Origin of the sequence: Vibrio sp. H11 (assembly GCF_004804295.1) — a bacterium.
Lineage (GTDB): Bacteria > Pseudomonadota > Gammaproteobacteria > Enterobacterales > Vibrionaceae > Vibrio > Vibrio ostreae.
In genome coordinates this window covers 57,672-109,579 of the sequence record NZ_SSHN01000014.1, presented here as the reverse complement: position 1 = coordinate 109,579, position 51,908 = coordinate 57,672, and the positions used below count along the sequence as shown (strand labels likewise).

49 protein-coding genes and 1 pseudogene (1 of these 50 only partly in view) are annotated in these 51,908 nt (G+C 50.3%); 28 read left to right on the top strand and 22 right to left on the bottom strand.

Annotation, left to right across the window (positions count from 1 at the left end; genetic code table 11):
* Positions 1 to 137 precede the first annotated feature (137 nt).
* The 3 genes and pseudogenes from E6C74_RS21020 to E6C74_RS18095 form a co-directional block, all read left to right on the top strand.
* A pseudogene (locus tag E6C74_RS21020) lies at positions 138 to 242 on the top strand (DUF3820 family protein); the annotation flags it as partial.
* Between the two features lie 75 nt (positions 243 to 317).
* Complete coding sequence (locus tag E6C74_RS18100) at positions 318 to 563, top strand: hypothetical protein (RefSeq protein WP_136487451.1); 246 nt, start codon at positions 318 to 320, stop codon at positions 561 to 563.
* 260 nt (positions 564 to 823) lie between these two features.
* Positions 824 to 2,074 carry a DEAD/DEAH box helicase gene (locus E6C74_RS18095; protein WP_136487450.1) on the top strand — a complete coding sequence of 417 codons (1,251 nt, stop codon included), beginning with the start codon at positions 824 to 826 and terminating at the stop codon, positions 2,072 to 2,074.
* Positions 2,075 to 2,218: 144 nt separating this feature from the next.
* Here the strand turns inward: E6C74_RS18095 and E6C74_RS18090 are convergent, their stop codons facing one another.
* Positions 2,219 to 2,632, bottom strand: a complete 414-nt coding sequence (locus tag E6C74_RS18090) for a VF530 family DNA-binding protein (RefSeq protein ID WP_168797056.1) — start codon at positions 2,630 to 2,632, stop codon at positions 2,219 to 2,221.
* Positions 2,633 to 2,972: 340 nt separating this feature from the next.
* Between E6C74_RS18090 and E6C74_RS18085 the strand changes: the two genes are divergently transcribed.
* Positions 2,973 to 3,443, top strand: a complete 471-nt coding sequence (locus E6C74_RS18085; protein WP_136487449.1) for a GNAT family N-acetyltransferase — start codon at positions 2,973 to 2,975, stop codon at positions 3,441 to 3,443.
* 961 nt (positions 3,444 to 4,404) lie between these two features.
* On the top strand, positions 4,405 to 5,040 hold the full coding sequence (locus E6C74_RS18075) for a LysE family translocator (protein WP_136487448.1): 636 nt from the start codon (positions 4,405 to 4,407) through the stop codon (positions 5,038 to 5,040).
* Between the two features lie 91 nt (positions 5,041 to 5,131).
* On the opposite strand, the gene E6C74_RS18070 is transcribed toward E6C74_RS18075, so the two are convergent.
* Positions 5,132 to 6,040 (bottom strand): LysR family transcriptional regulator, encoded by a 909-nt coding sequence (locus E6C74_RS18070; RefSeq protein WP_136487447.1) that lies wholly within the window; start codon positions 6,038 to 6,040, stop codon positions 5,132 to 5,134.
* A 100-nt stretch (positions 6,041 to 6,140) separates the two neighbouring features.
* On the opposite strand from E6C74_RS18070, the gene E6C74_RS18065 reads away from it, so the two are divergent.
* Together E6C74_RS18065 and E6C74_RS21075 are read left to right on the top strand one after the other, a co-directional pair.
* On the top strand, positions 6,141 to 6,953 hold the full coding sequence (locus E6C74_RS18065) for a TSUP family transporter (RefSeq protein ID WP_136487446.1): 813 nt from the start codon (positions 6,141 to 6,143) through the stop codon (positions 6,951 to 6,953).
* An 83-nt stretch (positions 6,954 to 7,036) separates the two neighbouring features.
* Positions 7,037 to 7,240: a hypothetical protein gene (locus E6C74_RS21075; protein ID WP_206208442.1), complete on the top strand. Its 204-nt coding sequence runs from the start codon at positions 7,037 to 7,039 to the stop codon at positions 7,238 to 7,240.
* On the opposite strand, the gene arfB is transcribed toward E6C74_RS21075, so the two are convergent.
* The gene (arfB, locus tag E6C74_RS18055; RefSeq protein ID WP_136487445.1) at positions 7,217 to 7,630 is read right to left on the bottom strand and encodes an alternative ribosome rescue aminoacyl-tRNA hydrolase ArfB; all 414 of its coding nucleotides are present in this window, start codon (positions 7,628 to 7,630) and stop codon (positions 7,217 to 7,219) included. The genes E6C74_RS21075 and arfB overlap by 24 nt on opposite strands.
* A 125-nt stretch (positions 7,631 to 7,755) precedes the next feature.
* Positions 7,756 to 8,181, bottom strand: coding sequence for a universal stress protein (locus tag E6C74_RS18050; protein WP_136487444.1), 426 nt, complete (start codon positions 8,179 to 8,181; stop codon positions 7,756 to 7,758).
* A gap of 374 nt (positions 8,182 to 8,555) precedes the next feature.
* Here E6C74_RS18050 and E6C74_RS18045 point away from each other — a divergent pair, with 374 nt between their 5' ends.
* The 4 genes from E6C74_RS18045 to astB all read left to right on the top strand — a co-directional run bounded on the left by E6C74_RS18045 (position 8,556) and on the right by astB (position 13,337).
* Positions 8,556 to 8,984 carry a DUF2000 domain-containing protein gene (locus E6C74_RS18045; RefSeq protein WP_136487443.1) on the top strand — a complete coding sequence of 143 codons (429 nt, stop codon included), beginning with the start codon at positions 8,556 to 8,558 and terminating at the stop codon, positions 8,982 to 8,984.
* Positions 8,985 to 9,644: 660 nt separating this feature from the next.
* Complete coding sequence (locus tag E6C74_RS18040) at positions 9,645 to 10,661, top strand: arginine N-succinyltransferase (RefSeq protein WP_136487442.1); 1,017 nt, start codon at positions 9,645 to 9,647, stop codon at positions 10,659 to 10,661.
* Positions 10,662 to 10,699: 38 nt separating this feature from the next.
* Positions 10,700 to 11,743, top strand: a complete 1,044-nt coding sequence (astA, locus tag E6C74_RS18035) for an arginine N-succinyltransferase (RefSeq protein ID WP_136487441.1) — start codon at positions 10,700 to 10,702, stop codon at positions 11,741 to 11,743.
* 253 nt (positions 11,744 to 11,996) lie between these two features.
* Positions 11,997 to 13,337, top strand: coding sequence for an N-succinylarginine dihydrolase (astB, locus tag E6C74_RS18030; RefSeq protein ID WP_136487457.1), 1,341 nt, complete (start codon positions 11,997 to 11,999; stop codon positions 13,335 to 13,337).
* A 153-nt stretch (positions 13,338 to 13,490) separates the two neighbouring features.
* Here the strand turns inward: astB and E6C74_RS18025 are convergent, their stop codons facing one another.
* From E6C74_RS18025 to E6C74_RS17990, 8 genes are all read right to left on the bottom strand, one after another.
* Entirely contained in the window at positions 13,491 to 14,018 is a 528-nt protein-coding gene (locus E6C74_RS18025; RefSeq protein ID WP_136487440.1) for a L,D-transpeptidase family protein, read from the bottom strand.
* 172 nt (positions 14,019 to 14,190) lie between these two features.
* On the bottom strand, positions 14,191 to 14,910 hold the full coding sequence (locus E6C74_RS18020) for an SIMPL domain-containing protein (RefSeq protein ID WP_136487439.1): 720 nt from the start codon (positions 14,908 to 14,910) through the stop codon (positions 14,191 to 14,193).
* Between the two features lie 72 nt (positions 14,911 to 14,982).
* On the bottom strand, positions 14,983 to 16,644 hold the full coding sequence (locus E6C74_RS18015; protein WP_240798215.1) for a BatD family protein: 1,662 nt from the start codon (positions 16,642 to 16,644) through the stop codon (positions 14,983 to 14,985).
* A gap of 2 nt (positions 16,645 to 16,646) precedes the next feature.
* Positions 16,647 to 18,620, bottom strand: coding sequence for a VWA domain-containing protein (locus E6C74_RS18010; protein WP_136487437.1), 1,974 nt, complete (start codon positions 18,618 to 18,620; stop codon positions 16,647 to 16,649).
* Positions 18,613 to 19,581, bottom strand: a complete 969-nt coding sequence (locus tag E6C74_RS18005) for a VWA domain-containing protein (protein WP_136487436.1) — start codon at positions 19,579 to 19,581, stop codon at positions 18,613 to 18,615. The genes E6C74_RS18010 and E6C74_RS18005 overlap by 8 nt, the downstream gene beginning before the upstream one ends.
* Entirely contained in the window at positions 19,568 to 20,053 is a 486-nt protein-coding gene (locus E6C74_RS18000; protein ID WP_136487435.1) for a DUF4381 domain-containing protein, read from the bottom strand. The genes E6C74_RS18005 and E6C74_RS18000 overlap by 14 nt, the downstream gene beginning before the upstream one ends.
* A gap of 9 nt (positions 20,054 to 20,062) precedes the next feature.
* Positions 20,063 to 20,989: a DUF58 domain-containing protein gene (locus E6C74_RS17995; protein ID WP_136487434.1), complete on the bottom strand. Its 927-nt coding sequence runs from the start codon at positions 20,987 to 20,989 to the stop codon at positions 20,063 to 20,065.
* A 9-nt stretch (positions 20,990 to 20,998) separates the two neighbouring features.
* Complete coding sequence (locus E6C74_RS17990; protein ID WP_136487433.1) at positions 20,999 to 21,955, bottom strand: MoxR family ATPase; 957 nt, start codon at positions 21,953 to 21,955, stop codon at positions 20,999 to 21,001.
* 483 nt (positions 21,956 to 22,438) lie between these two features.
* Here E6C74_RS17990 and E6C74_RS17985 point away from each other — a divergent pair, with 483 nt between their 5' ends.
* On the top strand, positions 22,439 to 24,358 hold the full coding sequence (locus tag E6C74_RS17985; protein ID WP_136487432.1) for a methyl-accepting chemotaxis protein: 1,920 nt from the start codon (positions 22,439 to 22,441) through the stop codon (positions 24,356 to 24,358).
* A gap of 62 nt (positions 24,359 to 24,420) precedes the next feature.
* On the top strand, positions 24,421 to 24,621 hold the full coding sequence (locus tag E6C74_RS17980) for a restriction endonuclease subunit S (RefSeq protein WP_136487431.1): 201 nt from the start codon (positions 24,421 to 24,423) through the stop codon (positions 24,619 to 24,621).
* A 266-nt stretch (positions 24,622 to 24,887) separates the two neighbouring features.
* Here the strand turns inward: E6C74_RS17980 and E6C74_RS17975 are convergent, their stop codons facing one another.
* Positions 24,888 to 25,541 carry a DsbA family oxidoreductase gene (locus E6C74_RS17975; protein WP_136487430.1) on the bottom strand — a complete coding sequence of 218 codons (654 nt, stop codon included), beginning with the start codon at positions 25,539 to 25,541 and terminating at the stop codon, positions 24,888 to 24,890.
* A 251-nt stretch (positions 25,542 to 25,792) separates the two neighbouring features.
* Here E6C74_RS17975 and E6C74_RS17970 point away from each other — a divergent pair, with 251 nt between their 5' ends.
* The 4 genes from E6C74_RS17970 to E6C74_RS17955 all read left to right on the top strand — a co-directional run bounded on the left by E6C74_RS17970 (position 25,793) and on the right by E6C74_RS17955 (position 31,401).
* Positions 25,793 to 27,157 (top strand): alpha-amylase family glycosyl hydrolase, encoded by a 1,365-nt coding sequence (locus E6C74_RS17970; RefSeq protein ID WP_136487429.1) that lies wholly within the window; start codon positions 25,793 to 25,795, stop codon positions 27,155 to 27,157.
* A 291-nt stretch (positions 27,158 to 27,448) separates the two neighbouring features.
* The gene (locus tag E6C74_RS17965; protein ID WP_136487428.1) at positions 27,449 to 28,468 is read left to right on the top strand and encodes a DUF4382 domain-containing protein; all 1,020 of its coding nucleotides are present in this window, start codon (positions 27,449 to 27,451) and stop codon (positions 28,466 to 28,468) included.
* A gap of 370 nt (positions 28,469 to 28,838) precedes the next feature.
* Positions 28,839 to 30,071, top strand: coding sequence for a peptidase T (gene pepT, locus E6C74_RS17960; RefSeq protein WP_136487427.1), 1,233 nt, complete (start codon positions 28,839 to 28,841; stop codon positions 30,069 to 30,071).
* Positions 30,072 to 30,516: 445 nt separating this feature from the next.
* Positions 30,517 to 31,401: a mechanosensitive ion channel family protein gene (locus tag E6C74_RS17955; RefSeq protein ID WP_136487426.1), complete on the top strand. Its 885-nt coding sequence runs from the start codon at positions 30,517 to 30,519 to the stop codon at positions 31,399 to 31,401.
* Between the two features lie 192 nt (positions 31,402 to 31,593).
* Here E6C74_RS17955 and norR read toward each other — a convergent pair whose 3' ends face one another.
* Positions 31,594 to 33,177, bottom strand: a complete 1,584-nt coding sequence (norR, locus tag E6C74_RS17950) for a nitric oxide reductase transcriptional regulator NorR (protein WP_136487425.1) — start codon at positions 33,175 to 33,177, stop codon at positions 31,594 to 31,596.
* A gap of 237 nt (positions 33,178 to 33,414) precedes the next feature.
* On the opposite strand from norR, the gene hmpA reads away from it, so the two are divergent.
* Positions 33,415 to 34,599 (top strand): NO-inducible flavohemoprotein, encoded by a 1,185-nt coding sequence (gene hmpA, locus E6C74_RS17945; RefSeq protein WP_136487424.1) that lies wholly within the window; start codon positions 33,415 to 33,417, stop codon positions 34,597 to 34,599.
* 95 nt (positions 34,600 to 34,694) lie between these two features.
* On the opposite strand, the gene E6C74_RS17940 is transcribed toward hmpA, so the two are convergent.
* A complete protein-coding gene (locus E6C74_RS17940) occupies positions 34,695 to 35,237 on the bottom strand; it encodes a YaeQ family protein (protein WP_136487423.1) in 543 nt (180 codons plus the stop codon).
* Between the two features lie 189 nt (positions 35,238 to 35,426).
* The gene (locus tag E6C74_RS17935; RefSeq protein ID WP_000106983.1) at positions 35,427 to 35,636 is read right to left on the bottom strand and encodes a cold-shock protein; all 210 of its coding nucleotides are present in this window, start codon (positions 35,634 to 35,636) and stop codon (positions 35,427 to 35,429) included.
* A gap of 376 nt (positions 35,637 to 36,012) precedes the next feature.
* On the opposite strand from E6C74_RS17935, the gene E6C74_RS17930 reads away from it, so the two are divergent.
* From E6C74_RS17930 to E6C74_RS17905, 6 genes are all read left to right on the top strand, one after another.
* The gene (locus E6C74_RS17930; protein ID WP_136487422.1) at positions 36,013 to 36,216 is read left to right on the top strand and encodes a ribosome alternative rescue factor ArfA; all 204 of its coding nucleotides are present in this window, start codon (positions 36,013 to 36,015) and stop codon (positions 36,214 to 36,216) included.
* Between the two features lie 570 nt (positions 36,217 to 36,786).
* On the top strand, positions 36,787 to 37,137 hold the full coding sequence (locus E6C74_RS17925; RefSeq protein WP_136487456.1) for an NADH:ubiquinone oxidoreductase: 351 nt from the start codon (positions 36,787 to 36,789) through the stop codon (positions 37,135 to 37,137).
* Between the two features lie 299 nt (positions 37,138 to 37,436).
* Positions 37,437 to 37,676, top strand: a complete 240-nt coding sequence (locus E6C74_RS17920; protein ID WP_136487421.1) for a hypothetical protein — start codon at positions 37,437 to 37,439, stop codon at positions 37,674 to 37,676.
* A gap of 190 nt (positions 37,677 to 37,866) precedes the next feature.
* Positions 37,867 to 38,871 (top strand): response regulator, encoded by a 1,005-nt coding sequence (locus E6C74_RS17915; protein ID WP_136487420.1) that lies wholly within the window; start codon positions 37,867 to 37,869, stop codon positions 38,869 to 38,871.
* A complete protein-coding gene (locus E6C74_RS17910; protein WP_136487419.1) occupies positions 38,871 to 39,311 on the top strand; it encodes a PAS domain-containing protein in 441 nt (146 codons plus the stop codon). The genes E6C74_RS17915 and E6C74_RS17910 overlap by 1 nt, the downstream gene beginning before the upstream one ends.
* Positions 39,312 to 39,439: 128 nt before the next feature.
* The gene (locus E6C74_RS17905) at positions 39,440 to 40,912 is read left to right on the top strand and encodes an NAD(P)H-hydrate dehydratase (protein ID WP_136487418.1); all 1,473 of its coding nucleotides are present in this window, start codon (positions 39,440 to 39,442) and stop codon (positions 40,910 to 40,912) included.
* 93 nt (positions 40,913 to 41,005) lie between these two features.
* On the opposite strand, the gene E6C74_RS17900 is transcribed toward E6C74_RS17905, so the two are convergent.
* Positions 41,006 to 42,001 carry a 2-hydroxyacid dehydrogenase gene (locus E6C74_RS17900; RefSeq protein WP_136487417.1) on the bottom strand — a complete coding sequence of 332 codons (996 nt, stop codon included), beginning with the start codon at positions 41,999 to 42,001 and terminating at the stop codon, positions 41,006 to 41,008.
* Positions 42,002 to 42,144: 143 nt separating this feature from the next.
* Positions 42,145 to 42,702, bottom strand: coding sequence for an outer membrane beta-barrel protein (locus E6C74_RS17895; protein ID WP_136487416.1), 558 nt, complete (start codon positions 42,700 to 42,702; stop codon positions 42,145 to 42,147).
* Between the two features lie 595 nt (positions 42,703 to 43,297).
* Between E6C74_RS17895 and E6C74_RS17885 the strand changes: the two genes are divergently transcribed.
* Positions 43,298 to 44,341: a GMP reductase gene (locus tag E6C74_RS17885; RefSeq protein WP_136487414.1), complete on the top strand. Its 1,044-nt coding sequence runs from the start codon at positions 43,298 to 43,300 to the stop codon at positions 44,339 to 44,341.
* A 244-nt stretch (positions 44,342 to 44,585) separates the two neighbouring features.
* Here E6C74_RS17885 and E6C74_RS17880 read toward each other — a convergent pair whose 3' ends face one another.
* From E6C74_RS17880 to E6C74_RS17865, 4 genes are all read right to left on the bottom strand, one after another.
* Positions 44,586 to 44,837, bottom strand: coding sequence for a hypothetical protein (locus E6C74_RS17880; protein WP_136487413.1), 252 nt, complete (start codon positions 44,835 to 44,837; stop codon positions 44,586 to 44,588).
* Between the two features lie 444 nt (positions 44,838 to 45,281).
* Positions 45,282 to 45,404, bottom strand: a complete 123-nt coding sequence (locus tag E6C74_RS17875) for a DUF2474 domain-containing protein (protein WP_136487412.1) — start codon at positions 45,402 to 45,404, stop codon at positions 45,282 to 45,284.
* 19 nt (positions 45,405 to 45,423) lie between these two features.
* Complete coding sequence (cydB, locus tag E6C74_RS17870; RefSeq protein ID WP_136487411.1) at positions 45,424 to 46,431, bottom strand: cytochrome d ubiquinol oxidase subunit II; 1,008 nt, start codon at positions 46,429 to 46,431, stop codon at positions 45,424 to 45,426.
* A 30-nt stretch (positions 46,432 to 46,461) separates the two neighbouring features.
* Entirely contained in the window at positions 46,462 to 47,829 is a 1,368-nt protein-coding gene (locus E6C74_RS17865; RefSeq protein ID WP_136487410.1) for a cytochrome ubiquinol oxidase subunit I, read from the bottom strand.
* Between the two features lie 152 nt (positions 47,830 to 47,981).
* Here E6C74_RS17865 and E6C74_RS17860 point away from each other — a divergent pair, with 152 nt between their 5' ends.
* From E6C74_RS17860 to E6C74_RS17850, 3 genes are all read left to right on the top strand, one after another.
* Entirely contained in the window at positions 47,982 to 49,397 is a 1,416-nt protein-coding gene (locus E6C74_RS17860; protein WP_136487409.1) for a PLP-dependent aminotransferase family protein, read from the top strand.
* A 365-nt stretch (positions 49,398 to 49,762) separates the two neighbouring features.
* Positions 49,763 to 50,497 carry a transporter substrate-binding domain-containing protein gene (locus E6C74_RS17855; protein WP_240798216.1) on the top strand — a complete coding sequence of 245 codons (735 nt, stop codon included), beginning with the start codon at positions 49,763 to 49,765 and terminating at the stop codon, positions 50,495 to 50,497.
* Between the two features lie 394 nt (positions 50,498 to 50,891).
* Positions 50,892 to 51,908, top strand: partial view of an efflux RND transporter periplasmic adaptor subunit gene (locus E6C74_RS17850; protein WP_136487407.1) — the 5' portion only. It continues 153 nt past the right edge of the window; 1,017 of the gene's 1,170 nt are visible here — the first part of the coding sequence; the start codon lies at positions 50,892 to 50,894; its stop codon lies beyond the right edge, outside the window.

Below are 51,908 nucleotides of genomic sequence, written 5' to 3'. Positions count from 1 at the left end.
AAGCGTTCTCAATCCATGAATATCGAAGTGTAAGGCGAGTATGTCGCATGAGAACTAGACTATAAGAGTACGACAAAGTCGATTGGTATTTATCCCGTCAGGGTCCCTCAGTAATGACAGTGATGAAACGAAAGAAGATTCCCCAAGAAGTTTGTTATTTTATGGCTCGATAAAAAGGCTGGCCGAGTGGTGAATTGGGCGATTTGCTCAAATTGTGTTTGGCGCTGAAAATTGAAGGTTGAGACGGTGTGGTTAAACCTTTAAAGCGAATGTAAACTGTCACCGAGGCGCCACATTTTTTAATGAAAAGAGTTATTATGAATTTCGATATTGATGCACTGAAACACCACCAATTGGTTGAAGATGGTCAGCTAGAGGGATGTTACATTCATCAGCCTGCTCAAGGTAGTCAGCAAGATGACAAAGCTGTTGTGGCAGAACGCCAAGCGTTGGAAAAGCTGGGGTATAAAGTAATGCAGGTCAAAGCGAAAGGGGAGATTACAACCTTTGCCGAGGCGATGCAAAAGCTTGCAAATAAGACGGGTCACCAGTCCAAAGAGTAAGTGAGTGTGACCAGCCACAGCTTCCCTGAGTTCTTCCGCGATACCATGTGGTTTTATTTAAAAGAGTAAAGTGGTCAGTCGTCACTGCCATCATGATTGGTTTTTGATCATGAGGGGCATGAATAAATACAGGTAAAGGAAATACCTGAGCCCTATCGTTCTGCGCCAAACCATCTCTGTTTGGCGCATTATCGCTAACACCCTGGTGCTAAATAGCATAAGATACACGGCCTTTACCCAGTACTGAGCCACTCATTGTAATGACAGACAAAACACAGCAAGCGACATTTGCCGATCTTGGTCTGATTCCAACCTTAGTCGAGCGACTAGCAGCGTTAGAATATAACCAACCAACACCGATCCAATCCTATGCCATTCCTCATGTGCTTGACGGCCGGGATATGATAGGCGGGGCCAATACAGGTTCAGGTAAAACCGCCGCTTTCTCACTGCCCATTCTGCAGAAAGTTCTGCAGCAAAGTGAATCCAATGAGCGTCGTGGCAACGTCGTTTCTCATCTGATTTTGGTTCCGACTCGTGAGCTGGCATCGCAGGTGGCTTATAGCGTCAAATCCTACTCATATCATCTAAGAGATAAAATCAAAACGGTTGCCGTCTTTGGTGGTGTATCCGTGAACCCTCAAATGCTGGCCCTGCGCGGAGGTAGTGACATCATTGTTGCTACGCCTGGACGGCTGCTTGATCTGGTCTCGAGTAACGCGATTAAGCTCGACCAGGTCAAAACGCTCGTGCTCGATGAAGCTGACCGTATGTTGAGCTTAGGATTTACCGAAGAACTCAATAAGATTCTTGCTTTACTGCCCGAGAAGAAACAGACACTGCTATTTTCGGCAACCTTCCCTGATAAAGTCACCACTTTGGCTCAGCACTTACTAAACGACCCTGTTGAAGTTCAGCTTCAGAGTGCAGAAGCCAGCACTTTGGTGCAGCGCGTGTTTAGTGTCAATAAAGGTGAGAAGACGGCAGTACTCGCACACCTGATCAAACAGCATCAATGGCGACAGACTTTAATCTTTGTGAACGCTAAGAATGCCTGTAACCACTTAGCGCAAAAACTGTCAAAGCGTGGCATCACAGCGGAAGTTTTCCATGGTGACAAAGGGCAGGGCGCTCGCACTCGTGTGCTTGAGGGCTTTAAGTCGGGTGAAATTCAAGTCCTGATCGCTACCGATATCGCCGCGCGCGGTCTTGATATTGAAAAACTGCCCGTGGTGATTAACTTCGATCTTCCGCGCAGTCCTGCCGACTATATGCACCGAATCGGGCGCAGTGGCCGTGCGGGTGAAGTGGGCCTCGGTCTGTCTCTTATCGATTACGATGACTACCACCACTTTAAGGTGATAGAAAAGAAAAACAAGTTCCAGCTTGAACGCGAGCAGGTCAAGGGCTTTGAAGTGGAAGACGATCAAAGTGAAGCCTACTTTGCCCCCATGAAACCACGGGCAAAGCCAGCCGGTACGGGTAAAAACAAGAAAACGCGTAATCAGTAGAAGACGTAAACTACAAATTCGTTGAATTTCGCGCGTTGTTTAGCGGCGGTTAACCGGTTGGGTAACTCGCGGCCGTTCGTTTAAACAACAATAGAGCCCTGCTGGATCTTTGAGCAGGGCTCTATTGCTTTACAGCAAGTGGGACTAGCGACGTGGTGAACGTCCGCGCGGTGAGCGTTTTTTAAACTCAGAGGCTGCTTTAGCTTGTGAGTTGAGAATGGATTCAACGGTTAGCGGCATCGGCTCCTTAGGTTCAAGACCATGAGGGAAAGTGCGCGCTCTCGGTGGTAAATTGTATTCTTCTTCGCTCGCGCGTGGCATGCGCTTAAAGCGATACAGGTAAAAGTTTTCTAACTTTTCTCGCGCCCAATCGGTTTTCTTTAAATACTTCACGCTACTTGCAATGGAAGGCTTGGTATTAAAGCAATTAAAGCGCATGGCTGTATCGAGAATCTCCCAGCCATAAAAATCCACCAACTCTTGCAACATAGTCTCTAGCTTTAACCCGTGCAGCGGGTTGTTTTGTTGCAGTTCGATTCTCTCTTCGTCAGTCATCATTTCAGGGGCCTTGCTCATCAAAGGGCGGAGTTTAGCAAAGTATAGAGTACAGAGATATCGATAGTTAGGCTGTAATGGTTTGGATAGAAACGGAAGAAGGCATTTTCTTGCTTAACTGGAAAAAAACTGGCTGAGTAGTGAACTCCGTGTCTGCGCCAAGTTTGTTAGAAGACATGTCCAAAGCCCATAACTTTGGGCGCTTCCGTATACGCGAGAGTTACTATGAATTAATTAACGAGATGGGTTGTAAATTGATTGCTTTAAAATAGTCATAGTGACATTATTTTAGTATTAAAATGGTGTAAAGTTGTCTCGTTGGCGTAAGCAAGTAGGAGAGGTCATGAGTGTAAATATAAGAAACGCGACGCTAGGAGATGCAAAAGGCATCAGCGATTTAATTATTCCTTTGACGAAAAAATATGTCTGCCCTACATGTGACAAATCTGCACAGGAGATTCTGATTAACTCAATGTCAGAAGCTAATGTGGCTAACTATTTATCCGATAATTACCAATATTTTGTTGCTGTTAACGAAAAAAGTGAAATTATTGGGGTAGCGGGCATTCGTGATTCATCGCATTTATACCATCTTTTTGTTAGCGACAATTATCAGAGGCAAGGCTTATCGCGTAAACTCTGGGAACGAGTTAAAACAGCAGCGATGATAAGTGGTAATTCAGGAAGGTTTACAGTCAATTCAGCGGTCAATGCTGAAAAAATATATTTGAGCTTTGGGTTTATTCGTATCGACGGGATCCGCAATCGGGATGGAATGATCGACGTTCCAATGGTGCTAGAAACAGCTTACTAACAAATAGTGCAAGTGTTGCGTAGCCAATATTGTAAGGGGGGAGGAAATCTGAAAGTTATACTTGCTAAATTTTTGCGCCATTTTCTAGTCTAATCCCCCTTATCTCTAGCTAAGATGCTGATTGTTAATTGAACTACGATAAGAAAGACCGCATGATAGAATGATAAAAGGCCGTATAGAAAGCGTTATGTACTTATATGAATTGGAGTTTAGGTGGAAATAGAATTTCATGAAGCAACAGAAATCGAATTATCTTCAGAGTTAACTCGACTAAATATGCACACGTATTATTTGGCTAGAAACCTATCTTGGGACCAAGAAAAATATGAAAAAAGTTGGGTCCAGTTCGATAATTTTCAATTAAGTATGATGATAAATGGGTTGGTATAATTCGATTCTCATGTGATGAAACTGCACTTTATATCCGTGATCTGCAAATCGATACCCAGTATCAAAATCTAGGAATAGGTTTTTCGTGTTTAGAGTACGCACTAGAAAAGTTAAAATATAAAAAGTTAAATCGACTTCGGATCAATGTGTTTTCTGAAAATCCGGCAATAAGTCTTTACCGTAAGTTTGGGTTCGAAAAGGTTGATGAAATTGACGGCTTGGTCAGAATGGAACGTATTATATAAACGTACATAGAAACGTTTAAGGGTTTTCAAGATACTAGAACTGATGCGATTAAGTCATTCAATCTGACAATGTTTTTTCCAATTGTGAGTTATAGCAATAACTGAAATTTCGTAGGAATTTATTTTGAATTGATTCGACAAGAAATGCAGGCCAAGTGGAGAACTTGGTGCTTGCTCAAACTGTACATGACACTAAAAATTGAAGGCCAGGATATGGTGTTCGAGCCACTGAAATACGATCACTGATTGTATTCTTATTTGCTGGCTTAGATCGTTACGGTGCAGTATTGTCTCGCATATTCCCGTCATCAAACAAAGGAGTGTTGATGGATATTGAACTCTGGTTGGCTTTTGCTCTCGCTTATCTGCTTATTACCTTGTCCCCGGGGCCGAACGTTATTCTGGTACTGAAAAATGGCATGCAGTATGGATGGCGATCTGCGCTGGTGACTATTTTAGGCAATCTGTCTTGTCAGTTGATCGTTGTTACTTTGGTGGCGGTGGGTATCGGCGGGCTTCTGGCCCAGTTGCCTGCCTGGTTTTTGGTGATGAAATGTCTCGGTGGTGCCTATCTGATTTACCTTGGCATTAAGAGTTTATGTGCCAGCCGGGCGTCGACATTGGATTTAACTCAGACACCGCGATCTCAGGCCAAGAAATCCGCCCGCTCTTTGGGTTTTGAGGCCTTTCTGGTGTCAGCCAGTAATCCCAAAACGCTGATATTCCTGTCGGCATTTCTGCCGCAGTTTTTAGATGTCGCTCATCCGCCGGCAGAGCAGTTTACCATTATGTATCTGACTATTTGCGTGATAGTCACTGCCGTGCACCTTGGCTATGCTGTGGTCATCAGCCGATTCGACCAGCGATTGAAAAGCCATCGCTTGCAGCATTACCTGGCAAAATGTATCGGTGGGATTTTTATTACCATGGGTGGTGGCGTACTACTGAGTTCAAGGAGCTGACTTGGGATGATGTTCAGATCCGCAACCAACAAGCAGACCTGGAGGGTCTGTTTGTTGGTGTTGCGCCAGATTGACTCAAACCAGATTAAGTCTAAAGGGCTAGGCGGGCCGGTAAGTGGTGTTGCACAAACTCCAGAAAGGCACTGACTTTATCGGAGCGGTGCAGACGTTCAGACGCCACCAGAGCGACAATATCGGCTTCGGCTAGCTGGTATTCCGGCAGTACTCTCACCAGGGTGCCTGCGCTGAGCTCTTGTTTTACATCCCATTCCGAACGTTGAATGATGCCTTCCCCCTTAATACACCAATCTTTCGTCACCTGACTGACATTACTGGCCAGAACAGCATTGACGCGCACGCTGGTAATGTGTCCGTTGCTGATGTCAGCCAAACGCCACATGGTGGCATCTTCATCATTTTCGCGCAGCGCAATGCAGCGGTGCTGCTCCAGATCTTGCGGCGTGGTTAACGCTGGAGCGGATTGTAAGTAGTCAGGTGCGGCGAGCAGTAAACGGCGGTTTTTGGCCAATACAATCCGCTTGAGTGAAGAATCCTGCAGGTGGCCGATGTAAAACATGATGTCCGGGCTATTGTGCTGCGACCATTTAGGGTTGTCTGACAGGTTAAGTTCAATCCGGGTCAGTGGGTACTGGCGCTGAAATTCGGCCGCCAATGGCCCGATGTGCTTTTCACCGAACCCCAAAGACGCCACCAAGCGGATATCGCCGGAGATGGTGCGTTTGCTGTCGGCGACTTGCTGAATCAGGTGCTCGAGATCTTGCAACAGATTTTGCCCACGGCGAGCCAGGGTTTCACCTTCCGGTGTAAGGGCAATAAAACGCGCACTGCGATCAACCAGTTTCACCCCCAGTTTGCGCTCGATGTGTTGCAAACGTTGCGATACGCTCGGCGGTGTTACGTTGAGTTTGCGTGCGGCGGCGGCCAGTGAGCGACTACCGGCGATGATAATGAAAAACTCGATATCTTGGGAGTTGACCATTAAGTTTAACCCTAATGATTAAATAAGAATGTATTAATTTAACCACATGGTTCCCGGTGATACAAATAGCGCTCTGTCTGCGATTGATGTTGAGGAAAACATGCACAGTGACGTTATTTTTAGTGCCGATGAACTGCTGTCTCACCGAGAGTGGGTATACGCCTTTTTATTTGCTGTGGCCATTATTGCCGGTGTGGTGGACGCCATCGCTGGCGGTGGTGGTTTGCTCACCGTACCGAGCCTGCTGCTGGCCGGTTTACCGCCCATGGTGGTTTTGGGTACCAACCGTTTACAGGCGGTGATTGGGGAACTGACCACCTCGCTGATGTTTATTGCCAGCCGCCAGTTTCCGCTGCAGGGCATGATGCTGGGTGTGCTGTGCACTTCAATCGGTGCTCTTTGCGGCGCGGTGGCAGTTAGTCTGATCGATAAGGCGGCGCTGGAAGTGTTGTTGCCGGTGTTAATGGTGGCGATTACCCTCTATTCTATCTTCTCCAGGCGCTTAAAGGCGACGAAAGCCAGCGAGGCAAAATGGCCGAAGCGCAGATTTATGCTGGTCGCCGGATTGTTGATAGGCTTTTATAACGGCTTTTTTGGCCCGGGGACTGGCTCGCTGTGGATGCTCGGTTTTGTTGCTCTGCTCGGTTATACCCTCAAGCAGGCCACAATGGCGACCAAGCCGTTGAATCTGGTCGGTAACCTGATTTCTCTGATCCTGTTCATCGTTCTGGGCCAGGTGGATTATCAGCTTGGCTTGTTGATGGCAGCCGGACAGATTATTGGTTCTGTGGTCGGCAGCAAGTTTGTGATGCGTTTTGGCACGCGCCTGGTGCGTCCGGTGTTTATCTCGGTGACCGTTCTGATGACAACAAAGTTGATCTACGAGAATGTGGCTGCGATTTGGTGGACCTGAGGTTATCTATCCTTTACAGGTAATATCATGTGAATTATTAGGCATTGAGTTGCCTATAAACTCAATGGTTGTCGGCATGCTCTGTGAAACTCGCTGATAAAGGAGGTGAAGCGATGGCGGAGCTGGGTATGTTGCAGGTGATTCAGGTGCAGCCGGATTTTGATGCCGTAGTGATTGCTTGTTTTGATGATACCGGACTGGATGCCGCGCGCTGTATCACCGTTAAGCTTGGTTTCACTTTTTGCCTACTGACATCAAGTCGGTCAGTAATCCACTTTCTTTCTTAATACCTTAGTGGCGCCGCGTTTGGTTTTCGTATCGACGCGGCGTCGTTGCGAGCCTTTGGTGGGTTTGGTTGCCCGCCGGGTCTTTTCGACCACCATGGCGGCGATAATCATCTCCTTTAGCCGGTTCAGTGCGTCTTCTTTATTTTGTTCCTGCGTACGGTAAGATTGCGCTTTAATCACAATGACCCCGTCTTTGGTCAGCCTTGAATCGGACAGGGCCAGTAAGCGCTCTTTGTAGAACTGGGGTAACGATGAGCGATGAATGTCAAAACGCAGATGAATGGCACTGGAGACTTTATTGACATTCTGGCCGCCACTGCCCATGGCTCGGATGGCCGAGAGTTCGATTTCCCAGTCGGCAAGAGAAACGTTATTGGAAATTTGTAGCATAAATCACGCGTAACCAGACAAAATGTTGCAGAGAGTGTCTGCAACATTCTAAGCAGTCCGGTGGCGTTTGGCTACCTTCTGCGTCACTGGATTTACTGGCCAGGCTGCAAAATCGCTGGCCGACGCTAATCAAGAATCGGTACCACCAGAATATCGATAGGAGACTTATTGATCAGGTGGCGCGAGTAGGAGACGATTTTGCTGACAAAATCATGGTGATGACCACAGATAAGCAGATCATAGTTATCGCTGGCAATCAGGGTTTCCAGCTTTTTGCTCAGATCCCCGGTACCGACATAAAAGTGTTTGAATGGGAATTCACAGTATTGTTGTAACTGTTTGAGCATCTTATTTGAATGCTCATCCAAAGGTTTTTGTTTCGGCTCAGCCTGGATGTCGATCAGCTGTTGGTAGATTTCCCCTTTCGTCCCATCAATATGAACCAGAGACACATCAGCATCGACTAAGCTGGCAAAAGAGACTGCTTTATCAATCAACAGTTTACTCTCTTCCTCCAATTCCAGAGCGACCAGGATATGTTGATATTTCATTGCGATACTCCTTCGTTAAGTCACTTTGAATATCATAGTATTTACTGCGAACAATAGTGTTGCTGTGCTAACAGAACCGCAAAAATTCTGCTCGATGTGGCCTGTTTTTGCGCTGCGAGCACGGGTTGGCAGTGCGACGCTGCACAGGGCTAAAGACTTGTTTATCGAATGCTATATGTTTAATCTGCACAGGGTCAGAGTATTACCTATCGCCTGTTACAACGCAGAGCCCTCGGCAGCAAGTCGCAGACGAGGCGGCGGGCGAGAGTCACTGAGACTCCATCTCGATAAGTACAAGGAGTAGTACTCTGCTCGCCAGATTGATAATCAATTTGATATGCATAGATAGTGAGAAGCTTAGCAAGGAGAAAAGAGTGAACCTACCGGATGAGAATCAACAGCGTTATGTCGCTGTACTGAGCAAAAAACTCGATTTGGGCCGCAGTCTAAACGTGTTGGGACATCTTAGCGCCGGTCTGGCTGACATGCTGCATCGTGAGGGTACCGAGTACGTCGACTATCGTGACCTTGATGGCCATATTTTGCCTAACATTTCCCATTACCCCTTCATTGTACTGAAAGCCGACAATTCTAACAAAATCCGCAAAGTGAAACAGGATGCCAGTGAGCGGGGGATTCGTTATACCGTTTTTACCCATACCATGGCGCAAGGAGGCTCTGCCGAGCAACAAACGCTGACGCAGCAGACTCCTGAGTCAGAGCTCGACTACTGGGGCATCTGTTTGTTTGGTGATACCGAAACAATTCAGCAGTTTACTTCGAAGCTGAGTCTCTACAAATAAAGCGTGAATCTAGCACAGTGACAGGAGCGTCTGATGCCGCTCAAGCTAAAGTCGGCTGAATACCAACACCAGAAAAACTCTGGTGTTTTTTATCCGTAATTTACGGCTGTGCGGATAAGCGTTACACACGAAGTCAGACTAAAACTTCCTTCCTTACGCATTATTTATTAATGGCATAAATAAATTAATTCGGCCATTTGATAATATTTTTATGCAGATTTTATAAATAAAATATCTTTGTCGGATTTGTGATAAATCATGCAAGAGTTATCTCCGGTTTTAGAGAATAAAGAAAAACATAAAACAAAATAAATCCTTATTAAACAGTTGCTTGTCTATTTTTTTCTCATTTGTTTTTGTTGTAATTATGTTTCTGATGTATTTAATTTGTTGATATCTAATCTGGTTTAATTTTACTATAGCTGCCAAGATTGAGATTATTTTTATGGGATAAGTGGAATAGGTTTAATTTAAATAGTGATTTTTCATGCATGAATTTTCATTAAGGCGCTTTAGTTTTGATTAACTATTCGATTTTAACCTTAGTCTCAAAAGATTAATTGAAATCCGCTCCTGACAGTATTGGAAATCAACGATCAGGCTATGAAGACCGATCCGGAGTGATTGGGCAGGGTTTACCTGCATAGATAAGGATATGACATGTATTTATTTCGTCCCGCTCAACTCAGCGATTTGAGTGATATTGAACGTCTGGCCCAGGACAGTGGCCCAATGGTGTGCACCCTGCCGGCTACACATACCCATCTGACTCAGAAGATTGAACGCTCACTGACCTCTTTTTCCGAGGACGTTGAAGCTCCGGGAGATCAGGCTTATTTCTTCGTGCTGGAAGATGCTCGTAGCGGTCGCTTAATGGGGACTGGTGCTATCAATGCACTGGCCGGGTGTCAGGAACCCTTTTATGCACTGCGCAAAGATGTGCTGATTCACTCTTCCCGCGCGCTGAACGTCCACAGCCGGATTCAGGCTCTGACGTTGAATCATGACTTGAGTGACCACTCCCAACTCTGTTCATTTTATGTGGATCCGTCTTTGCGTGACACGCCTTATGCTGCACTGGTCACACTGGGCCGGTTGCTGTTCATGAGTGCATTTCCTATGCGCTTTTCGGATCAATGGCTGGCGGTGATGCCGGGTGTCGCAGATGCTGAGGGTCGGGCTCCTTTTTGGGAACACGTCGGCCGTAAATTTTTTGGCATGGATTACAACCAGGTCGAATACTACAACGGCACGCGGGACAAGACTTTTATTGCGGAGCTGATGCCTCATCATCCTCTTTATGTGCCCTTGCTGGCCAAAGAGGCGCAGCAGGCGCTGGGTCAGGTGCACGGCGACGCGCAGTTGCAATTCAGCCTGCTGAATGACGAGGGATTTGAAGCCGACAAATACGTCGAGATCTTCGATGCCGGCGCCATCATGACGGCGCGGCGCGATACCTTGTCTATCTGGCATGGTAAGCAACATGCCTGTGTGGCTGGTGCAACAGATGGACTGGCGACAGCCAAACCGTTTTTAATAGGTTTTATGCGCCCGGATGGCTTCTGCGCCACCATAGTACCTGCGCATTTTGCCGGCAGGAAACTGATTTTAGAACAAGGAAAGTGTGAAGAAGCCGGCCTGCAACAGGGCCAGTCAGTGTGGTTTTTGCCACTGTAATCTTCTCTCTTTCAACACCATGACAAGGAATGAAAACTATGATGGTGATTCGTCCGATCAACAGGGATGATAAACAGGCGCTGCTCCATCTCGCGACCAAAACCGGGATAGGCTTTACTTCATTGCCTAATAATGAACAGCGCATCAGTGATCGTATTGAGCGCATGATCGCGACCTGGGAAGGCAGTGCGCCGCTGCACGAGCAGGGCTATCTGTTTGTGCTGGAGGATAGTGTCACTAAACAGGTGGTCGGAATCAGTGGCATCGAGGTGGCGATTGGACTGACAGAAGCCTGGTACGATTTTCGGGTTGGTACGCTGGTTCATGCATCGAAAGAACTGAATGTTTACACCCAGATGCCGACCCTGTTCCTCAGCAACGACCATACTGGTAACAGTGAGCTTTGCACCTTGTTCCTCGACCCGGATTATCGTCAGGGTAAGAATGGCCATCTGCTTTCCAAATCGCGCATGCTATTTATGGCCACCTTTGAAGACAAGTTTGCTGACAAACTGATCGCGGAAATGCGCGGCGTCTCGGATGAAAATGGTCACTCTCCGTTCTGGGAAAGCTTAGGCCGCCATTTCTTTGCGATTGATTTCAGCGAGGCAGATTACCTGACCGGTATTGGTCAGAAAGCGTTTATTGCTGAACTGATGCCAAAGCACCCGTTCTACGTCGATTTCCTCACCGATGAGGCTAAAGCGGTTATCGCTGAAGTGCATGAGAACACGCTGCCGGCGCGAAAAATTCTGGAAAGCGAAGGCATGCGTTATGAAGGGTATATCGATATTTTCGATGCGGGCCCGACTCTGGAGGCTTATACCAAAGATCTGCGTATTGTGCGTGACCATGAAACGCGCCGCGTCGCGGTCGTGGACGACGCAGAAGAGGGCGTAACGCCATTGCTGATTGGTAACCAGAGTTACCAGCATTATCGTGCCATTGTCGCCAATCAGCCCTACACCCGCGACGAAATTTTACTGACCGCCGAGCAGGCTGACGCGCTCAATGTCACCGCGGGTGAGGTGGTCAGAATTGCGCCGTTATTTGCACGGGAAAAACATCATGGTCTGGGCTGACCGGACCATGAATAGATTTGATGTGATTGGACTTTCGGTGAGACCAGATGGCCGTGTTCAAGCCAATTTATCCAAAACGATGTGTACCCCACATATACGATTAGTCAGTACCGACTACGATTAATAAATACCTGGCACGCGTAGTCAAGACGGGCCGCGAGAAGGTACAGGTGATAAGGAGCAGTAGACTATGTCACAACATACAGTGTCATCCCATTCGGTGTCAGAAATGGCCGCCAATCAGCAGCCAGATGTGACCGCTTATGAAGCAAACTTTGATGGTCTGGTAGGGCTGACCCATAACTATGCCGGGCTTTCGTTTGGTAATGTTGCGTCCACATCCAACAAGAACGCGGTGGCCAATCCGAAACTGGCTGCACTGCAAGGCCTGGAGAAAATGAAAACTCTGGCGGATATGGGCTTCAAGCAAGGCGTTCTGCCGCCGCAGGAGCGGCCATGTGTGCACACATTGCGTAAGCTCGGATTCAGTGGTACCGATGCCCAGGTTATCGCGCAAGCGGCTAAAAAAGCGCCGCGCCTGCTGGCTAACGTCAGTTCGGCTTCTTCCATGTGGGTTGCGAACGCGGCAACTGTCTCTCCCTCTGCTGATACTGCCGATCACAAAGTGCATTTCACTGTAGCGAATCTGAATAACAAGTTTCATCGTTCGATTGAAGATGGCACCACAGGACGTGCTCTGCAGGCCATTTTCCGCGATGATCGCCATTTTTCCCATCATGATGCTCTGCCGCAACAGGCGATCATGGGTGATGAAGGCGCGGCCAACCATAACCGGTTGTGTGCCAGTTACGGTGACGCCGGCGTTGAAGTTTTTGTTTATGGCCGTCAGGCGTTTGGCGGTGAGGTCGAGCCACAAAAATACCCGGCGCGCCAAACCCGCGAAGCCAGTGAAGCGGTAGCCCGGCTGCATCAGCTCAATGACGACAATACCGTGTTTCTGCAGCAGAATCCGGCGGTCATTGACCAGGGCGTGTTCCATAATGATGTGATAGCGGTAAGCAATGGCCCGGTACTGTTCCACCATCAGGAAGCGTTTCATCACCAGGTTGCGGCGTTTGCTGAAATTGAGCGCAAGCTGGCTCGGGTTGGCGCTGAGTTTACCCCGATTGAAGTGCCGACCAGCAAGGTGTCGGTACAAGACGCGGTGCATACTTATCTGTTTAACAGCCAGTTACTGACCAAGCCGGATGGCAGCATGATGATAGTGGTGCCACAGGAGTCGCGCAATAACGAACGGGTATGGATGTATCTCAATGAGCTGGTTACCAGTGGCGGGCCAATCCGTGACATCCGGGTCTTTGATTTGCGTGAGAGTATGTGTAACGGTGGTGGTCCGGCGTGTCTGCGTTTACGAGTTGTGTTGACCGAACAAGAATTACAGGCAACAAATCAACGCGCAGTGATGAATGATGCGTTGTATCAGTCACTGACTCACTGGGTGGGAAAACATTATCGTGACCGCCTGACTGAAGCAGACCTTGCTGACCCGCAATTGCTGACAGAAAACCGTACGGCGCTCGATGAACTGACCCAAATTATGGGGCTGGGCTCGATTTATCCGTTCCAGCAGTAATGTTGCCAAAAACACCGACAGAAAAAATGCCCGGGTAACCGGGCGTTTTGCTTTTTATCGTCACGCTTTGAGAGTGGGTGATTAGGCTTTAACCACGTCACTGCAGATCAGCGGTAGCCATCAGGATTTCGTCATCTTCCTTCAGCATAGGGACTACCACTCGATATCGATAGGTGTGCCGCTGTCCACTAAACTGAGGAATTCATCCATTTCCCGATTGGTGAGAGCGATACAACCATTGGTCCAGTCGAAACTCTGGATGTATTCGGGACGGCCGTCGAATCCTTGTTTGAGGCCGTGAATCTTAATGGCGCCGCCGGGGTTGACGCCCATTGACTCGGCGCGTCTGAGGTCCTGTTGGTTGGGGTAGCTGATGTTCATCGAACGGTAGAAGCCGGACTGCTCGCTGACATAGTCGAGATAGTAACGTCCTTCCGGCGTGCGTTGGTCGCCTTCCTGAACTTTGTGACCTTTAGGGGATTTTCCCAGTGCGATCCGAAATTCACGAATCACCCGTCCTTGCTCGAGCAGGTACATACGGCGTTTGGATTTATCGACCTGCACCAGATCGGCTTTCAGCGCTGCAACCGGTGCAAAGCGCCCGTCCGCAGAGGTGGCGGCACTGAATAGAGTCGGCAGCAATGACAATAAGGTCACAGACAGGGTGCTGTTTTTTCGCATAACGAGTTCGTGAGTAACGGCTATTCCAGCGGAACAGTGGGTAAACCAAGGCAAATGAGGACTCTATTATGCGGGCAGTTTTACGTTCAGTGCCAGTGCGGATTGCGGCTGGCCAATCAAAATGTGAGACCAGCAGCACTCAATTGGTTATTTCAGCTGGTCTATTGCGGGTTCAATCAGACAAAAAATACTCGATGGTCGATACAACGCGCACTTTCTTGATATGAGGCGTGTTGTTATCCCGGTCAGAAATGGAAAACTGCCCCTGCGTCGCGCGTTTGATTTTGCCCAGGGTACTTTGCGAATCTTTGGCAAACTTTTCGGCAACCTGCCGAGCCTGTAGCGTCGCTTCTTCGACCATTTCCGGCTTGATCTCGTTAAGTCCTGAGAACAGATATTCAATCTGGCTATTGTAGTTGGCTGCGTTAAACACGATGCCTTCTTTACCCAGTTCACCAATCTGGCTGATGGCCTGGCGCACCAGTTCAACATTCGGGCTGTACACCGTCAGCGCCTGGGTCGCGAGATAACGCAATTCAACCGGAGAATCTCCGCCGTACTGCTGAGCTTTTTTGTCGATCACCGCAGGAGAGGATAGTGATACCGCGTTGGTGCTAATGCCCTGGCGGGCCAGAAACTGCATCACTTGCTGGGTCTGCAGATCAAGCGTGGTGAACAGGCTGGGTAAGTCGTTATCTGCCAGAGTAAACTGAATCGGCCAAATCACGGTATCCGCTGCGACTTCACGCTCTGAAAGGCCTTTCACGGTGACGACCCGTTCATATTCTTTAAACTTAACCGCCGATTGCTGCACATAGTAGCCGAGGATGGCAAGGCCTAGTAGCAGACACAGGCCAAGGATAAGAGAGGATTTAGTGGTTAACTGGGTCATAATACGCTCCGAAATCGATTCTCCCGTCAGCGTAGACGAGCTGACGGGGAATCGTTAAGCGTCAGATCACGTTCACAGCGTTGCTAACGGATCTTTGACCTGTTTTTTGCGTTTGTTCTGCTGCTGTTCTATCCGTTTGGTTAACTGCGCCAGCTCGCGGCTGCTATATGAGCCAGGATTAGCAGAGTACAGTGCCTGATTGAGTTCGCTCAGTGCCAGTTGCAACTGCGCTTGTTCCTGATCGGTTGTGACCACCTCAGCTTGCCAGCGTTTGAGCGCATGACTGAGAGCAATGCCATCGTTGCCCTGCAGCGCCTGTTGCAGTTGTTGGTAGTTTGAGGAAGCCGTACCGGTTGGCGCCTCTGGTGCTGGCTTGCCCGGTTTGCGCATCTGCCATAGCAGCATCACAAAGCAGACTATCCAGAGCAGTGCAAACAGGGCGGTCAGATAAGGCCAGTAACCGGGATCTTTTACCGTGACGGTTTGAACCTCGGCAGGAGCAGTGGGGGCCGGAGTTGGTGTCGCGCCGACCACCGCCGGGTTATCACCTGGTTTTACGGTCAGGGTCAGGCCTGCTCCTGTCGTTGTCTGTTGCTGCTTGCGTACCGTATCCCACCAGTTAACCGCGACGGCGGGCAGGGTCACTTCGCCGCTTTGGCGCGGGATGAGAACCTGCTTTACCGTCATGGTGACATCGCCGTTATCTAGGGTATCGAAGACCGGCTTTTCGTCATACACGCGCACTGAATCGGGATAGTTGAGTTTCAGATCCGGCAGCTGCTCCGGTGACAGACCTGTCACCTGCACAGTGATTTCACGGCTAATAGAATCACCGACTTTAGTGACATAGCGGCTGCTTTCAATCGGCTGACTATTGCTGTCCAGCCAGCGCTCTTTCAGCGTCAGCAAGCTGGTGGGCAGCCAGTTGCCCTGGTAGTTGTCAGGCTTAGGCTCAACCGTGATGGTGTAGGTTTTCGGCGTAGTGTTGAGCGGAATGATGCGGGTTGAGCCATTAAAGCTGCTGCCATACACCAGGGTGCCGGTCAGGCTCGGCTCGGAGAGGGTAAACTTACCCGCTTTGGTCGCGGTGACGCGAAAGTCCTGATCGACGACCGTGACTTCAATCCCATCCATCACCGTCTGATACTGGTTTGGTTCTCCGGCCGCTTTGAGTTCCATGCCATCCACCTTTGGCGGCGCTATTTGGGGATCCTGCAAACGGCGCGGGTCGGCTTTGATGATCAAGCGGGCTTTGAGCAGCGCGCTCTCATTCGGATATAAAGTCGAGCGTGATAACTGACTCCGTACTTCGACCAGATCATCGCTGCCCGGAGCCGTTTCATCATTGGTCACCTGAATCGTAATCGGCTGAGTTTTTTCTCCGTTCAGCTCAAAGCTCGGAATCGTCACTGTGCCGATCTGATTGGCTGCCAGTGAGACGGTCCACTCACTGCGATTGGTGCGGGTGCCGTTGATAATGTTAATGGATGAGCCAAAGCTGGGACGGCTCATAAAGAAATCTTTGTCTAACGGGCTGAAGTCGATATCGTCTGACGACGCTTTGTCCTCACTGACCACTTTAAGCTGAAAGACTTCATTTTTGGCCACCTTATTCTTACTGACGCTGGCGTAGAAAGCCGCACTGGCGCTCAGGCTGAACATGCAAAAAAATAGCACCGTCAGCCCGGTGATTAGGTGACGGACGAATGAAAGACGGCGGAATAATAATTTCATGATCACCACTTCTTACCTTGAGTTTGTGGAGGCTCTCTGTCTTGTGCCTGAAAATAAAGTTGGGCGCGCAATAGCTGGCTGGGATCGCGGGCGCTTTCGACTTGCTCGAGCTTACGTAATTCAGGATCGATCGGCTGCGTGGTGGCCTGGGTTGCAGACGCTGCCCGGTTATCTGAATCGTCCGCTTTTGCCTGACTCGCCTGTGCCTGCTGAGCTTGTGGCCGGGCCGTGGATGGCTGTTCGGCTGACTGCTTAGCGGATGATTGCTTATCGCTCTGTTGCTGACTGGTGGCAGAGCCTGAGTGAGCCTGCTCTTTTTGATCGGTTTGAGCGCCCGGATTGTCTGGTGACGATGTAGGCTGGTTCGGTTTATTTTGCTCTTGGGCAGACGCAGGATTGTTCGACGACGGCTGAGAAGCGGATGTTTGATCAGGTTGCTCAGCGGTGTCGGGGTTCTGTCCGGCGTTTGGCTGCTTATCTGACCCCGAGTGCGATCCTGAGTTTCCTGATGGCGACTTATCGGCGCTGTTGTGCTGATTCGGTTGTGACTTATCCGCGTCAGAGCCAGACTTTGGTTGCTGTTGCTGTTGCTGTTGCTGTTGCTGTTGCTGTTGCTGTTGCTGTTGCTGTTGCTGTTGCTTCAGCGCCTGCTCGACGACCTGCAGGTTATGCTTTGCGTCGCTGTTGTCTGGTTCAGCCTGCAGAACCTGTTGGTAGAGCTGCTTGGCTTTGTCTAACTGACCAGCCTGCGCGTAGGCGTTGGCAAGGTTGTATTGTGCCTGCGGCGAAGGCTGTGCCAGCTGTGACAGAGCATTAATCGCACCTTGGTAGTCTTTGGCCTGATAGCGAGCGATCCCTTGCCATTCGGGGTCTGAGAACTGCTCGGCGGCGGCTGCGAAATCCTTTTGCTGATAGGACTGCATAGCCTGCTGGTCTGCGTTGAGCCAGGGGGATGCCTCGGCACGTTGTGGTGGCATCGTCAGGCCGGTTGAAAGTAACAGTACAAAGATAAAACCACGTCGGAATAACAGTAAAGCCGGGCAAAGCAGCAGCAGGACCAGCCAGTAACCGTTATTGACATGGTCACTCACGGTTTGGCTGTTTTTCTTGCCGGTCAGCGGACGTTCATTTTGCGTGGCCGCCAGCAGGCGTTCGACATCGGAGCCGTCGGCACGGTACGGGGTAAAGATACCGTCCAGCTGCGTAGCCAGCGATTGCATCGTACTAAAGTCGGTTTTCGCGACCACGGTCTGCCCGGCGTCAGTTTTGAGCAGCGAGCCGTCCGGCAGAGTAATCGGTGCGCCGTCACGGGTGCCAAGGCCAAGGATCATCAGCCGGTAGTGAGTCCCCTGCAGCAATGTTTCGATCGCCTGACTTTCCTGATTGTCGAGATCATCAGCCAGGACGATGATATCGCCCCGACGCAGCCCGGCATTGTTGAGCATGGTGATCGCCTGCTCGACTCCGCTGGCGGCATTCGCTCCGGGGTAGGGCATGATTTCCGGCGACAGGCTCGGGATCAGATTCGCTATGGTCGCACTGTCACTGGTCAACGGGCTGACCGTATAGGCATCGCCGCTATATGCGATTAAGGCGGTGCTGCCTTCCTGCCATCCTTTGAGCAGATCCAGCACTTTATAGCGTGCCTGTGCCAGGCGATTGGGTTTGATATCGGTGGCATGCATCGACAACGACATATCCATCACTACCACGCGTGCGTTGCTGGCCGAGTAGCTTGGCCTTGCTTGCTTTTCAAAACTCGGGCCTGCCAGGGCCAGTACAGCGACCAGCCAGCATATGGCAATAAGGGTCAGCGCGCGGCGCTGCTTATTGTCGCCCGATAAGCCGAGAGCGGCCGCCAGATGCGGCGCTATCAGGCTTTGATGACGCGCTCTGCGTGCCAGCCAGCCGAGTAAAAGAGCGAGTGGCACCAGGGCAGTCAGCCACCATGGCGAGAGGAAAATAAAATCAGACATGGTTTCTCCTCACAATAATCACCACCAGAGAAAGCAGCAGCGCCAGCGCGAGCGGATAAGCAAGCCATTCGGTTTGCGGGCGCCAGGTTTGGGTCGCATTGGTGATGGGCTCCAGCTGATTGATGGTGTCGTAGATAGTCTGCAGATCCTGTTGGTTACGGGCGCGGAAATAGCGTCCGCCGGTGGTATCTGCAATCGCTTTGAGCGTCTTTTCGTCCAGATCCTGCGCCGTATTGACCTTACGGCTCATAAAGAAGTCTTTAACCATCATTTCGCCCGCACCCACTCCGACGGTGTAAATCGTGGTGTGGTATTTCTTGGCAATGGTGGCCGCTTCCATCGGATCCATCACTCCGGAGGTGTTACTGCCGTCACTGAGCAAAATCATCACGCGCTGCGGCGCATCGCCGTCAATAAAGGTTTTGGTCGCCAGACCAATCCCTTCACCAATGGCGGTTTTGGTACCGATCAGGCGCAACACGGCGCGGTTCAACTGCTCTGAGATGGTGTTGCGATCCAGTGTTAATGGGGTTTGCAGGTAGGCATGATCTGCAAACAAGATAAGCCCCAGACGGTCACCTTCCCGTTTACGAATGAAGTCCGACAACACCTGCTTGACCGCACTTAAACGATCAATGAACTGGTCACCGGATTTCATATCTTCCTGGCTCATCGAATAAGAGAGGTCGACCACCAGCATCAGATCGCGGTGTTTGGGTGAAGTCGTCACCGGGTCGCCATACCAGACCGGACGGGCTGCCGCGGTGACCAGACAAATCCAGATAGCAACGGCAAGGGCTTTGATCCACCAATGACGAGGTTTAGCGCTGACCGTTTGCGCGGGAAGGTAGGGCAGATGTATCGCCGCTTGTTGTTTTATCGCCGGTGAGAAGCGATAGATCAGCAGCGGCAGGGGCAGCAGAACAAACAGCCACCAGAAAACGAACTCAATGTTTGCCAACGCTCGAAGGTCTCCGTTTTTTTGGTGGCAAAGCGTCCTGAACCCAAACGTAACAGTCCGCAACGAGTGCTTTGGCATCCGCTACAGGTTGTTTCTGGTATAAGGCTTGCTGCCACACGGTTTCATTCGGTACAAACAGCGGACGGCCGAGTTGTTCGTCCAGAAAGTTGTACCACTCTTTGCCCGTCAGATGAGCAATCTGGTCACGCGGAAAATAACAAAGCGCCGCTTGTCTGAGCAGTTCAATCGCCGAAGAGGGCGTATTGCTCAGGTGCGGATTGAGCAGACGTAGCGCGGTTTTTTGCGGCGCGATACGTTTTCGCTTCCAGCGTACCATCAGCAGGGAAAATACAACGACGCATAACAGGCCGGCTGCGAGTGCCCACCATCCCCAGGCTAAAGGCCACCAGGAAGGCTCTGAAGGGAGATGCAGCGCGTTTAATTCAAGCGGCGTCGAAGGTGTTTGCTTCATAGTTTTAAGTTATCCGGACAATTGTTGTAGCAAAGGACGCTCACAGGAGAGTGAACGATAATCTATCGCCAGAGACTGGCAGAGTGATTTTAGTTTTTCTTTTTGAGATTCAAAGGCTTTTTTGATCCCATTCCGGGTACTATTTGCGGAAAAGTTGAGCCAGCGCGTCTGTTGGTGATCGCTGACCCGCTCAACGCCACGAAAAGCGGTGTGGCCCTGCTCCAGCGGGTCAAAAATATGCACCAGGCGCACACGGTTATGGCGGTTGAGTTGACTGAACAGCGGGCGCAATGAATCGTCAAAACGGATAAAGTCGCTGATCATAATGACCTCGCTGCCTTTCGGGCACATCCGGTTGAGAGTTTGCATCGCGCTATGCATGGCAGGGGGAGCGCTTTGGGCCTGGGCCAGCGCGCGTTGCTGGGCGTCAACCAGACTTGCCATTAACTGCAATGGCCCTTTGCGGCGACTGGTCGGCTTGATTTCCAGTTGCTCATGGCCGAGGTCGATGACGGCACCGATACGATCTTTTTGCGCCACCGACAGCCAGCTCAGCAGGCTGGCAAAGTGTGCGGCCTGAACCGATTTGAGCATCAGGCGTGAGCCAAACTGCATCGATGGGCTCAGATCGATATAGAGGATGACCGGCTTTTCCTGCTCTTCGGTGAACAGCTTGGTATGCGGTTTTCCGGTGCGCGCCGTGACCCGCCAGTCGATCGTACGGATGTCGTCGCCCGGTTGATACTGACGCACTTCGGCAAAGTCCATGCCGCGTCCCAGACGGCGGCCCTGGTGCTGGCCGGCCATATGTGACCACAGGCTGCGCGCCGGAGGCAGCCATTTCACCGTTTGTTGCTGGTAGTGCAGCAACTCTTCCAGACACAGGGTCACACCGTTGGCATGTTCGGGTAGCAGATGAGGCTGATGTGTTGCCATGCTGATGTCCTACGCGCTGCCTACCAGAGATAACAGGTGGGCAATCACCTGATTAGGGTGAACGCCTTCGGCCTGGGCCTGATACGTCAGCAGCAGGCGGTGGCGCAGTACCGGAAAGACCATGCTCTGGACATCTTCCGGGCTGACAAAATCCCGGCCCTGTAACCAGGCATGCGCGCGCGCACAGCGATCCAGTGCTATGGTGGCACGCGGGCTGACACCCAGTTCAATCCATTGCGCCAGTTGCGCGTCGTATTGTGCGGGGTTACGGGTCGCCATGACCAGACGAATCAGGTAATGCTCAATCGACTCCGCCATATGAATATTGAGTACTTCCTGGCGGGCAGCGAAAATCTGCTCCTGAGTGATAACCGGTGGCGTTACTTCGGCGGTGCCTTTCGCTTCGCCGCGGTTAAGACGCAGAATCGCCAGTTCATGCTCGGCATCCGGATAGTCGACATCCAGGTGAAGCAGAAAACGGTCCAGTTGCGCTTCCGGCAGCGGATACGTGCCTTCCTGTTCAATCGGGTTTTGCGTCGCCATCACCAGAAACAGTTCCGGCAGGCGGTAGGTCTGGCGTCCGGCGGTGATTTGTTTTTCTGCCATGGCTTCCAACATCGCGGCCTGAACTTTGGCCGGCGCGCGGTTGATTTCATCCGCCAGGATCAGCGAATTGAAAATCGGCCCGGCCTGAAAGGTGAATTCACCGGTTTCAGGACGATAAATATCCGTCCCGGTTAGATCGGCAGGCAGCAGATCGGGCGTGAACTGAATGCGGTGAAAATCGCCTTCAATGCAGTCTGCCAGGGATTTTACCGCCCTGGTTTTTGCCAGGCCCGGCGGACCTTCAACCAGGATATGCCCATCAGCCAAGAGTGCGACCAGCAGTTGCTCAACCAGGGATTGCTGACCGATAACCTGTTGATTCAGATAATTCTGTAATGTTTGAAAAGTGTGTGACTGCATGTAACTCAACTCTCCTTCGAGCTTTTAATCTCTGCCTACATTCGGCAGTTAGTACCGGATTTGTAACAAAAAGTTCCAACGATTTTTTGAGTCGCTCTCTAAACGGCCAATTGTTAGACAAATTGGGGCTCAGCTTAAAGGCCAATCATGGGCTGAACCCCCGCTCTTTCTTCACCTCGGTTATGGCAGGGTATCTGAAATCCACTAGACTCAAATTACTTGGCACAAATCTCACTTATGATTCAATTTTGATATATGATTCATTTGTTTTCATAAAAATAAGAGTTGAATCTCAAGTCTTAATCAGATTGGCCGATAATTCATCACGGGTAGTGTGTTTACTAAGATCTCGCGTTTTTACCAAGGTCTAGCGTTTTACCAAGGTCCAGTATTTACCAGGGTCCAGTGGCGCCATCAAGGTAATGCTACATAACTAAGGTAATAGCGCGCCCAAGTCAGCTTAAGCCATTTAAGGCGAGGAAAATGTTAAAATTCAATAATATAAAGATTAAACAGAAAGTGGTGTTAGGGATAACCTTTGCCGTACTGGCATCCACCATCATTATGGGGGTTATTGCGCAGCGTCAGTCTCGAGCGGCCTTGCAGCATCAGCTGGTGGATGTTGAGTTACCGACTATGCTGGCACAAATCGGCGAGCAGATTGATCGTGAAGTGAGTACGTTACTGCAAGCGGCGAAACAATTGGCGCAAAATGAGTACATCAAGCAGGCGATCGTCTCAACCGATCGCGAGCCAGGCAGTGAAGCTCGTCTGGTTAAACAGCTCAACAATGTCGTCGGACAGTACCAGCTTAACGATGCATCGGTGGCGAACCGCGACACCGCTTATTACTGGAATCAGAACGGCTTTCTGCGTCAGCTGACCCGTGATCAGGATGGCTGGTTCTTTAACTTTACCTCGTCAGGCCAGGCCACCATGGTTAGCATGTTCCAGGAGCCGTCGACCGGTGAAGTGAAGATGTTCGCCAACTATCAGGACCTTTCCAGCAACAGTTTGTCCGGCCTGTCTAAATCGATGGATGACATGGTAAAGCTGCTCAACAGTTTCCAGATTGAGCAAACCGGCTTTGTGTTCCTGGCGGATGCCAAAGGCAAAGTACAGATTCATCGTCAAAAACAGCAGGCCAATGCCACGCTGCGATCTTTATACGGTGCACAGGCGGATGCATTGCTTAATCAATCCGGTTTTAATCTGATTCATGCTGACTATCAGGGTCAGCCGGTATTCGTTGCCAGCCTGTATATCCCGTCGATGGACTGGTTTGTGGTGGGTAATGTACCGGTTGAGGAAGTGTTTGCTGAACTCGACCAGATGACTCATCGCATGCTGCTGATCACCTTAGGGGTGGCTGCGCTGTTTATTGGCCTGGGTTTTGTGCTCGCCAACAGTATCGTCAATCCGATTCGCCAACTGGCGCAGCGTTTTAGTGAACTCGGCCAGGGGGATGGCGATCTTTCCCAGCGTATCATCGTTGACGGCAATGACGAAATCGCTCAGCTATCTGCCGGTTTTAACGGCTTTATTGATAAGATTCATCACTCGATTAAAGAAGTGGCGTCGACCAGCAGTTCGCTGCAACAAGCCGCGCAGACGGTCTCTGACAAGGCCAGCACGACGCATGATAACAGTCAAATGCAGCGTGATCAGACCATTCAGGTGGTTGCTGCCATCAACCAGATGGGCGCGACGATTGCAGAGATCGCCTCTAACGCTGCGACTGCTGCCGAGACCGCCAGCCAGGCATCGGATAACACCCGGGAAGGACGAGGTGTGGTGGCACGCTCGAAAGATTCCATCAATCGCCTTGCAACCGATATTGAACAGACTGGTCGGGTGGTAGAAGAACTGGCGACGACGACGCAGCAGATCGGCTCGATTCTGGATGTGATTCGTGACGTTTCCGAGCAGACCAATCTGCTGGCGCTGAATGCCGCGATTGAAGCCGCGCGTGCCGGTGAACAGGGACGTGGTTTTGCTGTGGTTGCCGATGAAGTCCGTAACCTGGCCAGTCGCACCGCTTCATCGACAGAGCAGATTCAGAAGATGATCGACAAGCTGCAAAGTGATGCCAAAAATGCAGTAACAGCGATGACGGCAGGCAAAGCATTGACATCGGAAAGTGTCGCTTCTTCCGATGAAGCGGTGCAGGTGCTGGTGGCAATTTCTGAACGGATTAACGATATTTCGGATCGTAATACCCAAGTAGCGACCGCCACCGAAGAGCAGTCGACCGTGGTCTACACCATTAACCAGAATATTGAAGAGATCAACGCGATTAATGAAGTAACCACAGGAACCGCGGAAGAGTTGGCTGCGGCCAGTCGCGATCTGAGTCAATTGTCTGCGCGTCTGGATAAGATGGTGGGCAGTTTTAAGCTCTAGAATCAGAGTGGCGAGTTAGGTACACTCTGGCTCAGTAATTAAAATCTTATTAGGTAAGCACGATGAGCGATTTTGAAAAAGAACTGGAGCTGATGGCTGAGGAAGCGGGCGAAGAACAAGAAGTCCCATTGCCAACGCTGGAAGAGCAAAAAGCGATTGCACAGGAACTGAAACAACTGGAAGCAGACGGCAAACTGACGCCGGAAGTTCTCGAGCAGTATTTCGGTAAATTTTTCTCGAAAAGTGACGCGCCGATTCACTAATTGTTCTGTTGAAACCAACCGTTCTTTCGAGAGCAACAGTTGTGTTGAGACTAACTGTTTTCTTGAGACTAACAGGTCTCTAGAGACAAATAGCTCGCGTACGCTTAAAATCTCGCAGCATGTTTTAAAGGCACCTGAATTCAGGTGCCTTTTTGTTATGTTTACACTATTCGTTTGTGCCAAACCATTCACTTGTGCCAAACCATTCACTTGTGTCAAAGCATTCGTTTAGGGCAAATCATTCGTTTAGGGTAAACCATTGGGCTTTAATGCGTCGACGCTTTGCTGCTGATTTCCTGCAATACGCTAAGCAGATTTTCGGTGGTCTGCGCGCCGGAGATCAGATGACGCTGATCGAGAATGATTGCCGGTACCGCCTGAATTCCGGCCTGCAGCCACTGCTGTTCGGTATTGGCAACCGTCTTTGCCCAGGACTCATCATGCAGGATCTGCCGGCACTGCCCCCTCTCCAGGCCGACCTGCTCAGCCAAGTCCAGCAATACCTCTTCATCATCCATTGCCTGACCACGGGTAAAGTAAGCGTCAAACAGCGCCATTTGCAATTCTGCCTGTTTGTGATGTTGATTCGCCCAAAGTAATAGCTGGTGGGCTTTGCGGGTGTTGTAGATACGCATGTCATCAAAAAATCGGAAAGTGAAACCGACTTCTTGACCTAAGCGCAGCAAAGTGTCCCGTGCCGCGATGCTTGATTGGGTCGATGTGCCGTACTTACGGGCCAGGTGCTCACGCAGATTTTCTCCGCCTTGTGGCAGGGTTGGATTGAGCTCAAAGGGGTGCCAGTGAATCTCCGCCCGGATTTGTCCGGACAGAATAGCCAGCGCCGCCTCCAGGCGCTTATAACCGATAATGCACCAGGGGCAGACAACGTCGGAGACGATATCAATTCGGACAGTGCGCATGTCAGGCTCCAGGTTTGTCTAAATATTGAACAACTAAGTATAGCTTTTGCATGGTTTTCTAACTTGGGAGTGAGTCAAACTTTAACCAAAGGGGAGCAAAATGGATGTCCTACGCCCTGACTCTCAACCGTAAATTATTCTCCAAAGGGGGATTTACCTATGTTTGGTCGATTTATAATCAGCGTCAATGTTAGCAAGCCGCCTTATTTATTTCGTATTCTTCGCTTGCTAAAGTAGAAGGAGTTTGGCTCATGAACAGTGTTCAACCGACCGATGTCATTTTACATGCCTTTGACTGGCCCTACGGTCTGGTCACTCAGCGGGCAGATCTTATTCGCCAGTCTGGCTACAAAGCGGTACTCGTCTCACCTCCGATGAAATCGTATCAAACTAAATCAGGTACGCCCTGGTGGCAGCGCTATCAGCCACAGGATTATCGCCTGATCGATAACCAGTTAGGCAATACCGAAGATTTTACTTTAATGATCAATACACTAAGCTCATTCGGCATCCTGGTGTATATCGATGTGGTCTTTAACCATATGGCCAATGAGTCGAAGCAACGACTCGATCTGCAATACCCGAGCAGCCAGGACATTAAGGCGTATCGAAAAAAACCGCGCTACTACCAGAAACAGCGACTATTCGGCGATCTGTCCGAGCCTTTATTTGAAGAGGATGATTTTGTTGAAGCGTTCGGGATTCTCGACTGGAAGGACAAATGGCAGGTACAGAATGGCCGCATTACTGGCGGGCCGCATGATCAGGGATTACCGACTTTGCGCGACAATCCTCATGTCGTAGAGCAGCAGAGAAACTATCTGCTGGCGATGAAGCAACTCGGGGTGAAGGGGTTTCGGATTGATGCCGCCAAACATATGACCATTGAGCATCTGAAAAAGGTCTGGAGTGAAGATATCACTCATGACGTGCACATTTTTGGGGAAATCATTACCGATGGTGGGGCAACCCATGAAGAATATCGTTTGTTTCTGCAACCCTATCTGGAGGAAACCTCTCTCGGTGCATACGATTTTCCGCTGTTTCAGACCATTTACACTGCGCTGCAGAAGCAAGGCTCCTTAACCGCGCTCATTGATCCTTACTGTTTTGGTGAGGCTCTGTCGAAAGAGCGGGCGATTACGTTTGCCATCACCCATGATATTCCCAACAACGATGTGTTTTCAGACCTGGTGATGTCGCCGCAGCGTGAAGCGCTGGCCTACAGCTACATCCTCGGCCGTGATGGCGGTGTGCCGCTGATTTACGCCGATTTGAATACCAGCGGCTTTTTGCTGGAAGATGACACGCCGCGCTGGGAGCACGCCTGGTGTGATCCAAAAATGGCGGCCAGAATTGCTTTTCACAATCAAATGCATGGGCTGCCAATGGTCCATCTGGAAGCTAACGATGATCTCTTGGTGTTCAGTCGCGGTGAGCGCGGCGTGGTGATCATAAACAAATCAGCCCGCACCCAGAGTATCGACCTGAACTGGCCGCAGGCTCTGCTTGATCTGTTAAGTGGTCAGCAGTTTGAATCTGACGGCGAAAAAGTCACGATAGAAACGCCGGCGATGAGCAGCCGAATGTTGTGTTTAGCCAAGGCGCAGAGTTAGGCCATTAAGCTGAGGCTCTGTTTAAAACAGACGACTGGAACTGTGAGAGAAAAAAATAGCCGCGTCACAGGACGCGGCTGAATCTAAGACAGGGAGGGTTTGCCCCTGTACAGACGGGGCAATACGCCGATTAAACGACGTATTGGGTCGCAGTTTTGACAGAGGCTTGTTAATTTTTTTCATAATGTAAGATGCTTGCCAGAATCTGCCCGGTTTTCATCAATCACATATTGCTTCAACTATAATTGAGATGAATATCAACAAGCGATAAAACAAAGCAATGGGTGTAGCATGAAAACTTTACCTCTTATGGCACTGAGCAGTGCCGCTCTTTTATTGACTGCCTGTGGTGGTGGCGGTGACGATAGTTCGACCCAGACCGCAACGGTCTCTTTTGCCGTGTCTGATGCTCCGGTTGATTATGCCTCGTCAGTGACGATTGGTTTTACTCAGGTTGAGCTGGTGCAGCAGAACGGTGAGTCGATTTTTCTGGATGTTAATCCGGATGATCCAAGTGCAGACTACGAACAAATTGATTTGCTGGATTATCAAGGCGCAAACTCAGCGCTCATCATTACCAATCAAGAAATCCCGGTTGGTACCTATCAGAATCTGATTCTGCATATCAGCAGCGAGTCTAACGTGAACTTTGTCGATGACGCTGATGGCACACAGGATCTGAAACAGCCAAGTAACCGACTGCGTTTAGGCAGCTTTACCGTCAGTAACGAAGCGACTCAGGCATTTACGATTGAGTTTGATCTGCGCTCTTCACTGGTAATGCGCGGTAACAGCGGTAGTCAGAACGGCTATATTCTCAAACCCCATGGCGTCAGCATTCTGAGCAACAGTGATGTGGTCAGTCTGTCAGGTACGGTGGATCAGACGTTGCTGGATGAGGGCGAGACGTGCAGTACGGAAACCAGCAGTTATGTGTACCTGTACCAAGGTCTGGTATCCGGCTCAGAGCTGGGTGATCTGGTTGATGAAAACGATCCAGAGTTCGATGCTACGAATCCGGTACCGGAAGGCGTAGTGACTCCTTATGCCTCGACGGCGCTAGATGAGACGTTAAACTACTCGTTTGGCTTCCTGCCAACTGGTGACTACACCGTCGCCTTCACCTGTAACGGTGCTGGTGATGATTCAATACAGTACGACGGCCAGGATATAGTGCCGCTGCCATCTCCGGCGGACCAGGTGCATGAGGTGACTCTGACCGCAGGTGAAGAGGGCGTGGTGAATTTTGAGTATATCGCACCGGAACCGACGCCGGATCCGGTAGAAGAGACCACTACCACTTCGCTGTAAGCGACGCTGTCAGATACGCCTGCTCTCTGCGGTGGGTAAGCTCTGCGGTGGGTAAGCGCCCAGCCGCGCTGAAGACAACGGCTCCGTCATTTGGCGGGGTCGTTTTGTTTTTTAGCCGGTGAGTTGAGCTTTTTCTTTATATCAAAAAGCGCTTTCCCCATATCAATAGTATGGACTTAATCCACCAAAACCTGATTTATAGCAACTCTTACTCAGACAGAATCCGTACTATGGATTGCAATTGACTGCGTATATACCCATTCGCACGCCAGTGCACCTGGTGCGCCGCATTCTGACTCTATCGGGTATAAGCGCATGGTTCCGGTTGGGCTGCCACTCAACGGTATTTTGACAGACAGTGAGATTCGCTATGGAAAATCTGGTCGGGCGTTTTCTGCGCTATGTGACTTATGACACTCAATCTAAACCAAAAAACCATCACTGCCCGAGTTCCACTGGTCAAAAAGCATTTGCCCTGATGCTGCACGATGAGTTACTGGAACTGGGCTTGAGCGAGGTGACGCTCGATGAGCATGGTTACGTGATGGCCAAGCTGAAATCGAATGTGGATTATGCCGTTCCGGCGATTGGCTTTATCGCCCATATGGATACGGCGCCGGATGCGTCAGGCAAGAACATCAAGCCGCAAATTGTGGAAAATTATCAGGGCGGCGATATTGCCCTCGGGCGCGGCGATGAAGTGTTGTCGCCGATCCACTATCCGGAACTGCATCATTTGCACGGCTTTAACCTCATCACCACAGACGGAAAAACCTTACTCGGTGCGGATGATAAGGCCGGAGTCGCGGAGATCATCACCGCGTTAGCAGTGCTAATTGCTCATCCGGAGATTGAGCACGGTGACATCTGCGTCGCTTTCACCCCGGATGAGGAGATTGGCCGGGGTGCGCACCATTTTGATGTCAAAAAGTTTGGCGCGCAGTGGGCCTATACCGTTGATGGTGGCCCGGTCGGCGAACTGGAGTATGAGAACTTTCATGCTGCGACTGCATCGGTCATTTGTCACGGGGTCTGCGTTCATCCCGGCACGGCGAAAAACAAGCTGGTAAATGCGATGCAGATTGCAGCACGCTTTATCCTGATGATGCCGGAGCAGGAAACGCCGGAGCACACCGACGGCTATGAGGGCTTCTATCACCTTGCCGCGGCCAAAATGGCGGTCGCAAAGTCAGAACTCGATTACCTGTTGCGTGATTTTGAACGCGAAGGGCTGGAGGCTCGTAAGCGGTGCATGCAGGACATCGTGAGTACGCTCAACAGCCAACTGAAAAAAGGCCGGGTGGAGCTTATCATTCACGATTGCTATGCCAACATGAAAGAGAAAATAGCGCCGCATCCGCACATTATTGAACTGGCGCAAGCTGCGATGGAGGAGTGCGGTGTCGAGCCGCTGATCAAGCCGATTCGCGGTGGTACCGATGGCGCGCGTCTCTCCTTTATGGGCCTGCCGTGTCCGAACCTGTTTACCGGCGGTTATAACTTCCACGGGATTCATGAGTTTATTACCATCGAAGGTATGGAGCAGGCGGTTGAAGTGCTGGTTAAGCTGGCCCAGAAAACCGCCCAGCGTTATCAGAGTTAGCTTCCGTTACGAACGGTTATGAGTTACGAACGGTTATGAGCGACAACCGTGTTTAATCCTTCCTCATCAATGGTCTCACGCCGCGCCTTTTTGCCGCGGCGTTTTTATTGGCTGCCGGTCAGTGTCAGCGGCACAAACCGATCTGGTGAGCAAGTGAGCGGCTATGAATAAATATTGAGCATGAAGCTTGCCGTGTTTTGATAAAGTGCATAATTCCGGGTAACCAAGCCGACACTTGTGCGGCCATTGGATATACTCTGGCGAGCTGTCAGTCAGGTTATTGCTCTTAATAATGGACGGGTTGCATAGAGTCACTGCGGCGGGACTTTAGGGTCCGAATCGATTATCAGGCCGCAGGTTTAGTGGACGCTCGGGCTAACGCCCGGCACCCACTGATGATAAGTTGGGCTGCTCATCAAGTCATGTAACAAGATAGGATTAGGGAATGGAGAAGCTTAACGTTATCGTTGAATATCTGCTCACACACAAATTGATATTCTCGGCCATTATTCTGGCGGTGATGATTTTGCTGCGTCGGGTGGCGTTGGCGCGCATCCGCGGCGATGGTGCTTTTCTCAGCGAACATCAGCGTAAATGGATGTCGAGCACCAAAAACGGGACCTTTGTGGCGACCCTGTTTATATTGTTTGCCTTGTGGCAACCGGAAATCAGTGAATTTGCGCTTTCCGTTGCGGCAATTGCGGTGGCGATTGTGGTGGCGTCGAAAGAGATTATCTTGTGTTTCACCGGTTCAATCCAGCGTGCTAGTTCACGCTCATTTCGTATCGGCGACTGGATTGAAGTCGGCAAACTGAGCGGGGAAGTGATCGAACACAACATGATGGCGACTGTGATTCAGGAGATCGATTTGCAGAACGGGCGTTATCATTACACCGGTAAAACCGCCACCTTGCCGAACAGTATGTTTTTTACCTTTCCGGTCAAAAACCTCAACTTCATGAAGCGCTATGTATTCCACAATTTCAGTATTGTGGTGCCGGATTTCGTCAATCTGTATCCGCTGCTGCCGGCGCTTAATGCCCGGATTGAAGAGCACTTTGCGCACTTTATCGATGTGGCACGCCGCTATAATGCCATGATTGAAAAGCATGCCGGCGTTGATCTGCCGAGTGCTGACCCGCACATCGATATCACCTCCACCATGACTGGCGAGCAGGTGGTCAACGTGATGATTTTCTGTCCGACTGAGCGGGCCACCGATCTGGAGCAACTGATTCGGCGCGATTTTATGTATGAATATGAGCAGGCCTTTAGCCAGCCGGCTGATGTGGCATCGCCGTCCGAACCACAACCTGTGTCAGTTCAATAAGTGTGTTCTGTTCAGTAACCGTTTTTAGCGTAGTCACCGTTCTTACGCGGTAACGGCTCTCGCACAATCAGTATGCTGTGTACAATAACGGAAGGGGGATAAGCGATTATCCCCCTTGTTGTATCTGCGTAATGGTGTTTCTGCACATTGCTGCTTGTGGGCATTGGCGCTGCTGGCCAATGGCACCAGACGTTACTGGCGCTTGATGTCGTGGGTTGTGGTGACTTCTATGCCCAGTCGTTTTGCCAGCCGGGTGAGGTTGGCTCTGTCCATTTGTAGCTGACGTCCTGCTTTGGCCCAGTTGAAGTCTGCCTGAGTCAGTGCTTCACTGATCAAGCGGCGCTGAAATTCATCGGTGGCCTCGCGCAGCCCCTGATTGAGAGGAAGCTCTCGCTCTGCCTGCACCGGACTCGTCTCAATGCGCGGATGCGTTGTGCCCTCGAGTAGTCCGATATCTTCAGTGCTTACGGTCACCAGCGGCTGCTGAGGATGACGCGCCCGCGCTTTGAGCGCCGCGCGGTTAATCACATGTTCCAATTCGCGCACGTTGCCGGGCCAGTTATAGCCGATGAGGTAACGCAGTGCCGCCTGCTGGATTTTCAACTGCACGATACCGAGCTTGCGGCGGGCGATTTCCAGCAGGTAGCCTGCGAGCAGCGTGATGTCGCCGTTGCGTTCACGCAGCGGCGGCACATAGATCGGATACACACTCAGACGGTGATATAAGTCGGCGCGAAAACGGCCCGCCTCGACTTCATGTTTCAGATCGCGGTTGGTGGCCGCCAGAATACGGACATCAATGGTTTGCACCTTATCCATGCCCACCGGCTGAATCTCATTATTTTGCAGCGCACGCAGAATCTTGCTCTGCGCTGCCAGCGGCAGCTCGCCGATTTCATCGAGGAATAGCGTTCCGCCGTTCGCCAGTGCGAACTTACCCATACGATCACGATCAGCACCGGTAAAGGCGCCTTTGACATGGCCAAACAACTCACTCTCGACCAGGTTTTCCGGAATGGCGGCACAGTTGACATAGATCAGCGGTTGGCGGCGGCGAGCTGACTGGTGATGGATGGTCCGCGCCACTAATTCTTTACCGACACCGGTTTCGCCATGGATAAGAATATTGAACTGGGAGGGGGCAACGACATCCAAATCGCTTTTCATCGCCTGCATTGCGCTGCTTTGACCAATCAGCTCGCTGCCGTCTCGTTCCCAGGCCTCTTCATTTAACTCTTCAAGACGCAGCTGAGTATGCTTGGCTTGAGCTTCAAGCTGGGAAAAGGTCAGCGCCATTTTCAGGGTAGACGCCGCAATTGCCGACAATACTTCCAGGCTGCGTTCAGGGATCCGTTCAAAGGCATTGGGAGTCAGGCTGTCCAGCGTCAGGACCCCGAGCAGGCTGTCACCAAATCGTAAAGGCAGCCCCATGCAGGAGTGCATTGGCAGATCGTCGTCATGATCGAGCAGCAGGCCGTCAAACGGGTCAGGTAGCGGACAATCGGCATTGAAGCGCACCGGAGCCGATGAATGACAGATTTGCTCCAGGCGTGGATGCTCCGCAATCAGAAAACGGCGTCCCATGGTGTCGCGGGTCAGACCTTGCATCGCGAGAGGGATCAAGGTCTCTTTTTGCAGTGACATCAGGGCTACGCAATCGCACTGAATGGTTTTTCGTACCGCATCCAGCAGACGGTTAAAACGGTCTTCATCATTGAGTCCGCTGGCGAGTCCGATGGTCATATCGACCAGGGTGGAAATGGAGAAATCCGGCATAAGCATGTCCGATGGTGTTTTTTGATATTGTAGTGTCAAAATGACATGAAATAAACGAGTTATTTTGACATTTTTATCGTGGCGATATTTCAATCAAATTTATGTTTTTCAGTGAGATAGAAAGTGGCATTGAACCTGCAATATCGGTTGCAGAAGAATCGACGTCAGGTCTCAGGCCACACATTCACAGTGGTCAGCCCGCCTGACATTATCTCAAAAAATGGGGAACATCATTTTATGCTCAATGACCATACTATCGCGATTGTAAAAAGTACCATTCCACTGCTTGAATCCGCCGGCCCGGCTCTGACCCGCCATTTTTATCACCGTATGTTCAGCCATAATCCTGAGCTGCAGAATATTTTCAACATGACGCACCAAAAGACGGGCCGTCAGAGTGTGGCTTTGTTTGAAGCCATCGCAGCGTATGCCAAACACATCGACAGCCTGGAAGCCCTGAGCAGCGCGGTAGAACGCATTGCGCACAAGCACACCAGTTTCAATATCCAGCCGGATCATTACCAAATTGTCGGCCATCACCTGATTGAGACCCTGCGTGAACTGGCTCCGGAGGCGTTTACTGCTGAAGTTGAGCAAGCCTGGACCGATGCTTATTTGTTCCTGGCCAAAGTGTTTATCGATCGTGAAGGTGAGCTGTATCTGCAGCGTAAACAGGCGGCCGGTGGCTGGCAGAATGCCCGTCCGTTTGTGGTCAGTGAGAAGCGGATTGAATCCGATCTGGTCACCAGTTTTGTCCTGACGCCGCAAGATCGCCAGCCAGTGCTGGAGTACCTGCCAGGTCAGTACATCAGTATTGAAGTGACGCCGCTTGGTTCGGCCTACAAAGAGATTCGCCAGTATTCGTTGTCGCAGGCGAGTAATGGTCAAGACTATCGTATTTCGGTGAAACGTGAAGGCGCTGAGAGCGAGTTTGCGGGCCTGGTGTCGAATCACCTTCATGCTGCGGTGCAAGAAGGCGATATTGTTAACCTGTACGCTCCGGCGGGCGATTTCCATTATGTCGAACGTGAGCGTTCTGTGGTGCTGATTTCAGCGGGTGTCGGAGCGACTCCGATGCAGGCGATGCTGCAGACATTGGCTAAACAGGGTAAACAGGAAGTGACTTATCTGCATGCGTGTCATTCTCCCTCCCAGCACTCTTTTGTTGATGAAACCGCGACGCTGGTGGCTACCCAACAGTGGCAGCAACATATCTGGTATCTGCAAGGCGAGCAGGGCGAATCACGTCAGGGCCAGATGCAATTGACGGATGTTGAACTGCCGTTGGCTGAGGGGGATTTCTACCTGTGTGGCCCGGTGGCGTTTATGCAAAATATCGTCGCGCAGCTGGGTCAGTTAGGGGTTAATCCGGAGCGCATCCACTATGAGATGTTCGGCCCGCACGCAACGCTGACGGCATAAAGCGCATAAAGCCAAAACATATAAACAAAAGGCCCGTGAAGGGCCTTTTGCTGCTGCATACCATCCGCCAAGAGCAGAGGGGGTTTTCCTGCCGCTTATTCAGGCAGTGACTGCAACACATCAAAGGTCAGTTCATGACTGCCCAGGTCACCCTCGACAAACAAAGAGTGACCACTGATCATCACAGATAAGTCCATGGTGCGTTTTGGTTCGGCCGCCATTGCGCTGATCACTTCCGGATCGAAGCGCACGATCTCAGCCTGATGGTAACTGAGTTTACCTTTGTTCTGCTGCCACCAGATGTCAGATTTCACCTGATAAGTATATACCTTGGTTACCGCACTCTGACGTGTCACTTTTTTAACACGCTCTACGTCCGGCTCACCTAGCTCAATCCACAACAGGTTGTGGTCAGCCAGGTCTTTTTGCCAAATGTCCGGTTCAGCGGTGGTTGAGATGCCCTTGGTAAACTCTAAGTCCGGGTGAGCGTTGAGACAGAATGCCATCACGCGGGCCATCATACGCTCATTGGTTTCAGACGGGTGTAACGCTACAGTGAGGTTGAGAGTATCGTAGTGATCACGGTTGATGTCCGACAGGGAAAGGCGGAATTTATAGATAGTGGGTTTAAGTGCCATGAAAATGCTTACGTCAGAGAAAATGCTCAGGCCGAAGAACTTAACTTACGTCAGATAAAACGTACGTCAGATAAAACTGATGTCAAATAAAACAGGTACGTAAGAAACGAAGCCGGAGAAATTTTGCGAGTCCCAGAAACGAAAATAGCCAGCTCTGTGAGCTGGCTACTATATATTTGGTCAGTTCAATTACAGAACTTTGATGCTTTCAGCTTGTGGGCCTTTTTGGCCTTGAGTGATTACGAACTCAACTTTTTGACCTTCAGCAAGAGTGCGGAAACCGTCACCTTGGATTGCGCTGAAGTGAGCAAAAACGTCAGGACCGTTTTCTTGCTTGATAAAACCAAAACCTTTAGTTTCGTTGAACCATTTAACGGTACCAGTAACTGGAGTAGACATAGTGTAAATCCTAAATCAAAATTTAAATATCGCCGACATTGGCGCGGATAGCGTGGAAAAGTAGCTTGCTATGCGTACGACACTACGGGACTTACAAGTAATCCAACGAAACAATGTGTATACAAAGAACTTCATTTCTAGCTGCTATCGAGTCTAGAGTAATCCCGGGGGTTGTCAATCGAATCTTCACTCAACGACGACGCTTTTTCAGTTTTTATCAAATTTTTTGCTCTTCGTACGCTTTTTGTGCAATTGAGTATCTATTAAATGCAAAAAAAAGCGGCTTGAATGGCAGTGCAGATGATTGACTCAAAGAAAATTAGGCGCACAATACGCGACGAAATAGCTCATCATTTTGTCACCCAAGGAGGTATCAATGAGCCACTCAGCAAAACCGGTGCGCGGACATCAGTGTGCAGACACCGAGTTCGGACGCGGCACCATCAAAGACAACGCACTGAAAGCCGTCGTGACGAGTCAGTTATTCAGACAGCGAGTTGAGAAAGCGAAAAAGGGCAAAGGCAGCTTCAAACGTAGCATGAAACATAAAGGGAGAGAGACCTATTCCAATGCTGCTTAAGAGAGGCATTCGACTAGGTTTTTTCCATCCCCAGCTCTCTTCATAAACTGGTTTTTCATCTTTAATAAAGAAAGGCGCTGTCAAAAACAGCGCCTTTCTTGCATTTTTTGCCCTTCCTGCCGCGTACCGGTTTTTTGTAATCATTTGTTACTGCGCAGACTCTGAGAGTCCTGATATGGGGGAATTTTGTCTTAATCAGTTTGCGGCCCCTGTTTTGCTGATGCCGTTCAGTAACGGCTTAAGTGTTGCCTTATTTGCGCAATCTCAGGTTACCGCAGCGCAATAGAGTTGGTTGTGGTCACATTTTCAGCAATGAAACAAAAATTTACAACCGTTAAAAGTTTGTATCAAAACGCACATTCAGACTCACCTTAGCCCTGTCAGGTGCTGCTATTACTACTTGAGTGGCGATTAAATTTTAACCCTCTTTTAACAAAGCTCGGGCGGTTAAACTTTGTACGCATTTTTGCGATTTACGGCTACTTGCAATAAAAATCAGATCAGCGAAAATGCGCACAAAATGAGATTCCATTATTGAAAGTGTGCTTTTAAAGCAGAGGTAATCCTATGATAAAGCTGTTAGTGATCATGATGACATCGGTGTCAGCCGGCGTAGCGTCTGCTGATCATTTGCATTCTTTTATGCTCGGCCTGTCAGTGGCAGCCCTGGCGGTAGGAAGCTGCTACTGGTTTGCGTTTCGTAGCACCCGTTTCCCGGAGCTTGCGCTGTTTTTGCTGATTTGCGGCTTACTGGCCAAAGTCGGTGTGACCATTCTTGGTGTTGCCTGGGGCATGTCGGCTCAGTTGATAACATCACCTATCGTGTTTGCGCTGTCTTATCTGTTCTTCTCGATTGTGGTCACCTACCTGTGGTTTACCTACCGCGACAGCATGACTAAAGCACCGGAGATCTCAGCGTAGTCAGGCCCTGTGCGCGGTAAACGACGGCGTAAATAGTGTGATTCGATAAAAAGAGGCTTCGGCCTCTTTTGCTATTTCTCCAGTTTAACTTTTACTCTTTTGTCTGTTCAGACAGCTTTATCTGAAGCGGGGATAGCGTCGTGGACGAGGTTTGAGGGATAAGTGATCTGAGGAGGAGATAAAGTTCGACTATAGTTCTACAGCCACAGCGCTGTATTGTTAATACACTGAGCTAATACACTGAGCTAATACACTGAGCTAATACACTGAGCGCTAAATAGTAAGGAAAGGGCGGACGTATGGAAACCACACTGTTTTGGATTGAAAAAGCCGTTTTAGTGGCCGGGATTGTATTTGTACTGACCGGGATTACTCAGTACGGCAAGCGCAGTCATGACTGGAAAGGCGTTGTGACGATGTTTTACAAGCGCATTCCGATGACGGTGGCAGAGTATAAATGGTATCGCCTGGGCATTGCGATGGTGGTGTTTGCTGTGGTGCTGCGCATCATTGTACTGACCCTGTGGCCGGGGTACTGAATTCCCTGCTTCGTAACACGGATGATCTCTTACCCGGCTCGCACATTAACCGCACGCGGGGCGGATTAATCCCGCCGCTAATTTGAGCGAACAGTCGAGTTATCAATAAGTAAGCCTAATATTCTGGCTTGCGGGGCAAAAATGGGTATACACTCACTGTTACACCCACATCAGCACGGACGGTCACTGTATGTCGTATTCCATACTCATTTGTGATGACTCGGCCCTGGCCAGAAAGCAGATGGCGCGCTCGCTGCCCGCCGCCTTAAACGCCGATATCACCTTTGCTACTCACGGTCTGGAAGCGCTTGCGCTGCTGGAGCAAAATTCCTATCAGCTGATGTTCCTTGATTTGACCATGCCAGAGCTGGACGGCTTTGGCACGCTTGAAGCCATGCAGTCAAACAATGACTCGACGCCGGTCGTGGTGGTTTCCGGTGATATTCAGCCCAAGGCCAGAGAACGGGTCCTTGCGCTGGGGGCGAAAGCCTTTATCCAAAAGCCAATCAGTCAAACCGATCTTAATGCGGTGATTCGCGAGATTCTTGAGCCGCCGACTCAACCGAGATTGGTGACGCCGATCAGCATCGAACTGCCGGTTTTACGCCGCCGTGACATTTACATGGAAGTGGCTAACGTTTCCATTGGTCGCGCAGCCGATGCGCTGGCACGTCATTTCGATGTGTTTGTCCAGCTACCGTTGCCTAACGTCAATATCTTTGAAGTGAGCGAATTGCATATGGCGCTGCGTGATCTGGCTGACAACAGTCAGGTTTCGGGGGTATGCCAGGGATTCAGCGGTGAGGGGATTGCAGGTGAAGCTTTAGTGCTGCTCAGTGATTCCAGCGTGTCGGATCTGAAAAAACTGATGCAGGTTCCGGCAGAAAGTGTCGAGCTGGAAGAGCTCGAGCTGCTGATGGATGTTTCCAATATTCTGGTCGGTTCGTTTCTTAATGGCCTCGGCGAACAGGCGGAAGTACGCTTTTTCCAGAGTGCGCCGGTATTACTCGGTCAACATATTCCGATCGATTCGATCATTGAGTCCACCGCAGGATCGTTTAAGAAAACCATGACCTTTGAAGTGAGTTACAACATTGAAGGCACCTCAATTCGCTGCGATCTGCTATTTATGTTTGTGGATGAGTCACTGCCGCTGCTGGATCACAAACTGGCTTACCTGATGGAGGACTTCTGATGCTGACTTTACCGGCTGAATTTGAGCAGTTCCACTGGATGGTGGACATGGTGCAGAACGTAGACATGGGGCTGGTGGTTCTCGATCGTGATTACAATGTGCAGGTATGGAACGGGTTTATGACCCACCACAGTGGCAAGCAGGCCCATGATGCCATCGGACAGTCGTTGTTTACCCTGTTTCCTGAAATCCCGCCGGAGTGGTTCAAGCTTAAAACCAAGCCGGTGTACGATCTGGGTTGCCGCAGTTTTATCACCTGGCAACAGCGCCCTTATCTGTTTAAATGTCGTAACGTCCGTCCGGTGACCCAGCAGGCGGAGTTCATGTATCAGAACATTACGCTCAATCCGATGCGCACGCCGACCGGCAAAGTGAACTCACTGTTTTTGTCGGTGCAGGACGCAACCGCTGAAGCGCTGATGACGCTGCAAAGCCAGTGAGCGCCTGGTAAACAAACAACTCACCACGCAAAAATGGTGCAAAGCCAAGGAAGCCCTTGGCTTTTTTGCATACACTTTAAGCTCAGTTGCTGCCGCGGGATCCCCATTATCCTGCAAGGAGAAGAACCATGCCGTTACCCAAAGTCTTCTACACTGCCGAACAAGTCAAACAAGGTGAAGCCATGGCTGCGAAAACCATAGGGCTGGAGATGTTCAGCCTGATGGAACGCGCAGGCCAGGCGGCTTTTACCGTCGCTTATGCTCAGTATCCGGGCGCTCATCACTGGCTGGTGTGTTGCGGCGGAGGCAATAATGGCGGAGATGGTTACATTGTTGCGTGTCTGGCACGTTCACTCGGCGTGCAGGTGACGGTCTGGCAATATGGCGACCCAGAGCAACTGCGCGGCGATGCACTATCGGCGTACTATCACTGGTTGGATCATGGCGGTGAGGTCTATCCGATTGACGATGAAGTGCCAAGGGATGTCGATCTGATCATTGATGCCTTACTTGGCACCGGATTAAGCGGCACAGTGCGCGAGCCGTTGCAGCAGTTGATTGATACGCTGAATCGCAGTCCGGCCCCCATTGTCGCGATCGACGTGCCATCCGGCTTATGTGCCAACACCGGTTCGGTGCTGGGCGCATCGATTCGGGCCACCCATACGGTGAGTTTTATCGGTCTCAAACAAGGGTTGGTGACGGGTAAAGCGCGTAACTATGTCGGCGATCTTAACTTTGCCGGACTGGGGGTGGAAGAGACGTTCAATTCGCAAAATACGCCGACTTTACAGGCCATCGACCCTAAGTCGATCAAACAGCTCCTGACCAAGCGTGAACCGAGTTCTCATAAAGGCAGCCATGGAAAGGCATTGATTATCGGTGGCAATGAAGGTTTGGGCGGGGCAGCGATTCTGTCTGCCAAAGCGTGCGCGCGCTGTGGCACCGGTTTAACCGCGACTCTGATGCACGCCAGTAATATCATGGCTATGCTGGCTGCCTGTCCGGAAATCATGGCTGCCGGCTGGAATGAAATGTCTTTCATCGATGAGCGGTTGCAGTGGTGCGATGTGATTGCTGTCGGGCCTGGTCTGGGCCGTAATGATACTGCGCGTCATATCATGCAGCATGTCGAAAGAAGTGAAAAGCCCAAAGTACTGGATGCCGATGCGCTGCATTTTCTCGCATTGTCCGGTGGGTTTGACGCCCAGCACATCATTACGCCGCATCCGGCGGAAGCGGCAAAACTACTTGATTGTAAAGTCAGCCAGATAGAAGCGGATCGCTTTAGTGCGGTCAAAGCTCTGTATAAGAAATTCGGTGGTGTGATTGTGCTCAAAGGTGCCGGTACTCTGGTGTATGACGGCCAGCAGACCTATGTGTGCCTGGCCGGTAATCCGGGCATGGCAACCGGTGGCATGGGGGATGTGTTAACTGGCATCATCGCATCTTTATTGGCTCAGGGCCTGAGCCTGACTGATGCGGCGAAGCTTGGTGTGCAGATCCACAGCATGGCGGCAGACATGAACGCCAAGGAATTTGGCGAGCGCGGGTTGCTCGCCAGTGATCTGTTCAGCTATCTGCGTCAGTTGGTTAACTAATTCAGTTGGTTAACTAGGTCCGTTAGTTAACTAAGTCCGTTGGTGAAATAAGTCAGTTGTTCAACTCAGGGGCTGTTCAGATTGAGATAATACTCAGTTAACCAGTTCGTTGCCGGATGTGCTGCCTTGCTCGAATGCCAGCACATTGTTGAGTGTGGTTTCGGCAATATTGTGCAGCGCATCTTCGGTTAGAAATGCCTGGTGGCCGGTAAACATCACATTGTGGCACGCCGACAAACGGCGGAAAACGTCATCGACAATGACATCGTTGGACTTGTCCTGGAAGAACAGATCTTTTTCGTTGTCATACACATCCAGGCCAAGCGCGCCGATACGGCCACGTTTCAGCGCTTCGATGGCGGCGACGGAGTCCAGCAGCTCACCACGACTGGTGTTGATGATCATCACGCCGTCTTTCATCTGATTGAATGCAGCTTCATCCAGCAGGTGGTAGTTCTCTTTGCTCATCGGGCAGTGCAGCGTAATGATGTCACTGTTGCTGAACAGTTCTGGCAGGCTGACATACTTGGCCCCTAGTTCAATGGCAACCGGGTTTTGGTACGGGTCAAAGCAGAGAATATTCATACCCAGACCTTTCAGAATACGCATCGCAGCCACGCCAATTTTACCCGAGCCAATTACGCCGACCGTTTTACCGTAAAAGTTAAAGCCGACCAGACCTTCTAGGGAGAAGTTGGCATCGCGGGTGCGTTGGTACGCTTTATGGTAACGACGGTTAAGGCACATCATCAGACCGATAGCGTGCTCGGCAACGGCTTCCGGAGAGTAGGCTGGTACACGCACAACCTGCATGCCGAGACGTTTGGCCGCATCGAGATCAACTTTGTCGAAACCGGCGCAGCGCATAGCAATCAGGCGGGTACCACCGTCATACAATTTAGTGAGAACCTCCTCACCCAGATCGTCGTTGACAAACGCACAGACCACTTTGCAATTCTGCGCCATCTGGGCAGTTTTCTCGGTAAGACGGAAATCGTGAAACTGCAGCGTAAATTTATCGTTATCAACGATTTTACGAAATGAGGTTTCGTCGTAAGTTTTCGCGCTGAAAAAAGCGATATCAATCATAACAGTCTCCTTAAATAAGACCTGACTTCAATTAATTATCGCTATAGTTAAACGGATACGGCAAAAAATAAACCACATCTTTTCTAAGAGAATAAGGTGAGCGTAATGTGTGTGTGTTTTGCTCACCTTGGGTGATGTCTGTGCTACAGGCGAAGGCGGGCACCGACCGATACCGAGGTGCTGTCATAACCATGTTCCAGATCCTGATACGTGATTTCAGCACTGAGCTGTAGATTCGGATTATTTGGCATCTGGATACGCGCCCCGGCACTGACATAAGGATTCACCCCGGAGTGGGTGGTCGATGTACTCGGACTGGCCGAGACGTTTTCCTCTTTCAGCTCGGTATAAGCGGCGCCGCCACGGGCAAACACAGTGGCAAACGAGCTGAAAGGCAGTTCGACCCGGGCACCGGCCGAATAACTGTCATATTTAGTTTCGATGGCATTGCCGTTGCCATCGCGTAATTTCGCTTTGTTCGATAAAGTGCCGTTATAGCCTAAATCCACTGCCACAAAGCTAGTGATGTAGTAACTGTAACCGAGTGAGGTTGTCAGCACTTCATCGCTGCTGTAGCCGTTGTCGAGATCGGTATAGCCGACATCGGCACTGAACTGGTGCTCGCCCACGGCGGCGGCCAACGGTGATAAAGCCGAACACACTGTGCCCAGCACCACTGCGGTTATCCATCTGCTATTCATCGTTATTCTCCCGGAGAACGCTCATTATTGTTGTTGATTCATAAATGAGTTGGCCCGCAGTCAGCACACTTCAACTGGCACGTTAAAAGTTCAGGGCCCAGTACTCATTTCGTCGGTTTTGGACTCAGGTCAGCCATCAATCACATCTTTGTAAACATAGAAGAAATTAGCCGAGGGAGCTGCGTTTGATGAATAAAACGCCGATCAAGGTAGCAAAAATCACTATCAACAAGAGCAAATAAGTAACGAAAAAGCGTCGGGATTTGTAAGTGATGGTAAGGTGTTTAATCGTTGACCAGGTGGATGTATAAGCAGGGTGTTTAGTAACTTACTGTATTTTATCAATAAATAATTTTGATGAGATAAAATGGGACTCTGTGCGGGGGAGCAGGTATGGAATCTTTGCCAGCGTAACACAAAAAAATGTCAAATATCAGACTTGCCGGAAAGAAATCACGGCCTATAATGCTGAAAACCGGAGCGTCTGCCAACGCTCCGGTTTTTTTGTGTCCGCAAAGTACTCAAGTCTGCCAACCTGGGTACTACGCATTCTGCAAAAGAGACACAATTTGTGAATCAATCAAGGAATTACATAATGCGCATCGAACAAGAACTTAAGTTAGGTTTCAAAGATGTCCTGTTTCGCCCGAAACGTTCAACCTTAAAAAGCCGTTCTCAAGTAAATTTAACCCGCGAGTTTACCTTCAAGCATAGTGGCCGTCAATGGGCGGGTGTACCTGTTATCGCCGCCAACATGGATTCGGTCGGTAGCTTTGGGATGGCGCACGCGCTGGCTAAACACGGCGTGATGACTGCTGTGCATAAACACTACACAGTGGAAGACTGGGCGGAGTTTGTTAAAGACGCTGATACGGACACGCTGAACCATGTGATGGTATCGACCGGTACCTCAGAAGCGGATTTTAAAAAGACGCAGGACATCATGGCATTGAGCGATGAACTGATTTTCATCTGTATCGATATTGCCAACGGTTACTCAGAGCACCTGGTGGATTACGTACAACGCGTGCGCGCCGAATTCCCCGACAAAGTGATTTCAGCCGGTAATGTGGTGACGGGCGATATGGTCGAAGAGCTGATCCTGGCCGGTGCTGACATCGTTAAAGTGGGCATAGGCCCGGGTTCGGTGTGCACCACACGCGTGAAAACCGGTGTTGGTTACCCACAACTCTCGGCCATTATTGAATGTGCTGACGCCGCGCATGGTCTGGGTGGCCGTATCATCGGTGACGGCGGCTGTTCATGCCCGGGCGATGTTGCCAAAGCGTTCGGCGGCGGCGCGGATTTCGTGATGCTGGGCGGCATGCTGGCTGCACATGAAGAGTCGGGTGGTGAACTGGTTTCCGTCGACGGCGAAACCTTCATGAAGTTCTACGGCATGTCTTCTAAGAGCGCGATGGACAAGCATTCCGGCGGCGTTGCCGGTTACCGCGCAGCTGAAGGAAAAACCGTACTATTGCCGTACCGCGGCCCGGTTGAAAACACCATTCAGGACATCCTGGGCGGTGTGCGTTCAACCTGCACCTACGTAGGCGCATCAGAGCTTCGCGAGCTAACCAAGCGCACCACGTTCATCCGTGTGCAAGAGCAAGAGAACAACGTGTACGGTAAAGAGTAATCCGACAATACATCGGAAATATCGAACTATTGGGAGCCGCTGTTTAGCGGCTCTTTTTTACGTCAAAAATGGAAAGTGGCGACAGGTATAAACGCGTAACAGGGTTATTGCTTTAGAAAGAAGTTAGCAGTTACTTGAGATCATCGCCACCGGTTTACAGGCAGACATTACGAACGCTATATTTTCGGTAAGAGTCCCAGATTTTAAATCGCTAACCCTCGATCGTCTCAACATACCCCGTTAGTTAAGCGTCAAGTATCCAATTAGTGGCGTAGATGGTGATAATGATCAGAAGGGTCAGAATGACTGGAATGGCTAGCATCTTGGCCAGCTTTTTCTTGAAGCTTTGTGGTTCAAATACCACGCCTTCTGCTTCTTTTACCCGTCGATCTTCATCAAAATGCCATTTAATCGCAAAGTAAGCGCCAATCGCTGTCACAATGATCTTAAGTGCGCCTGCAAAGTAAGGAAAGAAGTTAAACCAACCGTTGCTCATTATCTATCTCCATCAAATTCAATATCTACTTACGTTAGAAAAACCAAAGGCTTATGTTTATCTGGCTTAATACCCATTTGGTATGATTTGTTTTATTTTGCTGTTTTTCCGCCATGCTAAAAGGTTTGCCGGCCTTGATGTAGATACAGAATGCAATTTTAAACATATAACAGTTGTTTGATTAAACTGTTTATCATTCTCTTGGCTGAGATAAATATAATGCCGCGTGTCCGTTTATCAAGCGCCGACATTGGCACATCAGAGCTTTGATTACGATTAAGCGCACGACATTCATCCGTGTACAAGCGCAAAATAACAACGTGTAAAGTAAAGAGTGATTTGGCTGGTATTGGCTCGGTCACACACTGATTGGCGCACAAAACCCCCGGAATCAAGCGAAAAACCGGGGATGGAGATAGAAGCCTCGCAAGCTCAATGGAAGGGTTAAGATTTCAGTCCGGCTGCGGTCATCAGCAGGCGAAACCCAATGGATACTGCACCAAGGGCAGCGATACTGGCGGCCCAGATGGCCAGCATCCAGCCCCACTGTTGGAGATTCTTTTTCATCTTTTCCCCTGCTGTTATGTTAGTGATAGGTTTCATCTTCGTTGACCTTGCCGGCGAAGACGTAATAGCTCCAGAAGGTGTAGGCGAGGATAACCGGAATGATCATAGCGGCACCAACCAGCATAAAGCTTTGGCTCTTGTGGGGAGCCGCAGCCTGCCAGATGGTGATGTTGGGCGGAATGATATTCGGCCAGATACTGATCCCCAGTCCTGCAAAGCCAAGCAACACGATGAGCAGCGCCATGATAAACGGGCTGCGTTCACGGCGGTTACGCACGGATTTAGCCAGTTTGAGGCACACCAGGGCGGTAATTAGCGGTACCGGTAGCAGGTAATAGAGGTTCGGCAGTGAGAACCAGCGCTCGGCAATCGAAGGATAAGCCAGTGGCGTCCAAATACTTACCATTACCAGAGCTGCGATCATTGTAAGCAGTGTTTTGTAGCTCAGCCTATACAGGATGTGCTGTAACTCTCCTTCGGTTTTCATGATCAGCCAGGTGGCGCCGAGCAGGGCATAGGTCGCGAGCAAGCCCAGGCCGCAGAGCAGCGGGAAAGGCGTCAGCCAGTCGAGCTGACTACCAATGAACACCCGGTTTTGGACATCAAAGCCCTGAATCACCGCACCGACGACTATACCCTGGCAGAAGGTGGCTAAAACAGAGCCGGCCATAAACGAGCGATCCCAGAATTGCAGATGGTTGGGCAGGGCCTTAAAGCGGAACTCAAACGCCACACCACGGAAGATCAACGCGATCAGCATCAGGGTTAATGGGATGGTCAGGGCTTCACTGATCACCGCATAAGCGAGCGGGAATGCGCCATACAACGCCGCGCCGCCCAGCACCAGCCAAGTTTCATTGCCGTCCCAGACAGGGGCAACGCTGTTGACCATCATGTCTTTATGTTTGTGATGCCTGATGAAGGGCATCAGAATGCCGATGCCGAGATCAAAGCCGTCCATCACAATATACATCAGGGTGGCGAAGACAATGATCGCGAACCAAATCACGGATAAGTCAAATTGCATAGTGTTTACCTCAAGCGTTCTCTGCGGGCGTTAAATACGACCTGAAATGGTGCTGATCTCATGCATATCGTCAGGCTCAGGCAGATCGGGGCCTTGCTTGATCTGATGGATCATGTAGTAGTAACCAAAGCCGAACACGGCGCTGTAGATCACCAGAAAAGCTATCAGGCTGATGCTCATCTGCAATTCGCCGTGTGCCGAGACGGCATCGGTGGTTTTTTGCAGCCCGTACACCACCCAGGGCTGGCGGCCGATTTCGGTGGTGAACCAGCCGGCGAGAATCGCGATAAGACCAGCCGGTCCCATCACAACAGAAAATTTCAGGAACCAGCGGGTGGAGTAGAGCGCGTTTTTGCGTCGTAACCACAGGCTGTAAACGCCTTGCAGGATCATTAGCATCCCGAGCGCGACCATGAGGCGAAACGACCAGAAAATGACCGGTGAATACGGGCGTTCATCAATAGGAAAGTCTTGCAGCGCCGGGATCGGCTCGCTCAGGCTGTGACGCAGGATCAGGCTACCGAGTAGCGGGATCTCTAACGCGTAGTCGGTCCGTTCCTGCTCCATGTTCGGCAGACCAAACAGGATCAATGGTGTAGGTTCACCATTAGCATTGGACCAGTGGCCTTCAATCGCCGCAATTTTGGCTGGCTGATATTGCAGAGTGTTCAATCCATGTACGTCACCAATCAGCGCCTGCAGCGGGGCAACAATCACTAGCATGCCCAGTGACATTGAGAACATCCTCTTCACTGCTGGCGTACGGCAGTTGTTGAGCAGATGCCAGGCGGCAGCGGAGCCGACAAATAGCGCGGTACTCAGAAATGCCGCAATAGCCATGTGCGCTAAACGGTAAGGGAAGGACGGGTTGAAGATGATGGCAAACCAATCAGCCGGCACGGCGCGGCCATCAACCAGATCAAAGCCTTGCGGGGTATGCATCCAGCTGTTGGAGGCTAAGATCCAGAAGGTCGAGATAATGGTACCTAGTGCAACCATGCAAGTGGCGAAGAAATGCAGTTTTTCGCCAACCCGGTGCCAGCCAAATAGCATAACGCCCAAAAAGCCCGCTTCCAGGAAGAACGCGGTTAACACTTCATAAGTCAGTAGCGGGCCGGTGATGCTGCCAGCGAAATCGGCAAAACCACTCCAGTTAGTGCCGAACTGATAAGCCATGACCAGGCCCGATACCACGCCCATGCCGAAGTTAACGGCAAAAATTTTCGACCAGAAGTGGTACAGCGTTTTGTATTCCGGCTGACGGCTTTTGAGCCATAGTCCTTCCAGAACCGCGAGATAGGTTGCGAGTCCGATGGTGATTGCGGGAAAAATAATGTGAAAAGACACAGTAAAAGCAAACTGTATCCGGGCAAGCATAAATGCGTCTAGACCGAACATAAAATTCCTTCGAGCTTAATTATTGTGTTGGGTAAGCTAGGGTAAAAGCTTGTGCCAGGAGCGGGTAGATACAGAACGGAGCGATTAAGGTATAACAGTTTTAAAGTTGTTGTGTTATTGTTTTTACCAGTTAGCGTAAACAGGTGGCAGCATTGGCGAAGTATCAGGATTTAGTAGAGCAGTTAAAACGGCAGATCCAATCGGGTGTGTGGCGGGCGGGGGACAAGCTGCCGTCACTACGTAAGCAGGCTGAGCACAGTGGTCTGAGCCTGATGACGGTGTTGCACGCTTACCAGTTACTTGAATCGCAGGGTTGGCTCATTTCTCAGGCGCGTTCCGGCTATAAAGTCGCGCCGCGTTTGGTGACCAGTGAGCTTCATCCCGTGCCTGCCGCGGTGTCTGGTACTGAACAGGTCGATATCAACGAGTTTATCTTTGATGTGCTGCAGGCGGGTAAAAATCCGCACATGGTTAATTTTGGTTTTGCCTACCCTGATCCTGGTTTATATCCGCGTTACCACGTCACCCGCGCTTTGGCTGCGGCGGCGCGCAGTATGCCGGTGTCCAACTCTTTTGATAATCTGCCGCCGGGTAATCAAGAGCTGCGAACGCTGATTGCTAAGCGCTATGCGGCCAAAGGGATTGCCGTGGCGCCGGATGAAATTGTTATCACCGCCGGCGCGCTGGAAGCGCTTAATCTCAGTTTGCAGGCCTGCACCCGGCCCGGCGACTGGGTGGTGGTGGAGTCGCCAACCTTTTACGGCGCGCTGCAGTCACTGCAACGCCTCGGTTTGAAAGCGTTGTCGGTCCGCACAGACCCGCAAACCGGTATTGACCTGGACTCGCTGGAAAGAGCACTCCAATCGCATGATGTGAAAGCGTGCTGGCTGATGTCGAATCATCAGAATCCGCTCGGTTTCACCCTGAGCAATGATAAAAAGCAGCGTATTGTTGAGCGGCTGCAGCGTTATCAGGTTGCATTGATTGAAGATGATGTATACAGCGAGTTGTATCATGGCAATGAGCCGCTTCCCGCGATGCGCACGTTCGATAACAGCGGTAACACCATGCTGTGCTCATCATTTTCTAAATCGCTGGTGGCTGGGCTGCGTATCGGCTGGGTCGCAGCCGGCAAGCGTGCTGTTGAGATTCAAAAGCTGCAGCTGATGAGTACGCTCGCAACCAGTGCGCCAATCCAGAGAACGCTGGTGTATTACCTGACCAGCCGAAATTATGAATCGCACCTCAGGCAACTGCGCAAAAAGCTGCATGATCGCAAAGCGAAAATGGCGCAACTGCTGAGCTCGCTATTGCCGGATGGGGTAAAAGTGCTCAACCAGGGCGGTGGGTATTTTCTGTGGCTGGAGCTGCCCAAACACATCGATGCGATGGTTATCTATCAGGCGCTGCTCCGTGACAATGTTAGTATCGCGCCGGGCAAAATGTTCGCCCTGACCGATGAGTACAATCACTGCATTCGCTTAAATGCGTCATTTGAGCTCGATCAGCCACGCAAACAGGCTCTGAAGCTCCTGTGCGAGCGAATCGCGGCGCAGATTCAAGAGTAGTCTGGTGAGCGTCTATTCGCGATGATTCAGTCCGGCACTCATTCTTGTTAGTGTCAGAGATGTCTTTAACAAGTCTGCTTATTCTGAATGACGGCTCGCCTGCTAGATGAAGTGACTAAACTGCGGCTAAATAATCACCATTTTTCAATGGTTGGAATATGTTATGAAGAATTATCCTTTGATAAATGTGTATAACTCTTCATTATCCCTATTTCTTACAGTTGGCAGCCGTTGCTACTGTAGATCACTTAAAATAACAAAGACGTGGATGTATATTGATGAAGTTACAATTTATTAAGCAGGGAGTTCGCGGCGCACTGGCGTCAGCGGTGACGATTGTTACTCTTTTTTCTTCTGCCAATGCGATGGCGACTGAGCCGGCGTTGGAAGGCATTTTAAAATCAGGCGAACTGAAGTTTTGTTTTGAATCGGGTTATATCCCGTTTGAAATGACAGACAAGAATGGTCGTTATGTTGGCTTTGATCTTGATCTGGCCAAGCATATGGCTCGTTCAATGAATGTGAAGTTTGTGCCGGTCAATACCGCGTGGGACGGGATTGTGCCTGCGCTGAAAACGGGTAAATGTGATTTTATCGGTGGGATGACCATTACCGCGGAGCGTAACCTGAGTGTCAACTTTGCTAACCCTTATACTCAGGTTGGACAAACGGTGCTTATCGCGCCTGAGCTGGCAGGTAAAGTCAATTCTTACCGTGATTTAAACAACGGCAAATACACAGTATCGACTCAGTTGGGGACGACTGGCGCAGAAGCGGCCAAAAAGTATCTGTCAGCGGCTAAGATTGATCTGTATGACACCTCGGCTGATGCCGCGCTGCAAGTCGCGAACGGTAAAGCGGACGCATTTGTGTACGATCTGCCTTACAACGCGCTGTATGAAGCGCAGCATAAGGGTAAAGTGATTCACTTAGATGAGTCATTTACTTTTGAGCCGCTGGGCTGGGCGGTGCGTAAGGGCGATCCGGATTTCCTTAACTTCCTCAACAACTACCTGCAGCAAATTAAAGGTGACGGCACCTATCAGCGTATTTACGACAAATGGTTTAAGTCGGATAAATGGCTGGACAGCGTCCAGTAATCTGCGGTTAATATTTTTTAAGCCACTCATTTGAGTGGCTTTTTTGTTTTCAGACCTGGCTTACTTCGTTTGGCCTGCTGCAACCCTCAGATTGGTATTGAGTGCTCTATGTTGGGGTTGTCCGCCCAAGTAAATTCCCTTTCGATAACGGTATTTCCCGCACGTAAAACGAGGAAAAATACTGTTAAGTCAGCAGCTTGATTATTATTTTAGCGATTTGGTGTAATTTTGCTCAATAATTGAGGTTTATTAATAAGTTTTTCTAATAAAGTTAATCACAAATAGAGGACTAATAAAAAAGTGTGAAGTCGGTATAGTGCTCCGTCCTACAAGACATAGTGAGAACTGTGTCAGATAACACTCAAAGTGCAGCTCAAAATCGGAGAATACTCATATGTCCTATCGTCTGGTCTCAACCGCGTTAATCGCGGCGATGTTGGCTGGTTGTTACGCACAGGCGGACTCTTCACCCGGTGAATCTTCACCCGGTAACAGTGCTCAGGCCGTTGCACCGATGGCAACAGATGTTGTGGCAGTACACCAGATTTCTTATCAGCAACCATTTCTGTACACCACACGTCTGGAAACCCCGCAGAACGTTGAGCTCCGTCCTCGCGTTAATGGCGTGATGGATAAAGTCGTATTCACAGAAGGCAGTAGCGTGCAAGCCGGCGACCTGTTGTTCCAAATCGACGACAAACCATTTCTGGCTGAAATGCAGCGCCTGGAATCTGAATACCAGGCGGCACGTGTTGCACTGACTCAGGCTCAGTCAGAAGCGGAGCGTGCTAAACGCCTCAGCTCAACCAAAGCGATGCCAATTGAACAGGCAGAGCAGCGCATGTATTTGGCAACCCAGCGTCAGGCTGAACTCTCGTCGGTAAAAGCGCAGCTGGAAACCGCGAAGTTAAATCTGAGCTACACCCAGATCAAAGCACCGATCAGCGGGCGAATTTCCAGTGCCTATGTTACCGAGGGTAACTATGTTCAGGCGGGTAGCACCATCCTGACGTCGCTGGTCTCAACCGATGTACTGCAAGCGTATTTCGATGTGGATGAGCGTACCTGGAACGCGCATTTTGCCAATGTAACTGCCGACAGTCATACCCCGGTTGACGCGGTGCTGAATGGTGATATCAGTCATAGCTATCCTGGTGTGGTTGACTTTATCGACAACCAGGTCAACAGCGCGACCGGTACGCTGCGCATTCGTGCCCGTTTTGACAACGCTGAACAAGCGCTGCGTCCTGGCTCGTTCGTTCGTATCCGTTTGAACGATACTCAGGCTGATGCACTGAAACTGATGGTGCCGGATAAATCCATCGGTACTGACCTTGCTAACCGTTTTGTTTATGTGGTCAACAGTGATGGTGTGATTGAGTACCGCCAGGTGGAACTGGGTGATCGTGTT

Excerpts from the sequence above, each read along its gene's own strand:
- E6C74_RS18100 (WP_136487451.1), top strand. The coding sequence starts at position 318 with ATGAATTTCGATATTGATGCACTGAAACACCACCAATTGGTTGAAGAT.
- E6C74_RS18095 (WP_136487450.1), top strand. The coding sequence starts at position 824 with ATGACAGACAAAACACAGCAAGCGACATTTGCCGATCTTGGTCTGATT.
- E6C74_RS18090 (WP_168797056.1), bottom strand. The coding sequence starts at position 2,632 with ATGATGACTGACGAAGAGAGAATCGAACTGCAACAAAACAACCCGCTG.
- E6C74_RS18085 (WP_136487449.1), top strand. The coding sequence starts at position 2,973 with ATGAGTGTAAATATAAGAAACGCGACGCTAGGAGATGCAAAAGGCATC.
- E6C74_RS18075 (WP_136487448.1), top strand. The coding sequence starts at position 4,405 with ATGGATATTGAACTCTGGTTGGCTTTTGCTCTCGCTTATCTGCTTATT.
- E6C74_RS18070 (WP_136487447.1), bottom strand. The coding sequence starts at position 6,040 with ATGGTCAACTCCCAAGATATCGAGTTTTTCATTATCATCGCCGGTAGT.
- E6C74_RS18065 (WP_136487446.1), top strand. The coding sequence starts at position 6,141 with ATGCACAGTGACGTTATTTTTAGTGCCGATGAACTGCTGTCTCACCGA.
- arfB (WP_136487445.1), bottom strand. The coding sequence starts at position 7,630 with ATGCTACAAATTTCCAATAACGTTTCTCTTGCCGACTGGGAAATCGAA.
- E6C74_RS18050 (WP_136487444.1), bottom strand. The coding sequence starts at position 8,181 with ATGAAATATCAACATATCCTGGTCGCTCTGGAATTGGAGGAAGAGAGT.
- E6C74_RS18040 (WP_136487442.1), top strand. The coding sequence starts at position 9,645 with ATGTATTTATTTCGTCCCGCTCAACTCAGCGATTTGAGTGATATTGAA.
- astA (WP_136487441.1), top strand. The coding sequence starts at position 10,700 with ATGATGGTGATTCGTCCGATCAACAGGGATGATAAACAGGCGCTGCTC.
- E6C74_RS18025 (WP_136487440.1), bottom strand. The coding sequence starts at position 14,018 with ATGCGAAAAAACAGCACCCTGTCTGTGACCTTATTGTCATTGCTGCCG.
- E6C74_RS18020 (WP_136487439.1), bottom strand. The coding sequence starts at position 14,910 with ATGACCCAGTTAACCACTAAATCCTCTCTTATCCTTGGCCTGTGTCTG.
- E6C74_RS18015 (WP_240798215.1), bottom strand. The coding sequence starts at position 16,644 with ATGAAATTATTATTCCGCCGTCTTTCATTCGTCCGTCACCTAATCACC.
- E6C74_RS18010 (WP_136487437.1), bottom strand. The coding sequence starts at position 18,620 with ATGTCTGATTTTATTTTCCTCTCGCCATGGTGGCTGACTGCCCTGGTG.
- E6C74_RS18000 (WP_136487435.1), bottom strand. The coding sequence starts at position 20,053 with ATGAAGCAAACACCTTCGACGCCGCTTGAATTAAACGCGCTGCATCTC.
- E6C74_RS17995 (WP_136487434.1), bottom strand. The coding sequence starts at position 20,989 with ATGGCAACACATCAGCCTCATCTGCTACCCGAACATGCCAACGGTGTG.
- E6C74_RS17990 (WP_136487433.1), bottom strand. The coding sequence starts at position 21,955 with ATGCAGTCACACACTTTTCAAACATTACAGAATTATCTGAATCAACAG.
- E6C74_RS17985 (WP_136487432.1), top strand. The coding sequence starts at position 22,439 with ATGTTAAAATTCAATAATATAAAGATTAAACAGAAAGTGGTGTTAGGG.
- E6C74_RS17980 (WP_136487431.1), top strand. The coding sequence starts at position 24,421 with ATGAGCGATTTTGAAAAAGAACTGGAGCTGATGGCTGAGGAAGCGGGC.
- E6C74_RS17975 (WP_136487430.1), bottom strand. The coding sequence starts at position 25,541 with ATGCGCACTGTCCGAATTGATATCGTCTCCGACGTTGTCTGCCCCTGG.
- E6C74_RS17970 (WP_136487429.1), top strand. The coding sequence starts at position 25,793 with ATGAACAGTGTTCAACCGACCGATGTCATTTTACATGCCTTTGACTGG.
- E6C74_RS17965 (WP_136487428.1), top strand. The coding sequence starts at position 27,449 with ATGAAAACTTTACCTCTTATGGCACTGAGCAGTGCCGCTCTTTTATTG.
- pepT (WP_136487427.1), top strand. The coding sequence starts at position 28,839 with ATGGAAAATCTGGTCGGGCGTTTTCTGCGCTATGTGACTTATGACACT.
- E6C74_RS17955 (WP_136487426.1), top strand. The coding sequence starts at position 30,517 with ATGGAGAAGCTTAACGTTATCGTTGAATATCTGCTCACACACAAATTG.
- norR (WP_136487425.1), bottom strand. The coding sequence starts at position 33,177 with ATGCCGGATTTCTCCATTTCCACCCTGGTCGATATGACCATCGGACTC.
- hmpA (WP_136487424.1), top strand. The coding sequence starts at position 33,415 with ATGCTCAATGACCATACTATCGCGATTGTAAAAAGTACCATTCCACTG.
- E6C74_RS17940 (WP_136487423.1), bottom strand. The coding sequence starts at position 35,237 with ATGGCACTTAAACCCACTATCTATAAATTCCGCCTTTCCCTGTCGGAC.
- E6C74_RS17935 (WP_000106983.1), bottom strand. The coding sequence starts at position 35,636 with ATGTCTACTCCAGTTACTGGTACCGTTAAATGGTTCAACGAAACTAAA.
- E6C74_RS17930 (WP_136487422.1), top strand. The coding sequence starts at position 36,013 with ATGAGCCACTCAGCAAAACCGGTGCGCGGACATCAGTGTGCAGACACC.
- E6C74_RS17920 (WP_136487421.1), top strand. The coding sequence starts at position 37,437 with ATGGAAACCACACTGTTTTGGATTGAAAAAGCCGTTTTAGTGGCCGGG.
- E6C74_RS17915 (WP_136487420.1), top strand. The coding sequence starts at position 37,867 with ATGTCGTATTCCATACTCATTTGTGATGACTCGGCCCTGGCCAGAAAG.
- E6C74_RS17910 (WP_136487419.1), top strand. The coding sequence starts at position 38,871 with ATGCTGACTTTACCGGCTGAATTTGAGCAGTTCCACTGGATGGTGGAC.
- E6C74_RS17905 (WP_136487418.1), top strand. The coding sequence starts at position 39,440 with ATGCCGTTACCCAAAGTCTTCTACACTGCCGAACAAGTCAAACAAGGT.
- E6C74_RS17900 (WP_136487417.1), bottom strand. The coding sequence starts at position 42,001 with ATGATTGATATCGCTTTTTTCAGCGCGAAAACTTACGACGAAACCTCA.
- E6C74_RS17895 (WP_136487416.1), bottom strand. The coding sequence starts at position 42,702 with ATGAATAGCAGATGGATAACCGCAGTGGTGCTGGGCACAGTGTGTTCG.
- E6C74_RS17885 (WP_136487414.1), top strand. The coding sequence starts at position 43,298 with ATGCGCATCGAACAAGAACTTAAGTTAGGTTTCAAAGATGTCCTGTTT.
- E6C74_RS17880 (WP_136487413.1), bottom strand. The coding sequence starts at position 44,837 with ATGAGCAACGGTTGGTTTAACTTCTTTCCTTACTTTGCAGGCGCACTT.
- E6C74_RS17875 (WP_136487412.1), bottom strand. The coding sequence starts at position 45,404 with ATGAAAAAGAATCTCCAACAGTGGGGCTGGATGCTGGCCATCTGGGCC.
- cydB (WP_136487411.1), bottom strand. The coding sequence starts at position 46,431 with ATGCAATTTGACTTATCCGTGATTTGGTTCGCGATCATTGTCTTCGCC.
- E6C74_RS17865 (WP_136487410.1), bottom strand. The coding sequence starts at position 47,829 with ATGTTCGGTCTAGACGCATTTATGCTTGCCCGGATACAGTTTGCTTTT.
- E6C74_RS17855 (WP_240798216.1), top strand. The coding sequence starts at position 49,763 with ATGGCGACTGAGCCGGCGTTGGAAGGCATTTTAAAATCAGGCGAACTG.